This window comes from Dethiosulfovibrio salsuginis, assembly GCF_900177735.1.
Classification (GTDB): Bacteria; Synergistota; Synergistia; order Synergistales; family Dethiosulfovibrionaceae; genus Dethiosulfovibrio; species Dethiosulfovibrio salsuginis.
The window spans coordinates 1-57329 of sequence record NZ_FXBB01000006.1; the positions used below are offsets into that span (position 1 = coordinate 1).

Below are 57329 nucleotides of genomic sequence, written 5' to 3' on the forward strand. Positions count from 1 at the left end.
GGGCACCTCTAAAAACTCTAATCCTCGGAGAGACCGTTCCGACGTAGCCCATTTGAGCCCGTATACTCGACCTGCCGTCGTGTAGTACGAATGGGGCGACAGGACGTCGCCCCAAGCCGAGGGGGCACAGGACGTGCCCTCCGAGGCGGTTTGCACGAAACAGGCAGGTCGAGTATACGATTGGGCGAAACAGGGCGCAGGCGGGACGGTCTCTCCGAGGGGACTCAAAGGTGAGTTTTTAGATGTGCCCTAAAAAAACTGGGAGAAGAAAGCGGAAGTCGTCGAGGTTCAACCTCGACGACTTCCGCTTTCTTCTACCTTCATAGGTAAGCCCCTGCTACGATACATCCTTTATCGGGATCTCTAAAGAAAGAAACATACCTGATCTCTTTATCTATTAATTTCAAGGAACCTCTTATTTTTATCTCTACCCCTGGGTAGACTTTGTTGCGAACGGCCACTACTGGAACGATGTCCTCCGAATCGGCGATCTGGTTTCTTATGGCCATCTGTCTGTCTTTCCAGATCCTGAGAAAAGAGGTTAATTCCTCTTTTCTCCTTTGGATTAGCCTCAATCTCGCAGCCACTTCCTCAGGTATTTTTTTGCTCCCTTTGTAGATAGGCAGAGTCGATTGAAGAAGGCTATAAATTCTGTCCACCGCTTCCTGAGTGTGAGAAATTTTCTCCTCCAATAAAGATAACTCCCGTTTAAGGTGATAACTCGTTCCAACCTCCAACACCGTACCAGTGCCCATAACCGCCCCTGCACTGGACAGATCTATCTTTTTAAGTGCTATTAAATGTCCACCGATAACGCCTTTTTTACCTTCGACAAAAACCTGACCGCCGGATATAACCGAGCTATGTAGGACATAGGCTCCAACGCTAAGATCTCTGCCGACTATGACCTCCCCACCCTGTATAAACCTAACGGAAAGATCTCCTCCCACATCGACGTAAGATTTATTCCCTATCACAGCGCTAATTTGACCGTCTCCAGCTGCGGTTACAGTGCCGGATTCCACAGCTCCCTTGATCTCTATGTCTCCGTCGCACCTCACGGAGAAACCCTCTCTTACCGTCCCTTTTACTATTACCGTGCCGGAGAAATCGACATTTCCTGTGGACATATCGACATCACCGGGGACTACGTAAACTTCTCTAATCGATAGCTCATGACCTTTTAAAACTGGCTGTCCCTGAATTGTCGCTTTAAAAACCCTGCCGTCAAAGCTCTCCACTCCTTTTCCCGGTATGAGATTTATCTTTCTAGGCTTAGAGACAGGGATAGCCCTTCCGTAAACGTCCCGTCCTGGCTCTCCTTCAGCAGGGGGATCGAGATAAGCGAGCTCCTCTCCTGGGACAACCGACAGAATCGCCCCTCGATCTTTATAGTCCACGTTGCCCGATACGTCTTTTACAAAAGCCCTTTTTTTATCGGTAGGAAATAAAAAACGAATTGATCCTTCATGAGAGGGCTTAGGAGGTATCCCTTGAGCTGCGACGACCCTGTGAACCGAGATTTGCTCCCTATTGCAGGTATTCACGGCGGAGATTATATTTTCCTCCAGAATATTCTCTATGCCTTCATCCCTCAGGGATCTCATTATATCTATCGATTCAACCGGGTTGCCTCCCTCGGAGGGAGGATGGATATCGAGGAAAACGGTCAGTCTATCGGAGCTAACCCTCCTGACGAAACATCCATCCTCTACCTCTCCGCCTACATCGGCAGAAGTCGATTCCACCAATCCCTCGACTTCCTTGAGGATTTTATCGAGAGTCGATTCTGCCATAGCAATCCCTAGCTCTATACGGCTTTCATCTATCGGCTTCTTTCCACTGTTATCAAAGCTCATCAGAACCAGCCTCCTGATGGGGGAAGAAGATCAAGACTCCAAGAACCTCCCCTTCGTCGTTTAACGCAGGTCGCACCTCCCCATCTCCCTCCGGTAAAGCGATGGACTCAGCCACACCTGACCCTATCACCCTAGCGCAAGTCTTTCCTAGATCCAGAGCACAGGACAGGGGAAGCATATCAACAGGAAGGGATTTCACCTCTTCGCTGGCCATATCAAGAACTTTCTCCATGGCAACGTTGATAAAATCTACGTCACCTTCTTTGTTGATGAAGAGAAGGGGTTTTTTTATTCCGTTCAGCAAACTGACGTATATCCTTAAGCGATCCTGCCATAGAGCGTTTCCTCGATCGTCGTCTATGAGGTGTGATATTATCTGAACGATAGACTCAAAAAGGTCGACCTCTTCCCTCGAAAAAGGCCCTTCGAAGAGACGGTCTTTTTCCCCCGAATATCCCCATTCTACCGTCCCTAATTTCTCTCCTCCTAACAGGACAGGCCTGGAAAAAGTCCACTCCATTCCGTGAAAACGGGAACTTCTGACCTCGTTGTTTTCCCAAGAGACCCTCACCGACATATCCTCAGGTTCCTGAACCGCCTGAGTCATAAAATCCGCTAGGTAGGATATTCTTTTGGGGATAGGCAACCTGGATTCCATCGAGACCTCGAGACATGAACGGAGGGCGCTGAGATGATCTATGCTGTACATCATGTCGCTAGTTCTCAGCCTTAAAGCCTCCTCAAGCCTTTTTTGCTCAGTTACGTCCCGAAAAACAACGGTAACCTCGTTTTTGGAGGATTTGTAGACAAAGTACTCCCGCCAACCTAAGATAGAGTTATCCCTTATTGCCGTCAGGGTATAGGGGATAGACTCACCGTATTTCCAGACTTTGAACACCGTTTCTATAAGGCCAAAGCAGCCGTCTCCCTCAAGGTCATAACAGACCGACCTCATCAGATAAGACGCTAAAGTTCGCCCTATCATTTCCTCGCCGGCACTGTCCAGATCTGAAGCCGCAGGATTGACGGCGTCTATGACGAAATCCCTTAGGTCATCGTCTCGACGAACGACTATCACACCGTTAGGTATGTTAGCGAAAAGCTTTCTCAACTGGCTCTCGGTGTGGTGTTTGTGGAGAGCCATCGTTATAGATGCCTTTACCTCCTGATCTTTCATAGGTTTTATCAGGTAACCGTAAGGATTGGTTTTACCGGCTCTATCCAGAGTAATGGAGTCAGAGTGGGCAGTGGTAAAGACAACCGGTATATCCAGCTTTCTGTAAACATCACCGGCAAGGGATATGCCGTCTATTCCATCGCCAAGGCGGATATCCATCAACACTATATCTGGCTCTTCCGCCGCTATAGTCTCAAAGGAAATACTGGAAATATCCGGAAGATCGGGGACATCATAGCCCATTTTCTCCAGCCTCATCTTCAGGTCCATAGCTATGATAAACTCGTCCTCTACTATCATCACTTTTGTCTGGGACATGGGTACTGGCCTCCATCTTTGACGTTTTTTTCATTGTAGCATCCATAGCTACCGTGGCAAAACACCAAAAACAAGGGATCTAACATCGGAAGCCCACAGGTGAGCTATACTTGCGGAAAACACTTAGACTTTGCCTCTGCGTCAAGGTCTAATATCCTAAGCGAACAGGAGCCCTCCTGTATGAGCTACAAGATGACTATAGGCGATTTTTCCAGAATCAGTAACCTATCCCCCAAGGCTCTTAGGCTATACGACAGACAGGGATTACTAAAGCCCGTAGCGGTAGATCCCTCCACGGGATACCGCTACTACGCCCCTATACAGGTGATAGAGTCGGAGAGGATAAGGATTCTTCGGTCCCTGGATATGCCACTGGAAGAGATAAGGTCGTTCCTTGAGGAAAAGGACCCGACGGTCCTTAGGGAAAAACTTGGAAGCTACAGAAAAGAGCTTGAGATAAAGGTTTCGTCCATGAGGCGAAACATGGATTTTCTGGACAAGCTAACGGAGAAGAGGGAGGAGATTTTCTTGAACTACGCGGTAGTCGTGAAAGAGATCGAGGATCAACCTATCATATCCACCAGGATAGAGACGTCCATATCCAAAATAGGTGAGAACATGGGAAGGGCATTCAACGAGGTGTGTGACCACATGACGAAAATGGGACTCAGCGCCAACGGTGTGGGGATAGCTCTCTATCACTGTCAGGAGTTCGACCCGGAGGATCTGCGCACCGAGATAGCCATCCCGGTACGCAAAAAGGACTAGCGGTCGATCAGGGCACATAACTTAGGCAGTGCCCTCTCGAGGATGTCTATGGACGAGAGGAAATCCCCTATGGATATCCTCTCGTCAGGGCGGTGATCCAAGGAGGAATCCCCCGGACCATAGGCAACCATGGGAATCCTCCAGGGAGCGACCACGTTGAAGTCGGCGGTTCCCCCTTTAGCCAGCAGGCGGGGGGAGCTGCCGACTTCCCTTATGGAGGACGACAGGGCCTGAGCTACCGGGTTGGACCTCGGCGACTGATAGGCCTCCACCTGCTGAACCACCTCCAAGGCGACCCCAAAGCGAGAGGCTATATCCACAAATAGACCTCCAAGTTCGTCGGAGGAGGCCCCTAGGGGCAGCCTTATATCCAGCCCCACCTTAGCGACCCTGCCTCCCGACTCCACTCCCTCCATACGGGAGACTGCGCCGTTGTAACGGTTTATCACCGGCTTAGAGTCGTCGTCCATACGGTGGACCTCCCTGAGTATATCCGAGGCGGCCATCAGGACGTCGGTCAAGGGGCCAGGACCGATGCTCCTGTGGCTCCCCTCGTCGGAGGAGGTCAACTCCAGAAACATACAGCCCCTGTAACCCAAGGTTATACCGTTGCCGCCGGAGGGCTCTCCCACTATACAGGCGGAGGGGGCTCCCCTGGAGGTCATGAGGTACCTCGCCCCCCGAGAGTCCCTCTCCTCTCCTACCGCCGCAACCAGGGAGTACCGCCATCCGTCGAGGAGCTCGGCCCTGCCCCCAGCGAGAGAAAAGGCCGCCAGAGGTCCCTTGGCGTCCACCGATCCTCTGCCCCACAGCTCATCGCCCAACACCTCACACTCGGGGCCACCGGGAACGGTGTCTATATGGCCCAGGAGGAGTATCTCCCTCTCCCCATGCCCTCTGGAGGCCAGGACGTTGCCGACTTTATCCCTTGAGACGCAATCCCAACCGAGGGATGGCAGGGACCTCTCCAAGTGGGAACAACAGACATCCTCCGATCCGCTCTCGCTGCGACAGGAGACCAGCTCCCTCAAAAAACGCCCATCACCGTCGTTCCAGCTCATCGCAGACATCCTTTAGAGCCTCCACAGCCTGGTTGAAATGGCGATCCTCCGCCACGAAGGGAGGCATAAAACGCAGGACCTTAGGTCCAGCGGGAAGTGCAAGGACACCTCTATCCTGAAGGGCCTTGACCAGCTCGGAGGATTTTACCGTCGTATCGACCCCTAAAAGGAGCCCCATGCCCCGAACCTCCCCTAGGATGGGAGAATCCAGCTTGCCGAGTATCTCCTTGAAGCGACTCCCTTTGGAGCTGGCCTGGAGTGGGTATTCCCTGTCCTGTAGAAGCTGCCATGAGGCCAGACCCAGAGCCGATACGAAGGGGTTTCCGCCGTAGGTCGTCCCGTGTCCTGCTATCGGGAAATCGCCGATCCAACCCTTCCAGACCACCGCCCCGACGGGGAAACCACCGGCCACTCCCTTCGCCAGGCAAACCACGTCTGGCTCCAGGCCCACCTGGCTGGAGGCCAACAGGGAGCCGCATCGCCCCCAGCCTGACTGTATTTCGTCGGCCACCAGAGGGACATCGAACTTAGAGCAGGCTTTGGATATAGCTTTCCCTATCTCCAAATCTAAAGGATAGACCCCTCCCTCGCCCTGGACTGGCTCCACGAACACGGCACAGGTATCCTCGTCCACAGCGCCGGGAAGGTCCTCCGGGGAGAGATGCTCCACCGGGTAAAGGGAGGTCTGCCAGGGTTTTCTGTACTTAGGGTTGAAGGTTAGGCCGAGAGCTCCCATAGTCCTGCCGTGAAAGGCCCTTCGCAGGGCCAGGATCTTACGTCGCCCGCTACGAGCGGTGACCAGTTTAAAGGCCGCCTCCATCGACTCCGTCCCGCTGTTGCACAAAAAGGCCTTTCCGTCGGGCAACAGCGATCTCAGTGCGTTAAGAAAAAGATCCCTAGGAGCGGAGGAGATTCCAAGCCCCACGGACCAGGGCGATTGGGAGGCCACCTTAGCCACCGATACCAGCTCTGGGTGACAGTGACCGAACAGGGAGGAACCGTGTCCCGTCATAAAGTCCACGTATTTTTTCCCTTTATCGTCCCACAGGTCGGCCCCCTGACCGGCTGATACGGTCAGACCCCGACCGCTGTAGAGCTCAGACATACCTTGGTCCCCTTTCCCTTCAACGCAGCTGACAGAGGTTCGTCGAGACGGCTATCGCCTAGGATGACGTCCTTGACCCCACCAGATAGGGCCTCCTCCGCCGCTACGATCTTTCTCTTCATGTTGCCCTTTGCCAAAGCCATGAGATCCTGAACCGATCCGCTGGAGACCAAAGACCTAGGATCGTGCTGGTCTGAGAGGACCCCTGGGACGTTGCTGAGTATCACCAAAACCTCGGACCCCAGAGACGACGCCACCAGTGCTGCCAGACGATCTCCGTCGACGTTCAGCAGCTTACCTGAGCTCTCTTCCAGGGCGATAGGAGGGATCACCGGCAGTATCCCTTTGTCCCACAGCCTGCCCACCGACTCGCCCTGAAAGGACGCCACCGAGCCGCTTCTGTTGCCCCTCAGCAACCTCACTCTGCCGTCCTCCACGCTTCTCAGGACGTCTTTACACAGGGCCCTGGCTCCGTAGACGCCGGGCCATACAGGAGAGCCACAGCAGCCCATCTCCGACAGGGAGGATATTATCTCCGCCGAGATGGCTCCGCATACCCCTTTGAAGACCACCATCTCCCTCTCACCTGTAAAGCGGCTCCTGAACCCCTTAGGGCTCGTCACGTAGACCGGCTCGATCCCCAGGGAGATACAGGCCTGTTCCATCTCGTGGCTGCCGCCGTGGACCAGTGCCCACCTCTCGCCCTGCTCCGTCCTGGCCGCAAGCTCTTTCAGGAGGGGGATAGGATCGTTGCCTCCTGCTCCCCCTATTTTGACCACTCCAACGGTCATGACACACCTCCTAAGCGGGATAAATCGGAGCTCCGTCCAGACCGGAGGTCTCCTCAAGGCCGAGCATCAGATTGGCCGCCTGGACGGCGGAGCCTGAAGCACCTTTCATCAGGTTATCCAGGGCGGACACCACCAGCAATCTGACTCCATCTTCGTGGAGGACGAAGCCGACGGAACAGTGGTTGCTGCCCAGAACGAACCTGGGGTCGGGCAACCTGAGATGGGACGGCCTGGCGGGACAGACGTTCCAGAAAGGACGCCCCTCGGTCGCCTTTCTGTAGGCCTTCCAGAGGACCGCCTCCTTGACCGGCTCCTTCAACGTCACCTGGGCCAGCATCTGGACCCCTCTGACCATCTCCACCGCCGTCATGGTCATGGTAAACAGATCCTCGGGCAGCCCGGTCTCCTGGATCACCTCCGCCAGATGGCGATGGCGGAAGGGCTCAAATACCCTCATGGTCCTGGTCCTGTAGGGGTGGTGACTGCCTTTGCTGGGAGAGCCACCGGCCTCTGATGAGCCGACCCGAAGCTCCATACGGACCGAGTCCACCAACCCGGTGCTCGCCAGAGGGGCCAAACCGAGAATAGCGCAGGAGGCGTTACAGCCGACTCCACTCACCAAGGACGAACTGGCTATATCCTCTCTGTGGAGCTCCGGAAGGCCGTAGACCGCCTGCTCCAGATAGGCCGGAGCACCGTGTTCCTCACCGTACCACCGGGCGTACTGGGCCGGATCTTTAAGGCGAAAATCTCCCGACAGGTCAACGACCTTAACTCCTCTCTCCCTGTAGTCCACCGCCACCTTCCAGGCCCCTCTGTGGGGAAGTGCCAGGAATACAAGGTCCGTCGGTATATCCATAGCCTCATCGGGAGAACTGTAGACCATCTCGGGATACCACAGCCTGAGATGGGGATGGTCGTGCCAGAGGGGCTTCCCAGCGGAGCCACGGGAGACGGCACAGACGACCTCCAGATTTGGGTGGTTTGCCAGTATCCGAAGCAACTCCCCTCCTGCCATTCCGGTGGCTCCCCACACGGCGACCCTGTAGGACATCACTTATCCCCCTCCATAAGGCTCTTACAGTGGGATATTATGGCTCCAGCCACGTCCACGCCGGAGCCCTCCACCGAACCGTGAAACTCCGCCTGACCGTTGACCTCGTTGACCGACCAGCTGTTCCCGTTCTGGAACAGGTCGACCGCAAGCAGATCCCCTCCGAAGGCCTTGTATACCGAGGACAGTACGTCGGTCAGGCTATCGTCCAGCGGTATAGACTGGGCCTCCGCCCCTCTGGCCGTGTTGGTTATCCAGTGAGAGCTAGCCCTCTTTATGGCCGATATAGGCTTACCTCCGACAACCAGGGCTCTGACGTCGTAGCCCGGCTTTTCGACGTATTCTTGTATGAAGAAAGTTCCGTGGTTCGGCCCCATAAAGGACTTATGCTCCACAAGGGACTCGGCACAGTCTTTGTCGTTCACCTTGGAGATAAGCCGCCCCCAGCTTCCCACAGGTGGCTTGAAGACGACGGGATATCCCAGCGATTCGGCGGCGTTCACCGCCTCTTCCTGGGAAAAGGCGACTCTGTATTCGGGCTGGGGTATGCCGGCGACGTCCAGAATCGACGCGGTGATCACCTTATCACCACAGGCCTCCATCACCGATGAATGGTTTACCGTCCTTACACCCCGGGATTCCATAAGTTTGGCTATGGCGAGGTTATGCCCGTGAGATACACAGCGACACAGGGCCACATCACCCTCCGACACGTCCAGGCCACCGGGCCAGGCTATACCTCTGATGTCCACAAAACGACAGGATATCCCTCTATCGTCGGCGGCCTTTTTGAGCATCTTTTCCTCCGCCCTGAGTCGAGTATACAGAATCCACAGGGTCGTCATGGATTACTCTCCCCAGTCTTCCTGGATCTCTGGGGCTTCCTCTAAGGTCATAGGATCGAGACTCACAAGCTCAAGCTCGGTCCCACAGTCCCCACAGATCAGCAGCTCGCCAACCATAGCGTTGTCCGGAATTGAGATCGCTCCGTCGCATATCACACAGCTCATAGTCATTTTAGTTTCCTCCTTGATCGTTATATAAAACATAGTTTCTCTACGTGGCGGAATGATACCGCAGAAAAGATATACTGTCAAGTATTTTTTGAGGCACTAAAAAACTAGAGTTCACAAAAAAACGACCCTCTCAGGTCGTTTTTTTGTGAACTCTAGTTTTTATCCAGATTTTTGTCGAGCTCCTCAGGGTGCAAGAGCAGATGTCTCAGTAGATGCGATCTACTTACGACCCCTATGAAAACCCCGTCTCTCAGTACCGGAGCTATCTTTATGTTGTCCTTTATAACCTTATTGGCCACGTAAAAATCGCTATCGGTCTCGTCGAAGGATATAATATTTTGTTTCATATATTTGCTGATCGGGTCTTTAGCTATCGACTGCAACCTAACGCTAAACTGTCCATAGTCGGGCAAAAAGGACGAGTCATGGAGCATATGGGCGTAGCCCGGTAGAGCGGCTTTTATTATATCCTTTTCACTGATAAAACCTATCACTCGGTTATCGTCGTCCAGCACCGGAAGACCGGAGGCGTTATGGTGGTACAGCACTTCGATAGCCTCCGCCACAGGACATTCGGCGGACAAGGCCGTTAGGTCCCTGTCGATGATCTCTCCTACCTTCATAGAAAAACCTCCCTACGTCTAAAAAAACCATGATACAGCTGGAGACTTTCGGACATAAAGCCTCAAAACACAGCTTCTAAAGGGCGGTGCCGTAGATACCTATCAGGAAGATACTGGATATGGTCAAAGAGATAAAGACGACCTTCACCCCTACCGCGAGAAAAGTCCCAAAGGATATATTTATACCTCCTCTGGTGGCAAAGTCGGCCAAGACAGCGTTAGCGGCGGAACCAAGGTAACTACCGTTACCACCAAGACAGGACCCCATAGCGAGAGCCCAGTAAAGGGGCTCCGGAGGCATCCCAGCGGTCCTGGCCATTTCGCTGACCACGTGGACAAACATGGCCGCAAAGGCCACGTTGTTCACGAAGATACAGGAAAGGCCGGATATCCAGAGGACCCCTAGAATCATCACCATAGGGCTCCCGCTTAGGAACCCTGAAAGGCCTTGAGCCATATAGACGATAACCCCGTTTTCCTGAAGACCTCCGACCAGGACGAAAAGGGAGACAAAATACACTATCGTGGGCCATTCCACCTCCTGATGGATAACCTCGCCGTCGTCGAGGCTGGAAAGGGCCAAAAGCAAACCTGCGGCGAAAAGGGCCACCACCGACGCCGTTATCCCAAGATGGTGGTGGAAGATGAACCCGACGAGGACGAGAACCATCACGGCACAGGACCGTATCATAAGCCCTTTATCCTTTATGAGCCTCGATTCGTTGACCTCCTTGAGCCTTTCGGTCGCCTCTTTGTCGGCCACCAGATCCTTTCGATACAGAAAACAGAAGAATATCATGACGACGACCCAGACGACCGCCACGACCGGAGATAGATGGACTATAAAGTCGTTGAAAGAGAAACCGGCGTAAGAGCCTATGATCATATTCGGAGGATCGCCGATTAGGGTCGCCGTTCCACCGATGTTGGAGGCTATTACCTCGCACAGAAGAAGGGGAACGGGATTTACCTTTATAAGATCCGCCAAGGACACCACAACAGGACTGACTAAAAGAACGGTAGTGACGTTATCGAGAAATGCCGATAGAATAGCGGTTATTATCGAGACGGAGAGCAATATAAGCACACCGTTACCACCGGTTATCTTTATAGCCTTTACCGCGATATACTGGAACAGGCCGGTTTTGGACAGGATTCCCACAACTACCATCATTCCGACCAGTAGGCCTACGGTGTTAGAATCGATATAGGAGCTTACCTCCGAGCCTGAAACGATCCTGAAAAGCATCATCGTAGAAGCTCCCAAGAGGGTCGCTGTGCTGGTTTTTAACCACCCCCTGGCGATTGACAGGATCGTCAACACGAAAAGGGCCAGAGCGATCCATGCCTTTGTATCCATTATAACTCCTCCTTCCCCCTACACGGGCAGCTTGGAAGTATACTCCTACCTGCTCTAAGCATCAAGGGAAAAGGACGAATATCAAGGGATAAAGTTTGTAAATTTTTACATTACAGAAAAGGACAAAAGACACTGAGAAGACAGGAGTGGAAATATGAGAAAAAAGCTCGCCCTATGTGCCGTTCTATTTGCCTGGACCTTAATATGGGTTCCTCAATTACAGGCACTAACCATAGGAACCTTTAACATGGAGTATTTCACCGTGAAAGGGGGCAAAGCCTACACAAGCGACGATTGCGCCCATTTAGCTAAACTTATAGAGACCTCAGGAGCCGATCTGCTGGCCCTTCAGGAGATCGTGGAAAACCGATCGTTGGAGTACCTTTTAGATAACTACCTCCCCCAGTGGAGCTATACAGGGAATCAGACGGAAGGGAAGCAAAATCTTTTTTTTATATGGAACAAGAACAAAATCAACATCACTACCCCTATCGAACCTCTCTTTACGGAAGATACGATCAACTGGGGAGGAAAGGTCGTTCCGCTGTTTAGAAGACACCCTATAAAGGCCACCTTTCGTGAAGTCGAGACGGGAGCGGAGTTCTCCGTGATAAACGTCCATCTCCGAAGTCTGGGCACCGCAGGATCGAAAGACCGGTTGGCGGCGGTGGCCATGAACAACGGTATCCGACAGGCCCAGGTTATAAAGCTAAATCACGCAGCGGAGGAGGAAAAGGGACCTCTGTTTATCCTAGGAGATTTTAATTCCGTTGAGGTTACAGGGGCGACATTCCCCTTTTTCCCCCTCACCGAGGAGCACAGTTACGACGACTTTCAATGCACCATCGACCACATAGGATACGTCAACTTGGCTCCGAGTAAAAACTGGCGTATCAGGGTTATAGAGACCTCTATACCGAGGAGAAGCGTCGGAGGAAGGCAGCACCCGGATCACGATATAGTGGTCCTATCTATGCCCGATCTGCTTCAAAGCAATCTTTGATTTTTAAGGCAAGCATGGTTATATCGTCGTACTGAGGTGCCTCTCCGGCAAAAAACTTTACTCTACTGCCGATCAACTTCACCAGATCCTCACTCGACAACCCCTCCGACTCCTTTAGCCATAATAGGGGAAGTTCCTCCCCCAGAAAAGCACCTGAAGGATCGGTAGCCTCGGTCATCCCGTCGGTGTAGATAAACATAGTCTCCCCTGGTGCCAGCGACGCCTCCCCTTCCTGAAAGTCGACCCCTTCCATCGGGCCGACGAGAGGCCCTTTTATCGGGGGCAAGGTTCGAGCCGACCGATCCTTGATCAAGATAGGGGGAGGATGACCGCCGGAACTGTACCTCAAGGATCGGTCTAGAATATCCACCACAGCGCAGAATACGGTGACGAACATACAGGATTCGTTATCCCTGGAGATTTCGTCGTTCAGTCTGGTCAGAATAGCTCCTGGAGAGAGCCCTTCTTTCGCGAAGGCCCTTATAAAGGTCCTGGTCACCGCCATAAACAGCGCAGCTGGGACCCCTTTACCTGAGACATCTCCTACAACTATAAGAATACGATTCTCGTCTAACATTAAAAAATCATAAAAATCTCCGGCGACCTCTCTAGCGGGCTCTAAGTTAGCGTAGAGATCTAGGTCGTCTCTTTCAGGAAAAGGAGGAAAGGTCCTCGGCACCAGGCTCATCTGGATGGACCTCGCGATGGACAACTCGCTTTCCATCCTCTCCCTGGCGGCGGTAGTATCGTTAAGCTCCCTTATGTAGGCGAGAAGGCTGAGCCTCATAGAGGAAAAGGACCTGGACAGCTGAGCAACCTCGTCTTCGCCGGAGATGTGGGGCAGGGGGAAATCAAAGTCCCCTGAGGCCAGGGTCTCGGTCGCGGCGGACAAGGATCCTATAGGGCCGGTTATGGCCTTCGATATAGCCAAAGCGACTAAGACAAGAAGCAGAAGCCCTCCTAGAGCCATATAAAGCTGAGAACGAATAAGATCGTTGAGAGATCCGGTAACGGCGGTCTCGGGAAAGAAAATCCCCATAGACCATCCGGCATCCCCTATGGGACGGAAGAAAATCCACCCATCTTTTCCCATATAGTCCTCGACCTCTATAATCTCCTTTTGAGCCTCTTTTCCCGCTATACCGGCTATAGGCCAGAGGCTCTCGGTGTTGATGAGGCGACGATCCCGGTGAGCGAGGAAGACCCCATTCTCGTCCAGGATAAACCCCTCACCCCCTTTGGGGATATTAAGAGAGTCCATAACGTCAGCCAACCAGTCCAGGGAGAGATCGCAGACCACCACCGCCGATAACCTGTCCTCCAAATCGTAGACCGGTACACCGTAGGAAATGACCGATCGTTCGCTACCACCGTAGCCAAAATAGGGATCCGTCCAGACCGGAGCCCTCCGGCTAACAGGGAGATAGTACCAGCTTTTAGAGTGTACATCGTAGTCATCCGCCAGTTTTTTACGATGGAGTCCTCGACCATCTTTGTACACAAAGATCCGCGAATAATCATCCTCTTTTCCCGGAGGAAGGGCCACGAAAAGGCCGCTAACCTCATCGTGAGCGGACAAAATCGACTCCAGGAGGGGCAGAAGGTTTTTGTCGAAAGGCTCGTAAAAGGCCAGAGATAAGGCTATATCCCTGGTTACCGTCTCGACGACCAAGGTAATCCGGCTAAACCTGTCGGCAGCCAATTCCCCTAGGCCTTTCACCCTGACCACAAGCTCGTCTTTCAGGATTGATTTTGAGCAGAAATAGCCGTATCCTCCGATCGCCGCCAGGATGGAGCCGGTGCCTAAAACTATGAAGGCGATCAGTTTAAAGGCAAGTCCCCTTTTTTTTATACGGAACATGACGTACCTATTTTCTGAGCGACAGCACTAGCCGGTTATATCCCTTTTCCCTGCTGTAATGGACCTCGTCCATCACTCTACGGACGAGAAGGATTCCCAGTCCTCCCTGAGGACGATCGTCCATAGAGCCCCTGACATCGGGCTCTACATGGGCCAGAGGGTCGAAGGGAACACCGTCGTCACAGAACTGCACCGAGACCCTGTCCAGGTCGTCTGTAAAGGTAACCTCTACCCTGCCTGGAGGGACTTTGTAGGCATAGGTGCATATGTTCACGAAAACCTCCTCCACGGCGAGGTCGAGATATCCGACTTTATTCCCCGACAGAAGGCCCTCTATCTGGGTGCACAGAAAGGCCCTTAGGTCCTCCAGATGGCTTAGGTCGGCCTCGAAGAACTGACTGCAACTTACCATCAGAAGCTATCCAGGGCACCGTCTACGTCGGGATATATGGGGAGAAAACTGTCGAAACCGGAGATAGAGAGGACCTCCTCCACCATTCCGCTGACGCCACAGAGCACCAATTTCCCACCTTGGGACACCAATCCCTTTGAAAGGGCCAAAACGCTCCTAAGACCGGCGCTGCTTATATACTCAAGGTCAGCAAAGTTGAGGATTACTTCGATTTTACCCTCCTCAATCCACCCAGAGCCCGCCTTATCCAGGTCAGGGGCCGTCAGGGTGTCCAGCCGCCCGGAAAGCAGGACCACCAACCTTTCGTTTTTTTCTTCACAGGAAATGAACACGATAAAAAGCCCTCCTATCGACTATTCCAATATCGATGTACAGAGGATCACCTTTTGGCCTCTGTACTCTCTGTACTCAAATACGGCGACTTCGTCGGAGAAACTCATCCTCTCGTCGACGAAAAACAGGATTCCGTCCCATTCGTGAGGGTGGTAAAGCTCAAACTTTACCGCTGGTTTTTGATCCTGAACCAGGACCGACTCCCTCTCGCATCAGAAATCCTTATATGTTCCCCAGGAAAGATAAAATGGCCCCCCTCTGGAGGAGAGATCTTTTGCTATACCCTCATCCATGGAGAAGGAAAGCGCCCATGATCTGGAAACAAAAAGCACCGCCGACAACGCTCCAAGCAAGATCAGTTTTTTTAAGCTCAAACCTAACCTCCCCCTTTCACGTAGAAGCTGTACATACCCGATAATAGGGTCTACAATCGTAGTATAAGCTATTTTCGGAGGTGAGGATATGACGATTGAGCGGATTTCGATAAGAGATGCAGCGGCCCCGGTAAGGACGGTAGCTGTGGGGAAGGACGGAAATGGAACCGGACCGGTCCCGCCGGTCTCAGCCGTCAGACCTGCCGATACCGTAGACAGGGGGAAAAAGAGCTTCACCCTACCGGACAAAGGGACCTCTCAGCTTCAAAAGGCTGAAAATAAAGTTAGATCTATGGAACAGGCCCTGAGGGCTCAGGGGGGACGATACGTTTCGTCGGTTTCCTATCGTTACGTAACCGGCCCGGACGGGAAAAAATACATAGTCGGAGCGGAGGTCTCTATATCCGCCCCCCAGGAGATCATGGAAGAGCTGGGACTTACAGGGGGTACTCCGGAGAGAATCGTCGGAAAACAGGCGGATAAAGCCTACGGGAGGGTAGCCAAGACCTACGAGATACTGAAGAAGTCCCGTTCAAAGGACTCGGCGATCGAACAAGAGGTCGAGAGGCTGGAGAGGACCGATAGAGAGGTCAGGGCCCACGAGGCGGCCCACCAGACCGCAGGAGGGGCCTTCACCAGCATGGCCACCTACGAGTACGTCAAAGGCCCTGATGGCAAGAATTACGCCGTAGCGGGAAAAGTCCCTATAGCCGTTCCATCGGGAGGAACCTCGGAGGAGACCATCAGGATGATGGATATAGTTAAATCCTCCGCCTTAGCTCCAGGGAGCCCCTCGGGGAAAGATCTGTCGGTAGCGGCAGAGGCGGATAACAACGCATCCAGAGCTAAACAGGAGATAGCCAGAAGACAGGCGGAGAAGGCCTATTCGCCTTTTAGAGATGCAGACGAAGGACTATTGTCCATGGTAGCTTAAGGAGGTGTATCCGTGTTTTTCGTCCGGTGGATAGCGCCTGTCGTACTTACAGGCTGCGGGGTATTTATGATGAACATGGGGGTTAAATGGCTGAGATCGGGACACCCGATAAAGGGCACGATGGATCTGATCGCTGGAACGGGCTTTATCGTGATCGGACTGTACCTCCCCTTCTCCCCTTAAAATGAGGCAAAAGGGTGGATAAACCCATCCATATAGTGTATCATTGCTGGAGAACCCTCTATATGGGGGTTCTCCAGTTTTATTCTGTACCCCCCAATACTCTGGTATAATTGCCCTTCCTCTTCCACTTGTAGAGGGGAAAAACAAGAAAAGGACGTGACGCTATGGTCAGATACATTCGGAAAAGAGACGGTCGGGAAGTCCCCTTCGAGAGGGACAGGATAAAAAAAGCCGTCATGAAAGCCGCTGTGGCGGTAGACAGAGACGACAGCTCCATAGGGGAGGCCGTCACCCGTCAGGCCGAATCGTATCTAGACATCTTTTTCGCGAGGGATGGATCTCCTTCAGTCGAACAGGTTCAAGATCTGGTGGAAAAGATCCTGATAGAAAAGGGGCAGGCTGACATAGCCAAGGCCTATATCCTTTACAGGCAGCAACACGCTAGGCTGAGGGACACGAAGCAGCTACTAGCGGGAGCGGTGGAGATGGTCGGCAACTACCTTAAAAAACTGGACTGGAAGGTCAACGAAAACAGCAATATGAGCTATTCCCTCCAGGGGCTGAACAACTACATAGCGTCGGAGGTCACCGCTCAATACTGGCTTAACGAGATATATCCTCCCTCCATAAGGGAGAGTCACGTATCCGGCGACCTTCACGTCCACGACCTGAACAATCTGTCGGTGTACTGTTGCGGTTGGGACCTTCAGGATCTGCTCCTGAACGGCTTTACAGGGGTCAGCACGAAAATAGGCAGCAAAGCACCTAAGCACTTCAGAAGCGCTCTAGGCCAGATAGTCAACTTCTTCTACACCTTACAGGGAGAGGCCGCAGGAGCTCAGGCTTTCTCCAACTTCGACACCTATTTAGCTCCTTTTGTGGCTGCCGACGGTCTGAACTACGAGGAGGTCCGCCAGGCGATCCAGGAGTTTGTGTTCAATCTCAATGTCCCTACAAGAGTGGGGTTTCAGACGCCTTTTACCAATATAACCATGGACCTGACCCCTCCTAAGGCACTGGCGGGGCTTCCTGCCATAATAGGAGGCAGTTTTACCGAAAAAAACCTAGGAAACTTCCAGCGGGAGATGGACATGATAAACAGGGCGTTCGCCGAGGTCATGCTGGAGGGCGACGCCAGAGGAAAGGTCTTTACCTTCCCTATACCGACGTACAACGTCACCAGCGATTTCGACTGGGAGAACCCTAAGCTGACGCCTATATGGGAGATGACCGCTAAATACGGCATTCCATACTTCTCCAACTTTATAAACTCCGACATGAGTCCCGACGACGCTAGGTCTATGTGTTGCAGACTCAGGCTGGACAACAGAGAGCTTAAAAAAAGGGGCGGGGGCCTTTTTGGATCTAATCCGATGACCGGTTCGATCGGTGTAGTCACCTTGAACATGGCACGAATAGGCTTTTTAGCGGAGAACAGGGACGACTTTTTGAGACGGACCTTCGCTCTGATGGACCTGGCGAAAGAGAGCCTGGAGGTCAAGAGAAAGATACTGGAGAAACTCACCGACGCAAATCTCTACCCTTACTCGAAGTTTTACCTGAGATCCATAAAACAGGAATCGGGCAGGTACTGGAACAACCACTTCAACACTATCGGACTAAACGGTATGAACGAAGCTATGGTCAACTTTATGGGCAAAGATCTCACCGATCCTGAGGCTATCTCTATGGCTAAACACGTAATGGAGGCGATGAAAGCCAGGATGGCGGACTATCAGGAAGAGGGAGAGATGCTTTACAACCTGGAGGCAACCCCAGCGGAGGGGGTAACCTATCGCTTCGCCAGGGCGGATAAGGACCTTTTCGGAGATCGGATACACTGCGCGAACCAAAAGGCGGTTATCGAGGGAGCAGAGCCCTATTACACCAACTCATCACAGCTTCCCGTAAACGCTACAGACGATATATTCGACGCACTGGACCTTCAGGAACCGCTGCAGACGATATACACAGGAGGGACGGTTTTCCACGGATTTCTCGGCGAACGGATGGTCGACGGTGAAAGCACGAAAAGACTGGTAAAAAAGATCGCTGAAAACTATCGACTACCTTACTTCACCGTTACCCCTACCTTCAGCGTCTGTCCTATCCACGGCTACATATCCGGCGAGCACCATTTCTGTCCTATATGCGACTCAGAGCGGGAGCTGGAGAGAGCTAGGCAGGAGGAAGTGACCTTGTCGTGAGAATAGGGGGTATCGTAAAGACGACCCTTATAGACTACCCTGGGAAGCTGGCCTCTATGGTTTTCACCGCAGGCTGCAACTTTAGGTGTCCCTGGTGCCACAACGGAGGCCTTGTAACCGACGAGCCGGTAATAGACCAAGATGAGGTGATGGCCTTCATCCTCTCCAGAAAACACCTGATAGACGGAGTGGTAGTGTCAGGGGGAGAACCTACCCTACAGGGAGACCTAGAGGATTTCTTAAAATCGATAAAAGAACTAGGCCTTCTGGTTAAACTGGACACCAACGGAAGCCTCCCGGATCGCCTGGAAAAACTTCTCGAAAAGGACCTTCTCGACTACGTAGCCATGGACGTCAAAGCCCCCCTCGAGGACTACCCTAAGGTGGCAGGTGCGGAGGGATACGAAAGGGAAATAAGACGGTCTATAAGTTTAATAATGGATTCAGCTCCGGACTACGAGTTCAGGACCACCTTTGTCCCGGGGCTTCACGATTCGACTTCCGCCCGAGGGATAGGACAGCTCGTTCAAGGGGCTAAGATACACTACCTGCAATACTTCAGACCGATAGGGAACTTACTTTCGGAGGAATACAGACACTCAAGGGCTCTCACCGAAGGAGAGCTAAAGGGATACGCCGGTATAATAGCTCCCTACGTGGAGGAAGTTAAGTGCAGAATCTGACAAAAACAGAGAGGATGAGCGTAATGAAGGAAGACAACAGAACTAGATGTGAGGTATATTCGAGGGTCGTCGGTTTTCTCTCCCCTGTATCCCAGTGGAACAAAGGCAAAAAAGAGGAGTTTTCCGATAGGCTTACTTTCGACAGGTCTACAGGACAAGAAACCGTAAAAAAAGCCTGAGAGGCACCATGACCGGGAGGCTAAGGATCCTTCAGGTGTTATCGCAGCGTCCCGAGAGCACAGGGAGTGGATTATACGTCCGCTCCCTGATAGAGGAGGGAACAAAAGCCGGCCACCATATGTACCTAGTGGCCGCCGAATCCCTAAACCATCGGCTAACAGATCCTCCTGTCCCAAAATCGAAGTCCACCATAGTGGAGTTTGGATCCGATCGAATCCCGTTTGAGATCCCCGGAATGAGCGACGTCATGCCCTACTCTCACACCAGATTCAGGGATCTGACCGACGAACAGCTCACAGCCTACAGGCAGGCCTTTTCCGACGCCCTTATAAAATCGGTCGATCTCTTTAAACCCCACATTATCCACTGCCATCATCTATGGATACTCACGTCGCTTACCGCAAAGACCTTCCCTTCAATCCCTGTCGTTGCCACCTGCCACGGCTCGGACCTGAGACAGATACGGTCTCTCCCTAGGCTTCGACCTTACGTATCGGAAGGGTGTAGCTCTCTCGACGGGATAATGGCCCTTACGGACGCCCAACGGCGTGAAATATCCTCCTTAATACCTTTGGATCTGGATAAAATAACCGTCACAGGAGGGGGGTACAGAAAGGATCTGTTCTTCCCAGGGGATACCCCTCCACCGCCTCCTATCAGGATAGTCTGCGCTGGGAAAATATCCTCCGCTAAAGGCATTCCATGGCTTGTCGAGGCCCTTAAGACCATAAACCTGCCCTGGGAGCTTCACGTAGCAGGTTCAGGAGAAGGGGAAGACGGAGCGAAATGCACCGAGTTACTGAGATCCCTAGGCAGCAACGTCGTCCTCTACGGAAACATTACCCCTGCTAAGGTAGGGGAGATAATGAGGACCTGTCATCTTTTCGCCCTGCCCTCACTCCACGAGGGGCTTCCTCTGGTCCTACTGGAGGCTCTGGCATCGGGATGTAGGGTGGTAGCCACCGAGTTACCTGGGGTCAAGGAAGTCATAAAAAACCTGAATCGGGACTACTGGTCCACCGTAGCGGTCCCGATGACGGAAAACGGCGAAAGACCTTTAAAAAGGGAGGAGCCCTCCTTTAAAGAAGGGCTCCGAAAGTCTCTGATAGAACAGATGGAGAGGGTCAGCGAAGGCAATCTGCCTGTCGACCTATCGATAAGCGAATTTGAATGGTCCTCGGTATTTAAGAGGACGGAAAAGGCATACGAGCAGGCCCTATCGGAGATCTAGCTCCCCTTGAGATCCAAACCTAGGCTGACCGGTGATATCCTGCATCAAGGAAGCGCTTCTCACAGAGTAATCGGACCAGCAGTTATTGAACATCAAAAAGAGCCTGTCCACCTTTTTGGCGAGACCTAGGACAGGCTCTTTCCATTCCTCCAGCTCTTTTCTGGAATATAAGTACCTGAACTTCTCTCCGACATAGCTTCCTCTATCCCATGCCTCTTTGTTTCTACCGTGAAATCGAACGACGCTTCCCCAGGACGCAGTAGGCTCTACTACAGCAGGAACGGTCCAAGGCAGCGATGGCTCGTCGACGGCCACGTAGGCTATATTGTGACCTCTGAGCCTTTCAAAAAAAACATCTCTGTTCCCTTTATCCAACCAGGTAGAGTTTCTTACCTCAAAGGCTATCTTAAAGGGCCTTGCCTCCTCTACAACCCGATCCAGATAGACCATCATACGGTCGGAAAAAGACGCCCAGGGAGGGAGTTGGAACAGCACGTAACCTAGCTTTCCTACTTTATGTAGCGGCATTATAGACTCAGAAAACTGATGCCATAGCTCAAGCCTGATGGACCTCGGTATTTTCTTGAAATCTATCCTCTTTTCCTCACAGAGGCCTATCTCATCCCTTACCCACCTCGGGAGGGAGGTCCACTGCACCGAGTGAAAGGTGAACAGACCATAGGCTTTAACGTTAAAGATAAAACCAGGAGAAGTCCAGGAGGCCCATCGGTAGACGTCGGTTATATCTGGAATGGCGTAAAAAGTGCTGTCAACCTCCACAGTGTCGAAACAAGAAGAGTAATGGCCAAGGCGAGATTCCCCGTCTTTGGCGGAAGGGGGATACCATCCACTGGATAGAAGCTGACGGTCCGCCCAGGAGCATGTGCCTATTCTGACGTTAATCACAGATGCCTCAGCTCACCGATGGCCCATTAAAGCAGGTTCGACAAGGCGCTTTACCCTGTCGCACCACCTGTTGGCTCTCCAGGCCTTTATCAGACTCACCACGGTATAAAGCTCATCGGGAGCGCTCCCACAGGCGTCGGCCCTTAGTGCTTTATTGTAATCGGACTCATCCATAGCAAAAACCATCTCCCCGTCGTGCATGGAGGTCCTGCCGTTACCTTTGCATCCAAGAGCTACCTTTCCCTGACCGTCTTCGTAGAAAGTGACGACGTAAGAGATATCCCCGATTTGACCGGCGGAAAGATCGAAACGCCTTTTTCTAGCAAAGCCTTCGGACTTCAGGAGCCCGTCGGAATCGTGGTGATCCCTGTACGAAAGGGATCCCAGATAGTGCCAATGCCTCACCAGCGAGACCATAAAGGAGGATAACTTTGAAGCGTCCACCTTTGCCTGGCCGTCCAGGTCTTCCGCTATATTTGCGAGACGCCTTTTCCTAAGAGCCTCCCACAGAGAGTCGGCAAAGTCTATTCCATCGCTTCCGACCATGGAAAAACCCAATATAGTCCCTACCGAAGCTATCTGGAAAGGCATATACCATCGCCCAGGATCGACGGATACCAGTTTAGTTACTATGCCAGCACCTCGTATGTCCCTTATATCTCCCCCTCTAGGGACCTCGACAAACCTCTCCTCGCCGTTCCTCTCAAAAAAAGAATCCTCCTGATCCGATATGTCGAAACAGGGAAGAAAGACCCCATCGTCCTTACCCTCGGATAGATCGGTGATCCAAAGGGATTTTCTCTTCGATTCTGGAAGAAGGGCAAAATCCTTTTTATCCATGACAATCCTGGGCTCCATGGCCATATCCTGTAAGACCACCGTCGTCTTAAGACAAAGAGACCTGAACGAAAGATCGCGGGAAAGCTCCCTTATCAGATCTCTGACCGAATCCTCTAGTACATCCATAGAGTATTCCGCCGTCTGGCCTCTTTTATGTTTCATCTTCAGGACCCTGGCACCATCCTCAAGCCATGAAAAACGGACTGGCTTCATCCTTTCCTTGGCTTTGTTATATATGCCTAACCTAGGGGCACCTGAACCACGCCATATCTGTAAGGCCAGGACATCGTCAATTTCTTTGGAACATAAAATAGTCCCGTTTTCCCTCTGCTCCATAAACAAAAACCCTCTTTCCAGTCTTGTCTGTACACAGTCTATAATCTGGACACAGTAAAATTATTTTCCGAGAAAAGGGTTACCCCTCGATCCGACAAAGCGGAGGCAAAAAAACCTTGGCCCCTACGTAGAGAACCGGAAAAAGAGCCGTCGTAAACCCATGAAACTCCGCAGGAGGGGCTTTTCTCCTTGAGTAAAGCGACCTTCACGTCCAACATGTCAACCATATGGAGAGACTCCTTTACGCCTTTGTCGAAAAACCCAGTCATATCGAGGCCATTAAGGTTCACGACCTTATTCCCCTTTATCTCACAAGGTAGTCTAGGGGTGGGGAGGCCTCCAAGCTGCTCCGGGCAGAGGGGGACAGCTAGCCCCATTTTCATAAGCTCCACAGCTCCCTGAAAAAGACAGGAGCTTCCATCGTAGCGACAGTTAAGGCCTACCAGACAGGCACTGACTACTATCATACTCACATCAGCCTTTCGGACTATCATTATACATTGGGTCTAGATCTATATCCATTGATACTTGTGAATCAGACGCTATAGGTGTATCATCTCTCCCTTGGGTTACAGTCTGAACATACGAAATATCATAGGAGTGGTATATGTGCAAGCATCAGAGAAAATAAGAAACCTCGCCATAATAGCCCATATCGATCACGGCAAGACGACGTTGATCGATTCCATTTTTAAAGCGACCCAGGTCTTCAGGGAAAACGCAAAGGTAGAGGAAAGGGTTATGGACAGCGGCGAGATAGAGAGAGAACGGGGGATAACCATAACCTCCAAGCATTGCACAGTCAACTGGAAGGATTATCTCATAAATATAGTGGATACGCCGGGACATGCGGACTTTTCTGGAGAGGTCGAACGAGTCCTATCCATGGTGGACTCGGTTCTACTTCTAGTGGACGCAAACGAAGGACCGATGCCTCAGACTCGATACGTCCTTTCGAGGGCCTTAAACCTAGGCTTAAAGCCTATAGTTATAGTAAACAAAGTGGACCGTCCTCGGGCTACTCCCGACGAAGCTCTGGACAAAACCATAGATCTCTTTATAGAACTAGGAGCCGATGAGTCTCAGTTAGAGTTCCCCGTGCTTTACGGATCAGGGCTCGACGGATGGCTGGTCAAAGAACTAGGCGACGCAAGAAGGGATATGGAACCCCTCTTTGAGACCATAGTTGAATACGTACAGCCTCCTGAAGTAGATGAAAATGCCCCTTTCAGGATGCAGGTAAGCACCTTAGCTTGGAACGATTACGTCGGCCAGATAGGTTGTGGCAAGATAATATCGGGGAAAATATCCAAAGGAGAACCTTTTGTCCAGACCAGAACGGCCTGGGAGGATTCCTCCGAAAAGACAAAAGAATGGAAGATTCTGACAAAATCCCAGGAAAAATCCGTACACCTTTGGGTAACCAAAGGACTGGATAAAGTCGAGACCGAGCAGGCCTGTGCAGGAGATATCATATGGATAGCAGGGCCTAAATCGATCGATATAGGGGATACCTTCTCATCCTCTCTAAGCCAGGAACCACCGTTTCCCCCTATAGAGATAGAGGAACCGACGGTCTCTATGTTCTTTTTAGTCAACAACGGCCCCTTCGCCGGGAAGAACGGGACTCCATTGACCTTACGACAGCTTAAGGCGAGGCTCGAGCGGGAGACCCATACCAACGTAGCCCTAAAAGTTGAGGACCTAGGAAGACCTGACGGGGTAAAGGTCTCCGGAAGAGGAGAGCTTCAGCTGGCTATCCTTATAGAGGAGATGATCCGAGAGGGCTCGGAGCTATGTGTATCCAGGCCAGAGGTAATAACGAAAAAAGACGACTCAGGCAAGACGTTGGAACCTATGGAACAGCTGGTAATAGAGGTACCTGAAGCATACCAGGGAACGGTAATAGAGAAACTGGCTCAGAGAAAAGCGGACCTCGTAGATATGTCCGTAATGGACACAGGAGTCGTCAAGATGAAGTTCGATATCCCTACAAGAGGGCTGATAGGCTACAGAGGCGAATTTTTGACCGATACGAGAGGATTAGGAATCATGGCCTCTAGATTTGTGGGATACGGCCCCTGGAAAGGCGAGGTCTCATCCAGGAACAGGGGATCTATGGTAAGCATGGACACCGGACCGGCGACAGGGTATCAGCTCGACAACCTTCAGGAGAGAGGAACGCTGTTTATATCCCCTGGAATAGAGGTCTATAACGGCCAGATAGTGGGGGAGAACTCCAGACCTGGCGATATCCCCTGTAACCCCACTAAAAAGAAGCAAACCAGCAACCACCGTTCCGCCACGAAAGACATGGGGATAAAACTGGACGTCCCAAGAAAGATGTCGTTGGACAAAGCACTTGAGTGGATTGCCGACGATGAGCTTGTAGAGGCAACCCCTAAAGAGATCAGGATAAGAAAAGCCATCCTCGACATGAACGAGAGGAAAAAAGCCACTAAAAGAGACTAAAAGAGATCCTCGGAGGGGCTGCAAGTCAGTCCCTCCGTTTTCCCTCATCCCTTTAAGCCATCCCTAAGAGCGGATATAAGATCTCTAGCGGAAGTCCGATTCATCCTTATCCTGTGTTGCATCCTTCCCAAGTCGTCTTTGATAAAAAGTATGAGCTGTGCCTCTCCGTCCTCCTGTTTCCTTATGTCCACGTCGAAGATCAAATCAGGGGCAGCAGGATAACAGCTGTCATCATCGACGTTTATAGTCGATCTCGCTAAAAAGTCCAAGGCCGAGGCCTTGTGGGTCATAGATGTCATTTTCAAACCTCCCGTTTTAACGGAATAACAAGTTTTACCGTAGTTCCCCTACCTGGCTGACTTTCTATAGTCAAGCTTCCTCCAACCAGAGAGGTCCTTTCCTCCATGCTGTTTATGCCGTAACATCCTCGGCTCTCTGCCTCCAGCTTGGCCTTATGGACGTCAAAACCTCTACCGTCATCCTTCACCACCGCTCTAAAAGAATCTTTCCCCATAGATACTCTAAGATCTATTCTACTAGCTCTTCCGTTTTTAACGGCGTTAACCATAGCCTGATATATTATCTTAAAGATATTCGATTTTAGGTATACAGGCATCTGCCATCCCGTTCCATCCACTGCCATACCCACGTCTATCCCGTACCGCTTTTCCATTTGAGCGACAAGCCTCTCAAGGGCTACATCTACTCCTTTTTCGATACCTGGAGGGTTAAGCCTCATAAGAAAAGCCCTTACTTCGCTATCCGCATCCTCAACTATGTTTCTCAGGCACCGTAGCTCGGAGAGGGCCTTTTCCGTCATGCCGGAAATAAGGTACTGTTCCGCTAGGTCAACCGACAGCACCGCCCCCCCAAACTTCTGAGCTGGCCCATCGTGGAGCTCTCTGCCCAGATGGAGCCCCTCCCTCTCCGCCATGGCTACCGCTGCAGCCAGAACTCCGTCTTTTTCCGGCGTCTCAACCTTACGCCCTGTGTCTATTATCTCTATGGCCATCCTGAAGCGACTGCCTAGTTCCTCGGTTTTTTTGAGGGTTTCCTCCTTCCTCTTTATTTCCCTGGCTAAATAGTCCCTCATAGATCGCAGGTTTTTCTCCCTTTCCTCCAGACTTCCTCTCATCTTCATCAGATGCTCTACCTGAAAGTAGGCCTCCTTTTCAACTGCCTCATCTCCAGATCTCGCGGAAGAGACCAGCAGCTCTCGAGCCTTTTGGCATTGACGACTACAGCTCTCGTTGGCCTCCAGGACTTCCTCGACCTCGACCTGTATAGATCCATATCTATCTTTTAACTCAATATACCGTTCGTACTCCTCCATCCTGATTTTACTCAACTCATCAAGCCCACCGGAGAGCACACTGCTCACATCATTAAATATATTATCTATACGATTAAAACTCAACTCTGGCATAAAAAAGCCTCCCACGATTGGATAAAGAGCCAAGACTATGAGGAACCTCTAAAAACGCTCATCCTCTGAGAGATCGTTCCGACAGAGCTCAGAGCCCCTATACTCGACATGCCACCTTTGAGTACGAATGGAGGCGACAGGAAATCGCTCCAATACAATTATTTGAAACAGGGCGTAGCCAGGACGGTCTCTTCGGAACTCGAAGATAAGCTTCTAGAGGTTCCCTAGAGTAACAAACGCAAAAAAATATCCCCTATAACCGGAACAGGTTGGCTTTATCTCTGATATATCGTAATATCGTCAGGAGATACCGTCCAACAGGATACTTAAGGGGGAATTTTTGTGAGAAAAATAACCGTCCTAGGCGGCGGTAGCTGGGGCACCGCTCTAGCTACCGTAGCGGCCAGAAACGGTAACACCGTTTCCCTGTGGTGTCGAAGGGAAGAGCAAGCCAGATCTATAACGGAAAGCAGAGAAAACCTAAGGTACCTACCGGGATCGCCTATACCGGATGAAGTAAAAGCGACCTCCAATCTTAAGGAAGCCCTTTCCTTCTCCGATCTATGGATACTTTCAGTCCCTACCCAAAGCGTCAGGCCGCTACTTAAGGAGATCGCCAAAGTCTCATCGAGGGAAAGCGTCTCTCTGTGCAACGTGGCAAAAGGGATCGAAACCCAATCCCTGAAAAGGATAAGCCAAATCGTCGAGGAAGAGATACCTCTAGCAAAGTATACCGTACTTTCCGGCCCTAGCCACGCGGAGGAAGTTATCAAAGGACTTCCCACGGCGGTGGTGGCTGCATCAGACTTATCCGATCAATACTTAATCTGGCAAAAGGCCCTTAACACCAACTTCTTCCGCATATACTCCAGCGACGACGTATGCGGCGTAGAGACCGGCGGAGCGTTGAAAAACGTCGTGGCTGTGGCCTCAGGACTGGCCCACAGCATGGAAATGGGGGACAACGCCATAGCCTCTATGGTAACAAGGGGCCTGGCGGAGATAATGAGACTGGCCGTCGCCATGGGAGCCCATCCGATAACATTGGCGGGATTGGCGGGCATCGGGGATCTAATGGTAACCGCATACAGCCGCCACTCGAGAAACTTCCGGTTGGGAGTGGCGTTAGGAAAGGGAATGACCTTAGACGAAGCTGTCGCCTCCTTAGGTCAGGTAGCGGAAGGGGCTTATACCGTCAAAGCGGCGGTCGCCCTAGGCCAATCCCTATCGGTAGATCTCCCTATAACAGAGGCAGTATACCAGGTACTTTACCAAAACAACTCGCCGGAGGAAACCATAAAGGATCTTCTTTCAAGAGATCCCAAACCGGAGTACCCTCCTCATGTATTTGAGGGTCAAAAGGTAGATCATTAAAACAGTTGCACTCAATAGTATCATGGTGTATAGTTTAGGCACGATCAAACGACATTGAGGAGGGGTTCTTGTGGCTGCTAACATAAACAAAGATACCTGCGTAGGATGCGAGGCGTGTGTCGGTATTTGCCCCGTAGAGGCTATAGCCATGGATGACGGCAAAGCCTGTGTGGACGAGGGAAAGTGCGTCGACTGTGGAGCTTGCGTTTCTGCCTGTCCGGTAGAGGCTATCTCTCTATAAGACAAAGATATTTAAAATGGCCGTCTCCCTGAGGGAGGCGGCCTCTGTCTGTGTTGACACCGGAAAGGATCGATTGGAAATGTCCATGGTAAAAATATTTGAAGGGCTCATGCTCATATGCTTTGGCATGGCCTGGCCCGCCTCTATACTCAAAAGCTTCACCTCTGGAAGCACAAAGGGGAAAAGCTTAGTTTTTCTGGTCGTAATTCTAATTGGATACGCCTCTGGCATAGCGAAATGCCTTCTTGAGCCGTCGATTCACTGGCCGGTATTCAGCCTTTACATCCTAAACACCCTTATGGTGAGCACCGATACCGCCTTATATTTTAGAAATAAACGTCGGGAAGCCACAGAATAAAACATGGGAAGAGCAAGAAGTGCTCTTCCCATGTTTTATTCTAAAAAATCCCTTAATTTTTTACTTCTACTAGGATGACGAAGTTTTCTCAAGGCTTTAGCCTCTATCTGCCTTATCCTCTCTCTTGTGACGCCGAAACGCCGGCCGACCTCTTCCAAGGTGTAGGAGCGACCATCCTCTAGACCGAAGCGATATCGCAGGACCTCCCTCTCTCTGTCCGAAAGGGCATCCAGCATCTCCTCTATCTGCTCATGAAGGAGGTTACAGGCCGCGGCCTCCTCTGGGCTAGGAAGATCTCTGTCCTCTATGAAATCCCCTAGCTGGCTGTCCTCTTCTTCGCCTATAGGGGTTTCCAGGGATACCGGAAGCTGCGCAATCCTTCTGATCTCCTCGACCTTGGTCACGTCTATCTCCATCTCCGCGGAAATTTCTTCGTCCGAGGGCTCCCGCCCAAGCTTCTGCACCAGCTGCCTTGCCACCCTCACCATCTTATTGATGGTCTCAACCATATGCACAGGTATCCTTATAGTTCTGGCCTGATCGGCGATAGCTCTGGTTATAGCCTGTCTTATCCACCAAGTGGCGTAGGTACTGAACTTGAACCCTTTGCGATAGTCGAACTTCTCCACCGCCCTGATAAGACCTAGATTGCCCTCCTGGATGAGGTCGAGAAAAAGCATTCCCCTTCCGATATACTTTTTGGCGATACTGACCACGAGACGAAGGTTTGCGTCTATTATCTTCTGTTTAGCTTTTTCGTCACCGTCCTCGACCCGTTTGGCAAGCTCAACCTCCTCTGCCGCGTCAAGCAGAGGAACTTTGCCTATCTCTCTGAGATACATCCTTACCGGATCGGTCAGAGGTATGTCGTCGAGCTTTCCAAGCTCATCTACGTATCCGTGTTCGTCATCGGAAGAGGAAGACGATGACTGCGCAGAGGGCTGGGAGCTCGCCTTGATCCGGGCGTCTCCTTCCTCTATGACCTCTATACCCATCTCCATAAGGTTCTCAAACACGTTTTCCAGTATCTCCGTGTTCCAGAATTCTATAGGGATGAACTTCTCTATGTCCTTTTGGGTGACATAGCCGTTTTTGCGACCTTGCATTATGAGCTCTCTGATTCGCTCCATATAGACCTTAAGGTCGTCACGAGAAATATTAACGTCTTTCGAAGCCTTACCTCTCACAGGAGATTTGTTCTCTGAACCTGCCATATAGCCACTACTCCCCCTACCTTTAGGAACCCTTTTTTTATACAAAACTACCTCTACCCATATTACATCAAAAAACGTCGATCTCAATGGGCAACAAGAGGCTAAAACGTCTTACGACGAAAGAGAGGGGATATATATATCCCCTCTCTTTCGTCGTAAGATCTATCGTCCAATAGGACTTGATTATACCACGAAGTACTCTATCGACAAAACTCAAAGGCTATGTACACCCCAAAAGAGCTACCTGGACATCTCCAATCTGTTTCTTTCCCTTAAAAGCGCGCAGACCTTCTCAACCAGCCCTTCGATCTCAGGCTTTGTTATCTGAGCATCAGCACCTATACTGGCGGCCTTACGGCGGATATCCTCCGCCATTATGGAGGAGAAGATAATCACTGGCATATCGCGATGAGCTTCGCTCTCTTTAACGAGCCTGGTAAGGGCAAAACCGTCCATTTTAGGCATCTCTATGTCGGAGATAAGCAGGTCAAAGTGCCCCGCTTCCTCCTCTGCGATCCGATCCCAGGCGGCTTTACCGTGACCGACGCTCTCTACGTTGTGAAAACCCCCTTGATCGAGGACATCTATGACCTGACGCCGAATTAGAGGTGAGTCCTCAGCGATAAGAATCCTGTAAACATCAAGGTTACCTAACCCGTCGGTCATTTTAGCGGCCCTCGCAGAATCCAGCTTATACTGTGACATAATAGAGGGATTGACGGTCTGAACGATTCTCTCATAATCGAGGAGAATGATGTTTCTCTCGTCCCTTTTTATCACGTAAAGGGAGTTCTCCCCTAGGAAAGAGCCTGTCAGAGAGGCGTCCAATTCGTCGGAGTTGATCCTATATATCCTCTCCACTCCGTCGACTACAAACCCTAGTTTTAGCTCGTTAAATTCAGCTATTATTATTTTACTGCTTTCCATCTCAACATCTGAGCTTATCTTAAGGTGTTTCCTTAGATCCACAAGGGGAAGGACCTCTCCTCTTACGGTTGTTATCCCTATCATCGCAGGATTGGCGTCGGGCACAGGTCTACAACCGGTCCAACGCAATATCTCTCTAGTTTTGTCCACGTTAATGGCGAAAGCCTGCTGTCCCAAGTAGAAAACCACAACCTGCCATTCATTAGTCCCAACCTCAGTAAGTATTTTTTCATTTACCCGCATAAAAACTACCCCCATTCGCACAGGTCGTCGAGTACCTCTTATAGTCTATCATAAAAAGCGCCTCCTTCTTCTACCAGCAAGACAAAAAGAAAATCCCGTGATATAGTCATCGCCATGACCTACTACAGCCCTCTCAGAAACGTTACTCTATATTCCGGTAAATTCATACACCGCCCTAACAGGTTCGTCGTAACCTGTACAGTAGGGCGGTCGTCGGTGTTATGTCACCTCCCAAACCCCGGAAGGCTTTGGGAATTGTTGATACCTGGGGCAGAGGTCATACTCACAAAAAACGAAAAGGGCAAAACCGACTTCACCGTTATAGGGGTAAAATCCTCCGAAGGCCCAATTCTCCTCCACACCCACAGGACAAACGATCTCGTTGAAGCCCTTTTGGCGAACGATGGGATACCATCCCTTAAAGGATACAAAGTGATAAAGAGAGAGATCACCAGGGGCAACAGCCGGTTTGACTTCCTCCTTGAAACCCCTCAGGGAGGCCCTTTTTTACTGGAGGTAAAGTCTTGTACCCTCTTTGGATCTCAGGGAGCTATGTTCCCTGACGCACCTTCCTCCAGGGCCACCAAACACGTGTCGGAACTGGGTAAAATATCCACCGAAGGGACTGAGGGAGGAATCTTATTTGTGGTACACTCCCCAAAATCCCGTTGGTTTTGTCCAGAATACCACACAGACCCGGATTTTGCCCGAGCAATCTTAGCGGAAAAAAACAGGCTTAAGATATCCTCTCTAGCGGTCAAGTGGGATGAAGACCTATCGGTGACGGCCTCTCCACGAGAGATCCCAATAAGATGGGAGACCTTGGAGGCGGAGTTCAGGGACAAAGGTGGATGTCTCGCCTTGTTTCACCTGCCTCATCGTGACCAGATAGCGATTCATCGGGAGAAAGAAATCTCCCTGGGAAAGGGATTCTGGGTTCTAGCCACAGGAGCGTCGAATAGCCTGCAAAAAATCGCCTCAAGGTTGAAAAACCGGTTGCCATCTCCAAAGATAATACCCTTTAGGGCAAATCACGACCTAGGACCTTCTCTATCTGGGGCCCTGACCCAAATAGCTTCACAAAAAATCGACGTTGGACCTCTGTTACCACAGGAGGCTGGAGCTCATCTCTTTAGATTCGACGAAAACCCTCTTGAGAGCTCTTCTTTTGTAAAAATAATAATAGAGACTAGAATAAATAGGCTTAATATCTAAAAAGAGAAAAGGAGAGAGTTGAATGTTTCACGAAATAGTAAACTGGATAGTCAGCACCGTAGGGGCTTTAGGTTACCCTGGAGTCATATTTCTCATGTTTTTGGAGTCGTCCTTTTTCCCCTTTCCCAGCGAGGTGGTAGTTCCTCCGGCGGGATATCTGGCCCATCAGGGACAGATGAACTTAGTCCTGGTGATTTTATCAGGAATACTAGGGAGCGTTTTAGGCGCTCTTTTCAACTACTGGATATCGGTAAAACTAGGAAGGCCTTTTTTTGAAAAGTACGGAAAGTACTTTCTGGTCTCCAGCGAAACGCTGGATAAATCGGAGCGTTTTTTCCTCCATCATGGCCACATAAGCACCTTTGTAGGAAGGCTCATTCCCGGACTTCGCCAGTACATATCCCTTCCAGCGGGAGTTGCCCGAATGCCTTTGATGGCCTTTTGTGCCTTCACAGCAGCAGGAGCGGGTATCTGGGTGATTATACTGGCTCTTGTCGGATACTGGCTGGGAAGCAACAGCGCTATAATGCTACAGTACATCCACCAGATAACCTTAGGCCTTCTGGCTCTCTGTGCCTTATTGGTGGCCTTTTACGTGTTCAGAATTAAAAAAAAGGGAAAGAGGAACATGGCCTAGGATCAGGCCATGTTCCTCAAAACGGAGAGAAGTAAAAACAGGTGGTTCTCCGGGCTTCTGGAAATAGCCCCCCCAAAATGCTCCACAACTTTCTTAGATCGGGTCAGATATGACTCATCCCCTGTGATAAGCCACAGGGATACCAGATTTCCGGCCATCACCGCCGCCCCAGAGGGAACCGATCCGTCCTGTCCCGAGGAATAGGGGAAGAGAATCCCCTCTCCTCCTTTGGAGTTTACCCTGTAGCTATCCTCCCATGAAAAAAGCTCTCTGGCTCGTCCCTCAAGGTCCAAGGAGGCGTCGAGCCATTTTTTATCCTCCGTGGAGCGATAAAGCTCTACGGTAGCCCAAGTCAGAAAAGCGTAATCCTCCAAGAAAGCGGGAACTCCATCGCAGTGCACTACACTACCCTCTAAAAAGATAGAACAAACCCTCTCAGCCATCCTAACGTAATTAGGTCTGTCCATCAACCTACCACATCTAGCCAAAGCGACTATAGCCAAAGCGTTCCAATCGGTAATAATCCTGTTATCCAGGGACGGAGCGGCTCTGTTCATCCGGGCAGAAGAGAGTATCTGACATCCCTTAGATAGGAGGTCCACAAGGTCTTCAGGATCCTCAAAACCCTCCATATCCGCCATTTTCTCTAAGGAGGATGGCATAGAGGGAATGGAGTCAGGACCATCGATGGCAAAACATCCTCTGAAAATCGGCCCATCGGAACCTAAGAGGCTATCGACCTCCTCTTTCGACCAAGAATAATATCCTTTCCTCTCTGGATCGAAAGGCCTTCCGACGAGAAATCCTCTCTCAGGATCGAAAAGGTCCATAGAGATGTAGGCTAGAGCCTCATCGGCAGCCCTCCAGTAGGACACCTTGCCGTACCTATCGAACCCCTCGGCGAAGGCTATGGCCATCATGGCCTGATCGGAGAGACGTTTTTCCAGCATGGGATTTGACCAGTCTCTGGATTTGGAGTAGGAGAAAAAGCCTCCCCCTAGATGATCCCTTATGGCCCTCTGGGACATGACATCCAAGGTCCTGGAGAAAATCGAATCCGATACCTGGCAATCAAAAACCCGGCTGTACTCGCCCAAAAACAGAAGCCTCGGTACCATAGGGGTTTTTGTGTCTTTCCCGAATCCTCCAAACTCTTGATCAAAATCCTGTTGAATTTTCGAGACAGCTTCTTTGAGGGCATCCTCTAAAGAGACATCTCCTCCAACCTCAGTAGCTTTTTTGACCCCCTCCATTATCTCCTCCGAAGCGCTTAACACCGACTGATTTCCAGTCAGCCAAAGCCATTTTATCCTGGGCAGACAATCGACCATGCCGGGGTTTGAGGGAGTCCCCTCCAATGGCATATATCTGGCGACGAAAAAGGGCTTGAGATCGGGAGTCAAAAAAAGGTTCAAAGGAAAGCCGCCCGAACCATTCATGACGCAGCTAGTTACTAAAGCTATCTCCCAGAGAAAGGGATACTCCTCTCTATCTATTTTTACGGATATAAAATCCTCGTTCAGAGCCTTTACAACATCTTGGCTCAAAAAAGAACACTCCTCCATCTCCAAAGACAGAGGTGACATATTGGAGCGGATGAAAAGATATAAAGGCTTATTCTCATCTTTAGCCCTTCTCAGGGCCTTCTCTCCCCATCGTTCCCACTTGATCTCCTCTAGGTCATGGGATTTCATCCAACATCTCTCCTCACCAATTCGATCAAAAAGCCCACACCGTCGAGGGTTCTCCAAGCCCCTGCATCTACCAGCTGGGAAGCTGAGAAGACTCCCGAAGTGACCCCTACACCTCTCATCCCGGCGGAACAGGCGGTCTTCATGTCTATATCGGTGTCCCCGACGTAGACGGTCTCGGCTAAATTTCCACCTAGATTTTCCATCGCCGCCAGGATCATATCGGGCTCAGGCTTAGGTCTATATTCCTTTCCCAGCCCCATAACGAGATCGAGATGATCAAAAAGCCCTACCGCCCTGACTACCGGCTCGGCGATCTGACGGTTCGTCGCCACACCTACTTTGATTCCTATGGATCGGAGCTTTTCCAACATCGGGAGGGTGTCGGGAAAGGGAACTATTCCCGCATACTCGGTCTCCCTAAATATCCTCCTATACTCCGCCAACCAGGCTTCATCGTAATCTCCCCAGAGCCTATGTAAGCCGGTCTCAAGGGGGATCCCTATGATGCCTAAAACCTGATCCTTCGTGACCGATGGAAGTCCCATTTTAGACGCCACGGCGTTCACGCAGTCGGTAATCCCCTGGCTGCTGTCCACCAAAGTCATATCAAAATCAAAAAGAACCACCTTTATCAACAAAACCACCTCTTCCCGTCTATAGTCAGCACCGATAAACTCGAAAAAGGAACCGGGATAATCCCCGGTTCCTTTTCATGATATGTAGAAACCTGATTGTATGTTACTCCTTATCGAGCCAGGGATAAAGGGGTTTAGCGGCACAGACCTCAAGTAATTCGGAACGAACCTGTTTAAGCACCGATTTATCCTCAGGGCTGGAGACGACCCTGTCTATCCACTCGGCTATCTTTACCATCTCGTCCTTTCCAAAACCTCTGGTCGTAACAGCTGGGGTACCAACCCTTATTCCGCTGGTGATGAAGGGACTTAAAGTCTCGAAGGGGACGGTGTTCTTGTTGACGGTTATACCGGCCTCGTCGAGGGCTATCTGAGCGGCTTTTCCTGTGACTCCCTTATTGGTGAGGTTAAGCAAAATCAGGTGGTTATCCGTTCCACCGGAGACAAGGTGAAAATCCCTCTTTACAAGCTCTTCCGCAAGGGTAGAGGCGTTTTCCACGACCTTTTTCTGATAATCCTTGAACTCGGGGCGAAGGGCCTCTCCAAAAGCCACGGCTTTAGCGGCTATGATATGCATCAGAGGGCCACCCTGCATTCCCGGGAAAATAGCGGAGTCGATTTTCTTGGCGTGCTCAGCGGTACACATTATCATACCACCTCTAGGACCTCTCAAAGTCTTGTGGGTCGTGGTGGTCAAAAAGTCGCAAAACGGAACGGGATTTTTGTGATATCCCGCAGCGACGAGACCGGCTATATGGGCTATATCGAACATCAGGTAAGCGCCGACCTCGTCGGCTATCTGGCGAAAAGCCTCGGCATCTATCTCTCTAGGATAGGCGCTCGCTCCGCAGACGATCATCTTTGGATTATGCTCTTTGGCCAGACGACGGACCTCGTCGAAATCTATGGTCTCAGTATCCTTAGACACGCCGTAGGGAATGACGTTATAGAGCTTACCGGAGAAGTTGACCGGCGATCCATGGGTAAGGTGTCCTCCGTGGCTCAAATTCATGGCGAGAATGGTATCTCCAGGCTCAAGGACGGAAAAGTACACACCCATGTTGGCCTGGCTTCCAGCGTGAGGCTGAACGTTGACGTGGTCGCAACCGAAGAGCTGTTTAGCCCTCTCTATGGCCAGATCCTCCGCCTTATCGACGACCTCACAGCCACCGTAATAGCGTTTATGGGGATAGCCCTCGGCATATTTGTTGGTGAGGACCGAACCTGCCGTAGCGAGCACCGCAGGGGAGACGAAATTCTCCGAGGCGATAAGCTCAACCTGCCGCTCCTGACGGTAGGCTTCCTCCAGGAGAATGGATGAAATCTCAGGATCGACCTGCTTCAACATGGCTGCAGCTTTTCCAAACATCATATACCCACCTTTCAAAATCATAGGCACCGAAAAGGTACCTTAAGAGAATCGAACCAACCTAAGGGTTATTATAACAAAAACTCCAATCCCATATAGGCCTAAAACATTGGCTTTTCCACCGGCGAACTATCAACAAAACCGAAGAGTCGGGCACAAAAGAATACAAAACGCCAGGAAACACGTTTTTATGGACAAAGCTAAAAACATGACCATGAAAAAACCAAGGTCTCTGGAACGTAAATAAACAAAAATGGTCGAAACACGATATCTCCACTAAAAAGAATACTCTCGTTTAGATTAACGACAAACACAGGAAGTAGCTCTGTGATATAGTACACAACAACACGTAGGATATCGGATACATAAAAAGATCCAAAAGGAGGGGTATAAATGGACCGAGAGAGCCTAAAAAGAGCCCTCTGCGACAGCATAGACAGTTGGGCAGAGAGGGCTATAGACCTTGCCATGGATATAGAGAGGGAGCCTGAACTAGGTTTTAAGGAACACAGGACATCGGAAAAAGTCTCCAGTTTCCTGGATTCCATAGGAATCGACTACGAGAGAGGTCTAGGGATAACAGGGGTGAAGGCATCGTTACGGAAGGGATGTGCAGGTCCGAATATCGCCCTGTTAGGTGAATTGGACGGAATAATATGCTCCGACAGCCCTAAGGCGGACCCAAAAACCGGAGCAACCCACACCTGCGGACACCACCTCCAGATAGGGACTCTGATGGCCGTCGCCGCGGGGTTCGCAGAGGCGAAGATAGAGGATCACCTGGGAGGCAACGTCACGTTTTTCGCTGTCCCTTCGGAGGAGTTTATCGAGATAGGCGAAAGGTCAAACATGAGGACCGAGGGCAAGATAAACTTTCTCGGCGGGAAACAGGAACTAATAAGGATAGGTGCCTTTAACGATATAGATATGGCAATGATGGTTCACGCATGGACGGACATGCCCGAGCCGTCGATAGGGATAGGGGAAACGGGAAACGGTTTTGTGGCAAAAACGGTCCGCTATACAGGGAAAGCCACCCACGCAGCAGCGGCTCCCCACGAGGGGATAAACGCCCTGAACGCGGCGGTACTGGGCATCAACGGAGTGCATGCCCTACGAGAGACCTTCTTAGACGACGATCACGTGAGGGTCCATTTCATCATCACTAAAGGAGGTGACACCGTCAACAGCGTTCCATCGGACGTCAGGCTAGAGGCATACGTACGGGGCAAAACCTTGACCAGCATCGACGATACCCACGGCAAGTTCGATCGGGCCATGAAAGCGGGAGGAGACTGTGTCGGGGCTATCACCGAGATCCACACCATACCGGGCTATCTCCCTCTCGCCTGTAACCCCAGGCTTAACGACGTCTTCGCCAGAAACGCCTCTATCCTCCTCGACGAATCGAGGATAACGAGGACAGGCCATTTCAACGCCTCCACCGACATGGGAGACGTCTGCCATATAATGCCTGCTATACACCCCTACACAGGCGGGGTCACAGGGGCCCTCCATTCAAAGGACTTCACCGTGGTAGACTATCGAGCAGCGGTGATAATCCCCGCTAAGATAATGGCCATGACTGTGGTGGATCTTCTGGCCGATGGAGCATTAGAGGGGAGGGATTTATTAAATAACTTCAAGCCACTCATGACAAAAGAGAGCTATCTCAGGACCTTAGGAGGGTATTTCTCCTGATTTAGGTGTAAAGGACGAGGAGGGACAAGCATGATCGATGGGATCAAGAACGTAAAAATTCACGTTATCGTATTGGCTTTAGTCATCGGGGCCGAATTTATAGGAATTCATTCTTTCAAGATAGGACCGGGAACCTTGGTGCTTCTGCCGATGCTCTACGCCTTAGCGGCAGGTGCCCTGATGGGACCTAAGTTCATCAAAGCGGTAAACCAAAAGGACATGGTGGACGCAGGCAGCCTGGTCGGAGTCACCCTAATGCTCCTGATGGCCAGATACGGGACGCTGGTGGGACCTAACCTCCCTGCCATAATCAAATCAGGACCAGCTCTGATTCTTCAGGAATTCGGAAACCTAGGGACTATTCTTCTGGGGATCCCTCTAGCGGTGATGATAGGGCTCAAGAGGGAATCTATAGGAGCGGCCCACTCGGTGGCCAGAGAGCCTAACGTGGCCCTTATAGGGGACATCTACGGTTTCGACGGACCGGAGGGACGGGGAGTCATGGGGGTTTACATCTGCGGAACCGTATTCGGGACGATCTTCTACGGCCTCATGGCCACCACCGCAGCGGCATATCTGCCCCTCAGCCCTAAGGCACTGGCGATGGCATCTGGGGTAGGAAGTGCCAGCATGATGACCGCTTCTGTGGGATCTCTCTCAGCGATGTTCCCCGATATAGCGGGAGAACTCCAGGCCCTTGGGGCGGCGAGCAACATGCTCTCTGGGTTGGACGGACTCTATATGTCCCTGTGGCTGGCTCTACCTATGTCCGAGTGGCTTTATAGAAAAACCTACCGTTTTAAGTATGGAATAGAGCCTGAGGCTCCTGTAAAAAAGGGAGGCAAATAGCATGAAATTCACCGAAGTCGTAGCGGTACTGATCATAGTCGCGGCTATGAGCCTGGTGGGCAACATGGTGGGATCGGGAAACGGCATAGTAGAGTCCCTTCCTGGTATGGTCTTTCTAGTTGGCCTGTGTGTCGCCGGCATAGCTTTAGGTAAGGTAATACCGGGCAACATCCCAAGCGTGGCGTGGATAGTTCTGATAGGCTGTATTCTCACCTATCCCACATTCCCCGGTGCGGAGGTATTCAGCGGATGGGTTAAAAAAGTTAACTTTCTAGCTCTCACGACTCCCATACTGGCCTACGCAGGACTGGCCCTCGGCAAGGACCTCGACCTGCTCAAAAAGACCGGATGGAGGATCGTCGTCGTATCCATAGTGGTCTTCGTCGGAACCTACGTGTGTTCCGCCCTGATAGCTCAAGGTGTCCTTGGACTTACCGGACAACTGTAACCGATAAACGAGGAGGCCCTGGACGATACGTCGCCCAGGGCCTCCTCGTTTTACCTCACAAACCCCTCCAGTTCGTCCAGCTTTTCCTCAAATAGACGTAGCATCGAATGGAGGGACGCCGATTCCTCCATATCCACCCCGGCGGCTCGAAGGAGATCGATAGGATACATAGAGCTGCCGCCTGAGAGAAACCCTATGTAATCCTGCACAGCCCTATCCCCTTCTTTCAATATCCTATCCGCCAGAACCGTCGCCGCAGAATAGCCGGTGGCGTACTGGTATACGTAGAAAGCGCTGTAAAAATGGGGTATCCTTGCCCATTCGACCTCTATATCCCCATCTACCACGACCTCCGGGCCATAGTACTTCCTATTCAGATCCCCCCACAGAGAGCTCAAAGACTGAGGAGTCAGTGGCTCCTGAGACTCCACCGCTCGGTGGGTCTCCAGCTCAAATTGGGCGAACATGGCCTGCCGAAACACGGTGGTCCTGACCTGCTCTAAGTAGTAGTTTAAGAGGAAGGGCCGCTCATTCTCCCGTTCCTTCAGGAGATGCTCCATCAGTAGAACCTCGTTGGTGGTGGAAGCCACCTCCGCCACGAAAATAGAGTAATCCCCGTAGACCGGCGGCTGTCCTTTATGGGAGTGCCAGGAGTGAAGGGAGTGTCCCATCTCGTGAGCCAAGGTAAAAACGTCCCTCAAGGTACCGTTGTAGTTGAGCAGGACAAAAGGGTTTGTGCCATAACTACCCCAGGAGTAGGCCCCCTTTCTCTTTCCCTGATTCTCGTATACGTCTATCCATCTATCCTCCAGCCCCTGAGAGAGGACTGACAGGTATTTCTCTCCCAGAGGGGTCAGTCCCGCCTTGACGGTCGACTTGGCCTCCTCCCAGGGGATATCTACCTCCGGCTCGTCGAAAATTGGGACGTAGAGGTCGTACATATGGAGCTCCTCAAGACCTAGAGCCCTTTTCCTAAGGGACATATAGCGATGAAGAAGGGGAAGGCCCTTCTCAACGGTTTTCAATAGATTCTCGTAAACCGATACCGGTATTCTGTTTCCGTCCAAAGCGGCATCCAGGCTGGAGTCGTAGCGATGAACCCGGGCGGAGAAGGCGTCCTCCTTGACGCTGGCACCGTAGGACGCCGCCAGAGTGTTTTTAAACGACCCGTAGGTTCTGTGAATCCCCTCAAAGGCGTTCTTTCTGACCTCCCTATCCTTGGACCTGATCAGACGATAATACCTTTCCTCCGAGAGCTCGACTTCCTCTCCCCTATCGTCCTTTATCCTCGGGAAAACCATATCCCCGTTTGTGAGCATGGAAAAAATATGCTCAGGAGCCTGGGCTACCTCGCCCATACCGGCCAGAAGCTCCTCTTCTCTGGCCGATAGGACATGGGGCTTCCTCCTCAGAATATCCTCCAGATGGAAACGATAAACCTCAAGGAGGGGCTCCTGCTCCAGGAAGGACCACACTTTATCCTCGTCGATAGCCAGGATTTCGGGGACGATAAAGGACATAGCGGTGGATACCTGAACGCTGAGGGCCATAGCCCTGTCCGCCATAGCCTTAGAGTCCTCGTCCCCTACGTCCTGATGGCTCTTCATCGTGGCGTAGACGAACACCTTGCCTAACTCCACCCCGAGATCATCGACCAGGGAAAGACAGCTCAAGAGCTCTGAGGCGCCTTTCCCCAGCTTTCCCTGAAACTCCTGGAGCTGGGCCCCTTTTTCAAGGACCTCGTCGAAAGCACTCTGCCAACAGTCCTCAGATTCATATATAGTCGAAAGGTCCCATCTATAGGCTTGATCTATCTCGTCCCTTTTCGGGAGAGCTCCCTTATTGCTCATAAAAACATCTCCTTATCGATTAATTTAGACCTACTATATCCAAAATCTCCGGCTCTCCGCCTTTTTTATCGAAATGGACGATCCTGCCACTTCCCAGGTCGGCGACGTAAAACCTGTCTCCTCTTACGGCAACGTCGGATGGACAGAAAAGTCTCTGCCATTTTTTTGAGCCGTAGAGGGTAAAAGCCTGACGATTGGAGAGATCTATTCCCCTTATTCTGTCGTTGTAGCTATCGGCGACATAGAGAATCCCTTCGTTTATGCACAACCCCATAGGTCTCTGGAAAAGGGCCTTAGATCCTATTCCATCCCTACAGCCGTATAGAAAAGGGCCCTCCCCGACCAAAGTACGAACCATACCTGATGCGGTGTCGATCCATCTTATCGAATTGGAGTAGCTATCGGAGATAAAAAGCACCCTTCCGTCGGATATGATAGCCTCAGGAGAACCTAAAGTCGCCAGACTCGGTGGACCGTCGTCCATACCTGGACGGCCGGTGCCGGCAAAAGGGCTGGCTCCTCCTCCCGATAGAGACTGGACCCATATCTGATGGGTCCCCGCTGAGGCGACGTAAAGAAGGCCATCCTTACAGACACCGCCTTTAGGGCAACCGAAAGACCTCGGTCCCGCTAACAACGCAGGATTACCGTTACCGGAGAAAGTCCCCAACTCTTTGCCCTTGAGGTCGATAATCCTGACCTTTCTCCCCCGCCTATCGAATATAAACACCCTGTCCTGAGAACAGTAAAAGCCCGTAACATCGGATAAAGTGGGCCTTCCCAAGCCGATAGATCTCTCGATGGAGGCGGAGAGCCCGTCCTGGGATAAGTTCAAGAAAATCAATCGATTAGATTTTCCGTCAAGGATAACCAGTCTCTCACCAAAGAGAGCGAGCCTTACGGGAAGCATATTTAGCTCAGTCCCTTTGAACCTCTGCTGTTCTGAAGGCTTGATATCCCCTACGACTCTAGCCGTTCTCTGCATCGTCTTTATCACCGGGCGAAGTATCTCAGGAGGGATAACCCCCTCTTTAGCCCATGCAAGATATCCTTTAGGATCGACTACCACCGTTGCAGGCCAGCCGTTTATCAGGTAGGATTTTCTTATCGACTTAGAGGAATCGTCGTAAACAGGAAAATCCACACCGGAACACTCCAGCAAGGCGGTCATACGCCTGATATCCCTCTCAGCAGGAAACCTAGGACAGTGAACGCCGACCAGGTCTACGTCCTCCTTGAACTCTTCCCTGAGGGATATAACCGTATCGACCATAGAGAGGTCATCGTCTCTGGCTCCGTTGAAAAAGAGGACTATGGTTATTCGGCCCTCTCTAGGGTAACCGGAATCCCCTCCCAGGGAAAGCCCGGGCATCGATGGAGCAGGAGCTGCTCCTCCGTATATAGTTACCATCTCAAAACCTCCTAAGCTTTTCACCGAGAGAATTATACCCTCTATATCGTGGTATACCTACCGAATGCCGAAGATGTATCGTGTATAAAGTATAATATCCGTTTGACACACCTCTTTATCCTAGGATATAGTAATGGAAGTACCTTATAAAGGCAGTGGGGAAAGGATTTACACACAGAACTAAGGAGGGAAAAATATGAGTAAGAAAATCGCATTGTTTTTGGCTTTAGCAATGGCAACCATGGTCGCAGGATCGGCTATGGCGGAGGACCCGGCACAGCTTCGTTTTATGGCGGGACCTCCAGGGGGAAACTGGTTTGCACTGGGTGGCTCCCTGTCTGATATGTGGACCAAAAACGGACTTCCTACGACCAGCGGAACAGGCGGAGGGGTGTCCAACATAGTCAACGCCGACAACGGCAAGGGAGATATGGGATTCTCCGTCACATCCATGGTCGGAGCAGCGGTAAAAGGCGGCGACGCCCCCTTTAAGGACGCGCACTCAAACGTGTCTGTTCTGGCTAACCTTTACACCCAGTACACCTACTTCATAGTCAGAAAGGATTTTGCCGAGAAAAACGACATAAAGACCCTCGGCGACATCGTGGAGAAAAAACTCCCCGTCCGTTTTGCGACCCTGAAGCCAGGCACTTCCTCGGAGTTCGTGATCCGCAACCTCTTCAAGGTAGGCTATGGCGTCGATTACCGTAAGGCCATAACCGAGTGGGGCGGAAAGGTCGAGTTCTCCTCCTACTCCGACGGATCGAACCTCCTGGCGGACAACCACATCGATTGCTTTGCCTTCTCCGTGGGCAAGATAGCTTCCATCGTCATGCAGATAGAGAGCCAGACCGATATACTCATACTTCCGGTGGACGAAAAGGCCAGACAGGCAATGACCGACGCCTTCGGCACGGTGACCTTCAACGTAGAGCCCGGCGTCTACAAGTCGGTGACCGAGCCGGTTCCGACCATAGGGGACTACACCTGCATCGTCATCAGAAACGATATCTCCGACGAGCTAGCGTACAAACTTTCCGAGCTCGTTTGGAACAACAAAGAGACCCTGGCAAAAGGGGTTAAGGACATGGAGGAGCTGAATCCCGTCGAGGCCGTTCCCTCCGCGGTACCTGCCCATCCTGGCGCAGCAAAGTTCTGGAAGAGCGTCCAGTAGTCAGCGATATCCTACCGCAAAAAAATGCGGGTGACCTGAGTCGCCCGCATTCTCTGTTTTTACTCGAAAAGGAGTAGATGCTAAATATGAGAAAATTACAGGGACTTACGGCAAAGGCGTTTTATCTCTACGTCCTTGCGATGGGCTTTTTTCACCTATACACCGCCCTGTTCGGCACATTTGAGGCCTACCTTCAAAGGGCGATCCACCTCACGTGGGTTCTCCCTATGGCCTTTATACTCTATCCCATAGGGGGCAAAAAAGAGGGCCAGGAGATAGCCGACAGCACCATACCCTGGTACGACTGGGCTCTCGCAGCAGCGTCGCTAGCACCGGGACTGTATATCATGATGAACTACACCGATATTACGTACAGAATGGCTCAGGTAGACCCGGTAACCACGGCACAGCTCATACTGGGATCCCTACTGACGGTGCTTCTCATAGAGGCTACCAGAAGGGTTGTAGGCCTTCCTCTCGCCATAATAGCCGCCTTCTTCACCGCCTATATGTACCTAGGACACTATATGCCCGGCATAATGAAGGGGCTATCATTCTCCTTCCATGAGGTAATAGAGCAGATATACCTCATAGACGAGGGGATCTTCTCTATCCCCCTAGGGGTCTCGGCCACCTTCGTCATGATATTCCTGATCTTCGGGGGATTTTTGGAGAAAAGCGGCGTGGGAGCATATTTTATGGAGTTCGCCCAGGCGTTCACCGGAACCTCTCCCGGCGGCCCAGCTAAGATAGCGGTGGTCAGCTCCGCCCTGTTCGGGTCCATATCGGGGGCGGCGGTGGCCAACGTCTACGGAACGGGGACATTCACCATACCTCTAATGAAGAGGATAGGTTACCCACCGTTCTTCGCCGCGGCGGTGGAGGCGGTCGCCAGCACAGGAGGACAGATAATGCCTCCCATCATGGGAGCCGGTGCCTTCATAATGGCATCCTTCCTGGGGGTTCAGTTTAAGGTAATCATGGTCGCAGCGATTCTCCCCGCTGTTCTGTACTACGCGGCGGTTCTGCTCATGGTCCACCTTGGGGCTCTGAAGAACAACTTAAAAGGGCTCTCACCTGAGGAGCTTCCGGACAAAAAGACTGTCATAAAGAAGCTTTACATGATGTCGCCGATAGTGGTGCTCATATACCTCCTTCTGTCGGGCTACACCCCCATGCTGGCGGCGGTAATAGGCATATTGGCGGCCTGGGTGGTTTCCCTCCCGGAGAAAGCCAACAGAATGGGACCGAAAGCCATTCTGGACGCTATCTACACCGGTGCGAAAAATATCCCTGTGGTTTGTATCGCCTGTGCCGCCGCAGGGTTAGTCGTCGGATCGGTCTCCTTGACGGGAATAGGGTTTAAGTTCGTAGGACTGGTGTTCTCCGTGGCCAGCGACGCTCCCTTTATGGCCCTGGTCATGATAGCTATGGTATCGTTGGTCCTGGGGATGGGATTGCCGACTACCAGCGCCTACATACTGGGAGCAGCTCTCGGGGTTCCTGCCCTGGCTAAGCTGGGATTCCCCCCGATAGCGGCCCATATGTTCGTCTTTTACTTCGCCATAGTGTCCAACATAACCCCGCCTGTGGCTCTAGCGGCCTACGCCGCAAGCTCTATAGCCGACGCAAATCCCAACAAAACGGGATTTCAAGCGATGAAACTGGGGATACTGGCCTTCATAATCCCCTTCGCCTTCAGCTACGATCAGGGATTGTTGCTGTCCTCCGGGACAACCCAGAACCTCATAGCTATAGCTGGAGGGGTCGGGTCCCTCTTCGCGATGGGACACTCTATGTTAGGCTACACTAACAGAATAATTCAGCAGTGGCAGAGAGGGATATTCCTGATCGCAGGAATACTCTGCATATGGCCGATCGCCTGGGTAAAGCTGACAGGGATCGCCGTGACCTTGGCCTGCAGTTTTATCTGGAGAGACAAAAAGAGCTGATGAGAGACGAAAAGCCCCCAATCCCTGTCAGGGATTGGGGGCTTTATCCAATGTGATCGAATTACCTCAAAGAGATAGTCTAAGAAAAAAAGACTATAAAGCCGATAATAGGACATATTCGTATGTCAGGTCAAATAACAAAGCACAGAAAAACTTGCCTGACCATCCCTGACGTATATAATAAGGGCCATAAAGATCAACAAAGATCAGACTCACGGAGGTGGAGGAAATGAGAAGATTTTTAGTTCCAACAAGGTCAGGCAGAGGCACTATGGATCCTTTTTCCTTCATGGACAACGCCATGAGGGCAATGTTCCAGGAGTTTAGCGACTCGACCCAGGACAACAACAGGCCGATGGTCCCGTCTATGGACGTATACAGAAAGGACGGGATTTTTACCCTTGTGATGGATCTTCCTGGAGTGGACAAAAACGACATCGACCTAAAGGTCTACAGGGACAGGGTCGAGGTCAAGGCCCAAAGGAGCGCCCAGGAATGCCTGAAGGAAGAGGACTGCGCCCACAGCGAGAGGTTCTACGGCTCCATATCAAGGACCGTGTCCTTCCCTACAGAGGTGGACTGCGACTCGGTCCAGGCCAGCTACGTAGACGGGGTCCTCAAGGTTCAGGTGAAGGAGCTCCAGGCCGGAGGAGAGGGCAAAGCCATAGCTATCTCCGACGGATCACAAGCTTAACGTACAGGGCAGAGGGTATCCCTCTGCCCTGTACGTTTATCTCACCACGTTTTGAGGCTTGCCGTCCATCCAGAGCCTGACGTTGTCGATGGCGATCACGGCCCTACTCTGGAGTGCCTCGGGGGTCGCGAAGGCGACGTGAGGTGTTAAGACGCAGTTAGGGGCATCCAGGAGAGGATATCCTTCCAGAAGCGGCGGCTCCATATCGAAGACGTCTATCCCTGCCCCTGCTATTGACCCTGACTTCAGGGCATCCGCAAGGGCCTTGTTGTCCACGATAGGCCCTCGGGCGGTGTTTATGAGGAAGGACGACCGCTTCATGGACGAGATCATATCCCGATCTATAAGCCCGGCGGTCTCCCCGTTACAGGGGAGGTGGAGGGAGATCAGGTCACATGAGGACATCAGGTCCTTCAGGGATAAATAGGGGATTCCCATGGACAGTACCTCGTCCCTTTGGGATCTGCTGTAGGCCACCACGTTGCACCCTAGGGCCTTAAAGACGGCGGCGACCTTCACCCCGATAGCCCCAGTCCCGACTATTCCGACGGTCTTCCCCGCCAGCTGGTTGCCTATAAGGCCGTCCTTGGTCTTTCCTGCCCTGACCGCGCCGTCGCAGGGAACGATCTTTCTGACCACAGCCAAAGACAGACCGAGAGCTAGCTCCACGACCGAATCGGTAGAGTAACCGGCGCAGTTGGAGACAGTGATCCTCTTGGAGAGGCATGATTCCATGTCGACGTGATCGTAACCGGTAAAGGCAACGGAGATCATCTTAAGTCTGTCGCAGGAGGATATAACCTGACCGCCTAGAGGCATGTTTGCTATAATCGCCACGTCAGCTCCAGCCAGCCTTTTCACGTTTTCTTTCACATCGTCCGACCTACAATAGGCCTCGAAGGAGTGCCCTTGGCTCAAAAGAGGGGCAACGAGGCCGTCAAGATATCCCCGCGCCACCCCAAGGGATTCCAGCAGGACTATCCTCATCCCTCGTAGACCTTCCCTTTCTCCTGACCTGACATGACCCTGAGGGCTCCCTGTGAGAGTGCCCAAAGCTCGTCCTCTCCCGGGTATACCATCACTGGTCCTATGAAGGAGATGTATTTCGTTATCTCCTGTACGAACTGCTCAGAGTAGGCCAAGCCACCGGTCAGAATGACTCCGTCCACCTTACCCTCAAGAGCGACCGATCTTGAGCCTATCTCCTTGGCGATCTGGTAGGCCATAGAGCGGAAGACTAAATCGGCGTGTTGATCGCCGGACTCCCTACGCCGGACGACCTCCCTGAGGTCGTTGGTCCCAAGATGGGCGACCAAGCCCCCTTTGCCGCTGAGCTTCTTTTTCATCTCCCCAAGGGTCACGGAACCGCTGAAACATAGCTTGGACAGGCCACCGGACGGCAGTGTTCCAGCCCTCTCCGGCGAGAAGGGTCCGTCACCGTCAAGGGCGTTGTTCACGTCTATCACCCTGCCATTGAGGTGTGCCCCCACGGAAATACCGCCTCCCATATGAGCCACCACAAGAGAAAGTTCCTCGTAGCTTTTTCCCAGATCCGACGCCACCTTCCTGGCAATGGCTTTTTGATTAAGAGCGTGAAAAATGGAACGTCTCTCTATCTCAGGAAGCCCCGATAGCCGCGCCTCGTCCATCAGTTCGTCGACCACCACCGGATCGACTATAAAGGCGTTGTCCGGCCGACCCGCCTCCTTAGCCAACCTAAGGGCAAGAGGCCCCCCCAGGTTGCTGGCGTGAGATCCGTATTTTGCGGAGGTAAGGTCGTCCATCATGGCCTGGTTGACCCGATAGGTTCCACCAGGGATGGGACGCAGGAGCCCTCCTCTTCCAACAACACAGTCCAGATCCTTCACGTTGAGGCCCTTTTCCTCAAGGACCTTTTTTATCTCGTTGAGTCTAAAATCCTCCTGCTCCGCGATCGACGAGAAGCCTCCGATAACGTCGGTATCGTACCTCTGAGTATCCTCCCAAAGCTGCTTATCGTCCTGAAACAGACCTATTTTGGTGCTGGTAGAGCCGGGGTTTATGGCTAGCAACAACATAAAAAAGCCACCTCCTGTTTTAAAAAAAGGGCCGCATTTCACATGCGGCCCTAAAAACTACTTTCCGAAGTCGGCGTGAACAACCGCCGCAGCGATGGACATAAGCTTCGCTCTGGGGGAGTCGGCGCGGCTGGTGAGTATTATAGGAGCGGAGGCTCCAAGGATCATCCCGGCTGTCTCGTTCTCGGAGAAGTAGACTATGGCCTTGGCAAGCATGTTGCCCGCGTCTATGTTGGGGACCAAGAAGACGTCGGCCTTGCCTGCTACGGGAGAGGTTATCCCCTTGGTCTTGGCGGACTCCTCGCTCACGGCGTTGTCCAGGGCAAAGGGACCGTCGACTATGCAATTGGTGATCTGGCCACGGGCGTTCATCTGGGCGAGAGCAGCTGCATCGAGCGTGGCTGGCATATCCGGATTGACCACCTCTACAGCGGCCAGAACCGCCACCTTGGGACACTCAACCCCGAATGCCCTGGCTAGGTTTACGGTGTTCTGGACGATCTGAGCCTTGGCGTTGAGATCTGGGTACATGTTGAAAGCGGCGTCGGCTATGAAGAATATCCTGTCGAAACCCTTAACCTGGTGGAAGTAGCAGTGGGAGATGGTGTTCTTGCCCTTACGGAGGCCAACCTCTTTGTTCAGCATTCCACGAAGGAAGTTATTGGTGTGAATCTGCCCTTTCATGTAGACGTCCGCCTTGCCTGAGGAGACAAGCTTGACCGATTCAAGGGCTATCTCCGGCTCACTGGAGACGTCTATTATCTCGTAGTTGGAGACGTCGACGCCGGCCTTCTCCGCCGCAGCCTTTATGGCCTTCTCGTCACCGACCAGATAGAAATCGGCGATCCCGGCGGACCTGGCATCTTCAAGGGCAGTGAGAAGCCCTGGGTCATCGGCCTTGGCCACGCTTATCTTCTTCTTGCCCTTCTCCGCACCGATCTTCTTTGCGTAATCCAGTAAAGCACTCAACGAACGAAGCTGTTCCATAGGAAAAAGACCTCCCTGAGATTTAGTTTGCTACGAAAGCCCTGAGGGATTATAGAGAATCATCCCGCTACAGGACCAACATACATTATACATCTATAGCGATATATGGCTAGGATATCGCTGCACCTAATGCGATAGATAGCAGTTTTGTGTCCATCGAATCGAAACGACTGGTCATTACGATAGGTTTTCTGGCACCTAGGATAACCCCTGCGGTCCTGCAACCGGCGAGGAACATGGCGGTCTTTCCTACCATATTTCCCGACTCTATATCCGGCACCATTAACAGATCGGCGTTTCCCGCTACCGGGGACTTGATTCCCTTTATAGCGGCGGCCTCTGGACTGACGGCGTTATCCAGAGCGAGGGGGCCATCGACAAGGCAACCAGTGATCTGACCTCTGGAGGCCATCTGGGTCAGAGCAGCGGCGTCCAAAGTCGCAGGCATATCGGGATTAACCGCCTCTACCGCCGCCAGAACCGCCACTTTAGGCTCATCTACACCTAGATTGTGGTAACATCCAACGGCGTTCTGTATTATCTGAGCCTTAGCGTTGAGATCGGGGTACATATTCATTCCACCGTCGGTAACGCCTAGAACCCTTCCTAGAGGACCTATCTCGACCAGAACCAGGTGAGACAGAAGAGAGCCTGACCTCAGTCCCCAATCTTTGTTAAGGACCGCTTTAAGCAGTACAGCAGTCTTGACCAACCCCTTCATGAGGAGGTCCGCATCGCCGGAGGAGACCATCTTAACGGTCTTTTCGGTTGCCGAATAATCGTCCCTTTCGTCGATTAAGGAGATTCCGTTCAGGGATAATCCCATCTCGGAGGCCTTATCCCTTATCTTATCCTCCTGGCCGATAAGAATCGCATCTACTATACCTACTTTATGGGCCTCACAGACCGCACCTAAGGTATCCTCTCCGTAAGGACAGGCGACAGCTATCCGCTTCAAGCCTTTTTCGACGCTTTTACCCATTAAAAAATCTAGATTTTCCAATTGAATCACAGATCTCCTTTCACCGTATCAGAATATGATTTAGCCTCTTCCTCTCCGGTCAACACACGGATAGCCCCTTCGGCGAGAGCTCTCATCTCACCCTCTCCGGGATAGATCAGACAGGGAGCTATCCACTGAACCTTTTTCTGAACCGATGCCACAAAATCGCTATCGTGGGAGATACCTCCGGTAAACAGGATCGCCTTGACATCACCGGCCATAGCGGCGGCCATAGAACCTATTGCACAGCCAACCTGATAGGACATGGAGTTTCTGACCAAAGAGGCCTTTTCATCGCCCTCCGAGGCCCTCTTAGCCACCTCTCTCATGTCACTAGTTCCCAGATAGGCCATTACGCCCCCTTTACCTGCAAGCCTTTTCTTGAGGTCACCTAGAGAGATAGTTCCGCTGAAGCAGAGGGATACCAGATCCCCTGCAGGGAGGGTTCCAGCCCTTTCGGGAGCAAAGGGTCCATACTCGTTGCCGCTATAAAAATCCGACAACCTGCCCTTACGGTGGGCACAGACCGTCATCCCTCCGCCGAGATGGACGACGACAAAGTTATGCTCCCTCCAGTCCACCAAAAGCTCCGACGCCGCTTTGCGGACCGTAGCTTTGACGTTAAGAGCGTGGTTGAGAGACACTTTAGGCAGCTCAGGAAGGCCGGTCAACCTAGCGACGTCGTCCAGCTCGTCCACCGAGACAGGGTCGACTATCAAGGCGGGGATTCCCCGAGGGCTGGCTATAGCGTCCGCTAAAATTCCACCTAGGTTGGAGGCGTGATCCCATGGCTTGCCGCTTCTGAGCCGCTGAAGCAGAACCTCGTCGACTTTGTAGGTACCGCCAGGGATAGGATCTACGATCCCTCCCCTGCCGACGACCCCGGTCAGATCGTCCATCGAGTGCCCTTTTGTCTTAAGTGCGTCTTCGATAGTGTCCATCCTGAATCGATACTGGTCGGCGGTTCCATGAAAAGAGGAAAGCACCTCAGGATCATGGGACACCGTCTCGGTCCATCTCTCCTCCAGATCGGAATACCAGGATATCTTGGTACTTGTTGAGCCGGGGTTTATAACCAACAGTTCGTGGGCCATATTATCGCCTCGCCTTCTATTTTATTTAATTAAAACGAGAATCACTATCTGATCCGTCCGCCATAGCCAATATCTCCGCCTCAAGCCTGTCCATTTCGTCAACCTGATCCTGCTCTAGAGCGTTTCTGACCTCCTCTCTCATTATGGCGCCTAAGGCCTTTCTGTCTTTATACTGTCCTGCGGAAACGTCGGTCCAGCTTATCTTTTTCTTTCCCTCGTAAAGGTCGAAATCGGCGAACCTTTCCTCTCCCTCGACATACTCCAATCCCATCAGGGCCTTTTTGACCACCTTAGGGTCGAAGCAGGAGAAAAACCTCAGGCAGTAGACCGAAACAGGCATAAGAATATGGGCATAATCCTTTCCCCATCCTTCTCCCATTATAAGCCCTAATTCAAGGTCATCTATGGCCTTGGTTAAACGTTCCACGTGAAGAGGATAACGACCGTAGGCATCGTATATCCTGATCTCAAGCTGTCGCCACTCCGCTTTGTTCATGCTCAGGTTAAACAGATAGAGGGCTCTCCGTCGAAGCCTTGCCCGTAAAGCCTCGTGAGGCATGGTCACTAAAACCACGTCTTTTTTCATATCTCCCATGACCAGAGGCCTCGCCAGAGATTTTTCGGTGAAACAGATAATGACGCCTTGATCGGAATCCCAGTCCCAAACCCGATCCAAGGTGGACACCTCCCCGCCAAAGTCCTCGGCGATCTCCCCCATCACTGTCTCGTAATCTCCTAGAGACCGGAAGATTATGCTCCTTGGCATCCGTCTCACCGATCTGACCATCCCACAAACTCCATCGGTAAGCATGGACGCGAGGATAACGTCGGGAAAGCTGTCTATGGCGACGTACACCTCTTTACCTGGATCTCCTACTACCAGTACGGTGCTATCCTCCCCTATACCGTCAAGGATCCTCTCCTTAGGTGACTCGGAAACAGGAAAATGCTCCTTGAGCCAGTTCAAAATAGCCCGGTCATCTCCCTCCATCCTTACTACTCTGGGACCACTTCTGATTATGGAAAGCAAGATGATACCTCCTTTGCCACAATTAAAGCCCGATACGCCTTTTCATCTGACGCTGATCGTCGATATACCTCGGATAAGGTATTTCATACACCTCTCCGGTCTTAAGGGAAAAAAGATTGACGTTCTTTATGCCGTTTAGGCCAAAGGGATCCCCTTCCAGAGAGGATAGATCGTGGCCGAAAAGACCTATCACGTCCTTAGACCCGGAGATGAGACTTGAATAGTGACTTGCCTTAAAGGACCAACCATAGACGGAAAACCCGCCTACCTTATCTATTATATGACAATGGGGGAAAAATTCCTCAACCGTATCGGAATCATCGTGATTACCTAGGGAGATAACGACCTGAAAATCCCCTTTTCTAGAGCCTCTGTCAAGAATCGCCGATAGCCTAGGTATTCTGTCTCGGTAGGTGTTTATCAGGCTGGGATAGAGCCCTAACTTCACCTGATCCACCAGATCCCCTGTATGGACAACCCATAAAGGGCGGACTTTAGATATGATTCGGTTTAGATCGGGGAAAAAAGACGAAGGGGTATCCGATACGTGAAGAAGGAACTCCCCGGGCCTGCCGATCAACTCCTCGGGGATGTAGACCGCACCGAAGGCCCTAAAGGCCCCTGCTATGAATCGCTTCAAATGTATCTCCCCTCTCAACTTTCGCTACAGCCCCACAGACCATCATCTTAACGCAATAGACAGAATAGAGACAACCCCTTACGTGAAAAATAAATCCAAACATATTCCTTGACATAACCGTGAATGGCAGGGATAATACTTCACCATGCGTCGAAATAGTAGAAACGTCGTTGCCGTCGATGGTAGGGCGAGGACGTTTCGCATCGACCACCGAGGAGGAACGATATGAATAACATCGCAACAAAAACATTTAGTCAGTACGGATTGAGAACCGAGCTTCTTGAGGCTCTTTCAAACAAGGGATTCGAGGCTCCTATGCCGGTTCAAGAACAGGTAATGGAATCATCGTCTAGAGAAGGCGACCTGGTCGTCCAGGCCAGGACAGGCAGCGGGAAGACTCTAGGTTTTCTTCTACCTCTGCTCAACGAACTTCCCCACGAGGCAAGCTCCCCCCGAATACTTGTACTATCCCCCACTAGAGAACTAGCACAACAGATAGCAGGCGAGGCCGAGTGGCTGGGCAGAAGAATGGGCCTTACCACCGCATCTTTGGTAGGTGGCATGGATATGGAGCGTCAGATAGGACAGCTCCGCAGAGGCGCTGCCTTGGTGGTCGGAACTCCTGGAAGGACCATGGACCACATCCGCAGAAAAACCCTCAAGACCCAGGACATACAGACCATCGTCCTTGACGAGGGAGATACCATGCTGGACATGGGCTTCAGGGAGGAGATAGAGTCCATCCTGAGCTCCCTTGTATCCAGAAAGAGAACCTGGCTTTTCTCCGCCACCATGCCCGACGAGGTAGCCTCTCTAACCAGAAGGTACCTTACCTCTCCTGAGTGGATAACCCTGTGTCACGATGAGGATCAGCACGAGGATATAACCCACAAGGTATACATGGTCCCCTCTGGCAAGAGGCTTGAGGGACTGGTAAACGTCCTCCTGTGGGAGAACCCCGAGATGGGACTCATCTTCTGTCACACCAAGGCAGGCACGGTGGAAACCATGGAAAGGCTTCAGGAGGAGGGCTTTTCCGCCTCCGCCCTTCACGGAGACATGAGCCAGCTTGAGAGAAACAGCGTCATGAACGCCTTCAGACAGGGTAGAATCCCCCTTCTCGTAGCCACCAACGTAGCGGCTAGAGGGCTGGACGTCCAGGGCGTATCTCACGTCATACAGATAGGGCTCCCTGACAACCTGGAGACCTTCGTTCATAGAAGCGGCAGAACCGGAAGAGCAGGTCAGGAGGGACAGAACGTCCTAATCCTAACCCCGAGAGAGAAAGGCCGTTTTAAGGCCATGCTCAGGGCCTCCTCTATGGATCTAAACTGGGTGAACGTGCCTGACATGGCCGCTATCGCCAAAGTACAGAGGGGCCTCCGTGAAGGAGCTCTTATGGACGCTACCAACCCGAGCGAAGACTCCATAATGTGGGCAGAGGAGCTTATGGCCATGCTGGATCCCAAGGACCTGGTCGCAAGGCTTCTGGATCATCACATAAAGGGACTTCCTAACGGATACGACCTAAGCAAAGACCTAATGAACGAGATGAACAACAGAAAAACCCTCTCATCCAGAACCGGTGGAGTGGACAGATCTGGCCGTACCCGTAGAGACGGTCCGTCCAGCGGGAGCAGGCTCCCCTTCAAAGGCAGGGCCAAATCCATCAAGCTGTGTAAGGGAAGAAACGACGGAGACTGGTCCGTAGGCCGCATATTGGCCACCCTTTGCCAGGCCCTTGAGGTCGATAGAAGCGAGGTCGGAAACATCCGCATGAGGGATACCCATACGGAGGTAGAGCTTGGCCCCACCGCGTCGGACAAAATAAACGGAAGCGGCGTCTCTAAGCTGAAGAAGTGGGGACTTATGGACGGAGAAATCGTCGAGGACAGATCGAGCAGAAGACCTCCTCAGCCTATGAGGGGCAGAAGAAGATAAAAATCATATAGACCGTCAAAAAAGGGCCTGCGAGCGATCGCAGGCCCTTTTTTGACGGTCCTTTGACCCTGTTGCCCTATACTCCTTCGCAAAGACACAGCGAGGGGGAAATAGGATGAACATACAGCTTACCGTTAACGGACAGGGCCGGACCGTGGAGATCTCTTCTGAGATGAGGCTACTGGACCTCCTCCGGGACGTTCTAGGCCTGACCAGCGTAAAAGAGGGCTGCTCCGAAGGGGAGTGTGGAGCCTGCACCGTCGTCATGGACGGCAAGGCGGTGACGTCCTGCACGGTGATGGCCTTTCAAGCGGAGGGGTCGGACATACTCACCACCGAAGGCCTGGCAAGGATGGGAGAGCTGGACAGAATCCAGCAGGCCTTTATCGACAACGACGCCGTTCAGTGCGGATTCTGCACCCCTGGAATGATCATGTCGACGAAAGCCCTGCTGATGCATAAAGAGAACCCTACCGAAGAAGAAGCACGTAGGGCCCTGGAGGGCAACATCTGTCGCTGCACCGGATACATACCTATCGTAAAAGCGGTGATGGACGCCGCCAGGAGACTCAGGGATGACAGTCTATAGACCTCGATCCGTCGAAGAACTTAGGTCGATTCTGGCCACAGAGGCAGAGAGTTTAAACCTGATAGCAGGAGGGACCGACCTGGTCCTGGAGGTGAGGGCACACCCAGAAAGAGAGTACAACCTGGTGGACCTGACCTCTATAGTCGAACTCTCCTCCATAGATGAGGAAAAAGACAGCCTGAGGATAGGCTCGACGTCCACCCACTGGGACCTTGAGAGCTCCGAGCTGGTCGCAAAGCACGGTACAGCTCTGTCCATGGCGGCGGCCTCGGTGGGCTCCACCCAGATCAGGAACAGAGGCACCGTAGGAGGAAACCTGGCCCACGGCTCGGCGGCGGCGGACACCGTTCCGGCTTTGGCATGTCTTGAGGCGACGATAGAGGTCCAAGACTGCGCAGGGGACACAGAACTGTACCCTGTGGAGAAATTTATAACCGGCAGAAACGCCACGGTTCTTAAAAAGGGCCAGTTCATAAGGTCGATAAAAATCCCGATCTTAGACGGCAGGCTATCCTGGTTTGGCAAAGTAGGCAGTCGCAGGGCTGTGACCATATCCAAGATAAACCTGGCGGCGAGCCTACACCCCGAAAGGACCGATGGGCCGATAAGGCTGTTCATAGGTGCCATAGCCCCCAGTCCGACCAGATCGGCGGAGGGGGAGAGAGAACTTTCCAAACTCCTGTCGGGATCGGGCTGCAAGGATGTCTTTCTAAATGCACTCTCCCATACCGTTGAGAACACCATTCCAGGGAGATCTTCCCTGCCCTACAAGAGAGAGGCCATAAAGGGGCTGGGGGATCAGCTGTGGGATCACGTGAAGGAGGTCCTGAGATGACGAACTTCAAATACGTAGGACAGGACGTTAAAAGGAGCGACATAGAGGAGAAGGTCACCGGCAGACTGCGCTATCTGGGGGACAAGCCCTCAGGCGGCACAGCCCATGCAAGGCTGATAATGAGCTCTATAGCCAACGGCAGGGTAATCTCCATAGACACCTCGGAGGCCCTAAAGGTCCCAGGCGTCATAAAGGTCTACACCCCCGACGACGACCCGAGAATAACCTTCAACAGCGCGGTGTTTCTTCCAGATCAGACCGACCGACGGGACGAGAGGATCTTCACCGACAGGCCAATTTTCGTCGGAGACGCCATAGGGGCGGTGCTGGCGGAGAACGACCAGGCGGCGAGAAAAGCGGTTGCCCTTGTAAAGGTGGAGTACGAGGAATACGAGCCGGTCCTAGACCCAGTTCAAGCCCTATCGGCACAGTCCTTCCGTGATGGACATCCTCAGGTGATAGAGGGAAAAATCTCCTACGGAGAGGGAGCACCTGAAGGTTCGATCTCCTTTGAGACCACCGTAACGACCCCAAAGATCCACCACGGGGCAATGGAAAACCACCTCTGTCAGTCCTACATGGACTACGGAGACGTACTGGTGGTCGAATCGCCCTGTCAGATGATCTTCACCGTTCGCTACGCCCTTTCAGTCC

General features: G+C 51.9%; 57 protein-coding genes (1 of these 57 running past the window's edge). 24 read left to right on the forward strand and 33 right to left on the reverse strand.

Going from position 1 to position 57329, the window contains the following annotated elements; translation table 11 throughout:
- Positions 1-320: 320 nt before the first annotated feature.
- A complete protein-coding gene (locus tag B9Y55_RS03620; RefSeq protein ID WP_085544003.1) occupies positions 321-1859 on the reverse strand; it encodes a DUF342 domain-containing protein in 1539 nt (512 codons plus the stop codon).
- The gene (locus B9Y55_RS03625; RefSeq protein WP_085544004.1) at positions 1849-3354 is read right to left on the reverse strand and encodes a response regulator; all 1506 of its coding nucleotides are present in this window, start codon (positions 3352-3354) and stop codon (positions 1849-1851) included. Before B9Y55_RS03625 ends, B9Y55_RS03620 begins: the two co-directional genes overlap by 11 nt.
- Positions 3355-3534: 180 nt before the next feature.
- On the opposite strand from B9Y55_RS03625, the gene B9Y55_RS03630 reads away from it, so the two are divergent.
- On the forward strand, positions 3535-4122 hold the full coding sequence (locus B9Y55_RS03630; RefSeq protein WP_085544005.1) for a MerR family transcriptional regulator: 588 nt from the start codon (positions 3535-3537) through the stop codon (positions 4120-4122).
- Here B9Y55_RS03630 and B9Y55_RS03635 read toward each other — a convergent pair.
- From B9Y55_RS03635 to B9Y55_RS03670, 8 genes are all read right to left on the reverse strand, one after another.
- Positions 4119-5192 (reverse strand): M20/M25/M40 family metallo-hydrolase, encoded by a 1074-nt coding sequence (locus B9Y55_RS03635; protein WP_234986118.1) that lies wholly within the window; start codon positions 5190-5192, stop codon positions 4119-4121. The two genes, B9Y55_RS03630 and B9Y55_RS03635, sit on opposite strands and share 4 nt — an antisense overlap.
- A complete protein-coding gene (locus tag B9Y55_RS03640; RefSeq protein WP_085544006.1) occupies positions 5164-6288 on the reverse strand; it encodes an aspartate aminotransferase family protein in 1125 nt (374 codons plus the stop codon). Before B9Y55_RS03640 ends, B9Y55_RS03635 begins: the two co-directional genes overlap by 29 nt.
- Positions 6258-7079: an amino acid kinase family protein gene (locus B9Y55_RS03645; protein WP_085544007.1), complete on the reverse strand. Its 822-nt coding sequence runs from the start codon at positions 7077-7079 to the stop codon at positions 6258-6260. Before B9Y55_RS03645 ends, B9Y55_RS03640 begins: the two co-directional genes overlap by 31 nt.
- Before the next feature lie 10 nt (positions 7080-7089).
- Entirely contained in the window at positions 7090-8133 is a 1044-nt protein-coding gene (gene argC / locus B9Y55_RS03650) for an N-acetyl-gamma-glutamyl-phosphate reductase (RefSeq protein ID WP_085544008.1), read from the reverse strand.
- Complete coding sequence (gene lysX, locus B9Y55_RS03655) at positions 8133-8978, reverse strand: lysine biosynthesis protein LysX (protein ID WP_085544009.1); 846 nt, start codon at positions 8976-8978, stop codon at positions 8133-8135. The genes argC and lysX overlap by 1 nt, the downstream gene beginning before the upstream one ends.
- A 3-nt stretch (positions 8979-8981) precedes the next feature.
- Complete coding sequence (gene lysW, locus B9Y55_RS03660) at positions 8982-9149, reverse strand: lysine biosynthesis protein LysW (protein ID WP_085544010.1); 168 nt, start codon at positions 9147-9149, stop codon at positions 8982-8984.
- Positions 9150-9301: 152 nt separating this feature from the next.
- A complete protein-coding gene (locus B9Y55_RS03665; RefSeq protein WP_085544011.1) occupies positions 9302-9772 on the reverse strand; it encodes a CBS domain-containing protein in 471 nt (156 codons plus the stop codon).
- A 76-nt stretch (positions 9773-9848) separates the two neighbouring features.
- Entirely contained in the window at positions 9849-11132 is a 1284-nt protein-coding gene (locus B9Y55_RS03670) for an ArsB/NhaD family transporter (protein WP_085544012.1), read from the reverse strand.
- Between the two features lie 154 nt (positions 11133-11286).
- On the opposite strand from B9Y55_RS03670, the gene B9Y55_RS03675 reads away from it, so the two are divergent.
- Entirely contained in the window at positions 11287-12135 is an 849-nt protein-coding gene (locus B9Y55_RS03675) for an endonuclease/exonuclease/phosphatase family protein (protein WP_085544013.1), read from the forward strand.
- On the opposite strand, the gene B9Y55_RS03680 is transcribed toward B9Y55_RS03675, so the two are convergent.
- The 4 genes from B9Y55_RS03680 to B9Y55_RS13185 all read right to left on the reverse strand — a co-directional run bounded on the left by B9Y55_RS03680 (position 12104) and on the right by B9Y55_RS13185 (position 15115).
- The gene (locus B9Y55_RS03680) at positions 12104-13996 is read right to left on the reverse strand and encodes a SpoIIE family protein phosphatase (protein ID WP_085544014.1); all 1893 of its coding nucleotides are present in this window, start codon (positions 13994-13996) and stop codon (positions 12104-12106) included. The genes B9Y55_RS03675 and B9Y55_RS03680 overlap by 32 nt on opposite strands.
- Before the next feature lie 7 nt (positions 13997-14003).
- The gene (locus B9Y55_RS03685; RefSeq protein ID WP_085544015.1) at positions 14004-14408 is read right to left on the reverse strand and encodes an ATP-binding protein; all 405 of its coding nucleotides are present in this window, start codon (positions 14406-14408) and stop codon (positions 14004-14006) included.
- A complete protein-coding gene (locus B9Y55_RS03690; protein ID WP_085544016.1) occupies positions 14408-14740 on the reverse strand; it encodes an STAS domain-containing protein in 333 nt (110 codons plus the stop codon). The genes B9Y55_RS03685 and B9Y55_RS03690 overlap by 1 nt, the downstream gene beginning before the upstream one ends.
- 213 nt (positions 14741-14953) lie before the next feature.
- On the reverse strand, positions 14954-15115 hold the full coding sequence (locus tag B9Y55_RS13185; RefSeq protein WP_159448218.1) for a hypothetical protein: 162 nt from the start codon (positions 15113-15115) through the stop codon (positions 14954-14956).
- Between the two features lie 88 nt (positions 15116-15203).
- On the opposite strand from B9Y55_RS13185, the gene B9Y55_RS03695 reads away from it, so the two are divergent.
- From B9Y55_RS03695 to B9Y55_RS03715, 6 genes are all read left to right on the forward strand, one after another.
- Positions 15204-16049 carry a putative metalloprotease CJM1_0395 family protein gene (locus B9Y55_RS03695; protein WP_085544017.1) on the forward strand — a complete coding sequence of 282 codons (846 nt, stop codon included), beginning with the start codon at positions 15204-15206 and terminating at the stop codon, positions 16047-16049.
- A 12-nt stretch (positions 16050-16061) separates the two neighbouring features.
- On the forward strand, positions 16062-16232 hold the full coding sequence (locus B9Y55_RS13190; protein WP_159448219.1) for a hypothetical protein: 171 nt from the start codon (positions 16062-16064) through the stop codon (positions 16230-16232).
- 164 nt (positions 16233-16396) lie between these two features.
- On the forward strand, positions 16397-18439 hold the full coding sequence (locus tag B9Y55_RS03700) for a ribonucleoside triphosphate reductase (protein ID WP_085544018.1): 2043 nt from the start codon (positions 16397-16399) through the stop codon (positions 18437-18439).
- Positions 18436-19122 carry an anaerobic ribonucleoside-triphosphate reductase activating protein gene (locus tag B9Y55_RS03705; RefSeq protein WP_085544019.1) on the forward strand — a complete coding sequence of 229 codons (687 nt, stop codon included), beginning with the start codon at positions 18436-18438 and terminating at the stop codon, positions 19120-19122. Before B9Y55_RS03700 ends, B9Y55_RS03705 begins: the two co-directional genes overlap by 4 nt.
- 14 nt (positions 19123-19136) lie before the next feature.
- Positions 19137-19301 (forward strand): anaerobic ribonucleoside-triphosphate reductase, encoded by a 165-nt coding sequence (gene nrdD, locus B9Y55_RS03710; RefSeq protein ID WP_234986119.1) that lies wholly within the window; start codon positions 19137-19139, stop codon positions 19299-19301.
- A gap of 8 nt (positions 19302-19309) precedes the next feature.
- Positions 19310-20533, forward strand: coding sequence for a glycosyltransferase family 4 protein (locus B9Y55_RS03715; RefSeq protein WP_085544021.1), 1224 nt, complete (start codon positions 19310-19312; stop codon positions 20531-20533).
- Here B9Y55_RS03715 and B9Y55_RS03720 read toward each other — a convergent pair.
- From B9Y55_RS03720 to B9Y55_RS03730, 3 genes are read right to left on the reverse strand one after another with little or no spacing between them, the layout of a single operon-like run.
- Complete coding sequence (locus B9Y55_RS03720) at positions 20519-21439, reverse strand: DUF72 domain-containing protein (RefSeq protein WP_085544022.1); 921 nt, start codon at positions 21437-21439, stop codon at positions 20519-20521. The genes B9Y55_RS03715 and B9Y55_RS03720 overlap by 15 nt on opposite strands.
- 12 nt (positions 21440-21451) lie before the next feature.
- A complete protein-coding gene (locus tag B9Y55_RS03725; RefSeq protein WP_085544023.1) occupies positions 21452-22615 on the reverse strand; it encodes a hypothetical protein in 1164 nt (387 codons plus the stop codon).
- 38 nt (positions 22616-22653) lie between these two features.
- Positions 22654-23109: a 2-thiouracil desulfurase family protein gene (locus B9Y55_RS03730; RefSeq protein ID WP_200806617.1), complete on the reverse strand. Its 456-nt coding sequence runs from the start codon at positions 23107-23109 to the stop codon at positions 22654-22656.
- Between the two features lie 115 nt (positions 23110-23224).
- Here B9Y55_RS03730 and typA point away from each other — a divergent pair, with 115 nt between their 5' ends.
- Complete coding sequence (gene typA / locus B9Y55_RS03735) at positions 23225-25087, forward strand: translational GTPase TypA (RefSeq protein ID WP_085544025.1); 1863 nt, start codon at positions 23225-23227, stop codon at positions 25085-25087.
- Between the two features lie 44 nt (positions 25088-25131).
- On the opposite strand, the gene B9Y55_RS03740 is transcribed toward typA, so the two are convergent.
- Together B9Y55_RS03740 and B9Y55_RS03745 are read right to left on the reverse strand one after the other, a co-directional pair.
- The gene (locus tag B9Y55_RS03740) at positions 25132-25386 is read right to left on the reverse strand and encodes a hypothetical protein (RefSeq protein WP_085544026.1); all 255 of its coding nucleotides are present in this window, start codon (positions 25384-25386) and stop codon (positions 25132-25134) included.
- A gap of 2 nt (positions 25387-25388) precedes the next feature.
- Positions 25389-26513 (reverse strand): sensor histidine kinase, encoded by a 1125-nt coding sequence (locus B9Y55_RS03745; protein WP_085544027.1) that lies wholly within the window; start codon positions 26511-26513, stop codon positions 25389-25391.
- Positions 26514-26855: 342 nt separating this feature from the next.
- Here B9Y55_RS03745 and B9Y55_RS03750 point away from each other — a divergent pair, with 342 nt between their 5' ends.
- The 3 genes from B9Y55_RS03750 (at position 26856) to B9Y55_RS03760 (ending at position 28486) form a co-directional block, all read left to right on the forward strand.
- On the forward strand, positions 26856-27887 hold the full coding sequence (locus B9Y55_RS03750) for an NAD(P)H-dependent glycerol-3-phosphate dehydrogenase (RefSeq protein ID WP_085544028.1): 1032 nt from the start codon (positions 26856-26858) through the stop codon (positions 27885-27887).
- Between the two features lie 70 nt (positions 27888-27957).
- Positions 27958-28128 carry an indolepyruvate ferredoxin oxidoreductase subunit alpha gene (locus tag B9Y55_RS03755; protein ID WP_085544029.1) on the forward strand — a complete coding sequence of 57 codons (171 nt, stop codon included), beginning with the start codon at positions 27958-27960 and terminating at the stop codon, positions 28126-28128.
- Between the two features lie 16 nt (positions 28129-28144).
- A complete protein-coding gene (locus tag B9Y55_RS03760) occupies positions 28145-28486 on the forward strand; it encodes a hypothetical protein (protein WP_234986120.1) in 342 nt (113 codons plus the stop codon).
- A 35-nt stretch (positions 28487-28521) separates the two neighbouring features.
- Here the strand turns inward: B9Y55_RS03760 and rpoD are convergent, their stop codons facing one another.
- Both rpoD and B9Y55_RS03770 read right to left on the reverse strand, forming a co-directional pair.
- Complete coding sequence (gene rpoD / locus B9Y55_RS03765) at positions 28522-29616, reverse strand: RNA polymerase sigma factor RpoD (RefSeq protein WP_407641440.1); 1095 nt, start codon at positions 29614-29616, stop codon at positions 28522-28524.
- Positions 29617-29940: 324 nt separating this feature from the next.
- Entirely contained in the window at positions 29941-30870 is a 930-nt protein-coding gene (locus B9Y55_RS03770) for a chemotaxis protein CheV (protein WP_085544031.1), read from the reverse strand.
- A 114-nt stretch (positions 30871-30984) separates the two neighbouring features.
- On the opposite strand from B9Y55_RS03770, the gene sfsA reads away from it, so the two are divergent.
- A complete protein-coding gene (gene sfsA, locus B9Y55_RS03775; protein WP_085544032.1) occupies positions 30985-32085 on the forward strand; it encodes a DNA/RNA nuclease SfsA in 1101 nt (366 codons plus the stop codon).
- A 22-nt stretch (positions 32086-32107) separates the two neighbouring features.
- Positions 32108-32722 carry a DedA family protein gene (locus tag B9Y55_RS03780; RefSeq protein WP_085544033.1) on the forward strand — a complete coding sequence of 205 codons (615 nt, stop codon included), beginning with the start codon at positions 32108-32110 and terminating at the stop codon, positions 32720-32722.
- A gap of 2 nt (positions 32723-32724) precedes the next feature.
- On the opposite strand, the gene B9Y55_RS03785 is transcribed toward B9Y55_RS03780, so the two are convergent.
- The 3 genes from B9Y55_RS03785 to B9Y55_RS03795 all read right to left on the reverse strand — a co-directional run bounded on the left by B9Y55_RS03785 (position 32725) and on the right by B9Y55_RS03795 (position 36420).
- Entirely contained in the window at positions 32725-34416 is a 1692-nt protein-coding gene (locus B9Y55_RS03785; protein WP_085544034.1) for a thioredoxin domain-containing protein, read from the reverse strand.
- On the reverse strand, positions 34413-35042 hold the full coding sequence (locus tag B9Y55_RS03790; RefSeq protein WP_234986122.1) for an HAD family hydrolase: 630 nt from the start codon (positions 35040-35042) through the stop codon (positions 34413-34415). Before B9Y55_RS03790 ends, B9Y55_RS03785 begins: the two co-directional genes overlap by 4 nt.
- Before the next feature lie 112 nt (positions 35043-35154).
- A complete protein-coding gene (locus B9Y55_RS03795; RefSeq protein WP_085544036.1) occupies positions 35155-36420 on the reverse strand; it encodes a serine hydroxymethyltransferase in 1266 nt (421 codons plus the stop codon).
- Positions 36421-36813: 393 nt separating this feature from the next.
- Between B9Y55_RS03795 and B9Y55_RS03800 the strand changes: the two genes are divergently transcribed.
- Genes B9Y55_RS03800 through B9Y55_RS03810 form a run of 3 tightly spaced genes read left to right on the forward strand, consistent with a single transcriptional unit; the run spans position 36814 to position 39418 of the window.
- Entirely contained in the window at positions 36814-38121 is a 1308-nt protein-coding gene (locus B9Y55_RS03800) for an amidohydrolase (protein WP_085544037.1), read from the forward strand.
- 30 nt (positions 38122-38151) lie between these two features.
- The gene (locus tag B9Y55_RS03805; RefSeq protein ID WP_085544038.1) at positions 38152-38970 is read left to right on the forward strand and encodes a DUF3100 domain-containing protein; all 819 of its coding nucleotides are present in this window, start codon (positions 38152-38154) and stop codon (positions 38968-38970) included.
- Position 38971: 1 nt separating this feature from the next.
- A complete protein-coding gene (locus B9Y55_RS03810) occupies positions 38972-39418 on the forward strand; it encodes a DUF340 domain-containing protein (protein WP_085544039.1) in 447 nt (148 codons plus the stop codon).
- Positions 39419-39468: 50 nt separating this feature from the next.
- On the opposite strand, the gene pepF is transcribed toward B9Y55_RS03810, so the two are convergent.
- Both pepF and B9Y55_RS03820 read right to left on the reverse strand, forming a co-directional pair.
- The gene (pepF, locus tag B9Y55_RS03815; RefSeq protein WP_085544040.1) at positions 39469-41268 is read right to left on the reverse strand and encodes an oligoendopeptidase F; all 1800 of its coding nucleotides are present in this window, start codon (positions 41266-41268) and stop codon (positions 39469-39471) included.
- 19 nt (positions 41269-41287) lie between these two features.
- Positions 41288-42679: an NHL repeat-containing thioredoxin family protein gene (locus B9Y55_RS03820; RefSeq protein ID WP_085544041.1), complete on the reverse strand. Its 1392-nt coding sequence runs from the start codon at positions 42677-42679 to the stop codon at positions 41288-41290.
- A gap of 196 nt (positions 42680-42875) precedes the next feature.
- Here B9Y55_RS03820 and B9Y55_RS03825 point away from each other — a divergent pair, with 196 nt between their 5' ends.
- The 3 genes from B9Y55_RS03825 (at position 42876) to B9Y55_RS03835 (ending at position 46499) form a co-directional block, all read left to right on the forward strand.
- Positions 42876-43853: a TAXI family TRAP transporter solute-binding subunit gene (locus tag B9Y55_RS03825; RefSeq protein ID WP_085544042.1), complete on the forward strand. Its 978-nt coding sequence runs from the start codon at positions 42876-42878 to the stop codon at positions 43851-43853.
- Positions 43854-43939: 86 nt separating this feature from the next.
- Complete coding sequence (locus B9Y55_RS03830; RefSeq protein ID WP_085544043.1) at positions 43940-45805, forward strand: TRAP transporter permease; 1866 nt, start codon at positions 43940-43942, stop codon at positions 45803-45805.
- A 229-nt stretch (positions 45806-46034) separates the two neighbouring features.
- Complete coding sequence (locus B9Y55_RS03835; protein ID WP_085544044.1) at positions 46035-46499, forward strand: Hsp20/alpha crystallin family protein; 465 nt, start codon at positions 46035-46037, stop codon at positions 46497-46499.
- 36 nt (positions 46500-46535) lie between these two features.
- On the opposite strand, the gene B9Y55_RS03840 is transcribed toward B9Y55_RS03835, so the two are convergent.
- The 7 genes from B9Y55_RS03840 to B9Y55_RS03870 form a co-directional block, all read right to left on the reverse strand.
- A complete protein-coding gene (locus B9Y55_RS03840) occupies positions 46536-47486 on the reverse strand; it encodes a 2-hydroxyacid dehydrogenase (RefSeq protein ID WP_085544045.1) in 951 nt (316 codons plus the stop codon).
- Positions 47483-48556 (reverse strand): butyrate kinase, encoded by a 1074-nt coding sequence (buk, locus tag B9Y55_RS03845; protein WP_085544046.1) that lies wholly within the window; start codon positions 48554-48556, stop codon positions 47483-47485. Before buk (B9Y55_RS03845) ends, B9Y55_RS03840 begins: the two co-directional genes overlap by 4 nt.
- A 57-nt stretch (positions 48557-48613) precedes the next feature.
- Positions 48614-49543: a bifunctional enoyl-CoA hydratase/phosphate acetyltransferase gene (locus tag B9Y55_RS03850; RefSeq protein WP_085544047.1), complete on the reverse strand. Its 930-nt coding sequence runs from the start codon at positions 49541-49543 to the stop codon at positions 48614-48616.
- Positions 49544-49652: 109 nt separating this feature from the next.
- Positions 49653-50555, reverse strand: a complete 903-nt coding sequence (locus B9Y55_RS03855) for a bifunctional enoyl-CoA hydratase/phosphate acetyltransferase (RefSeq protein ID WP_327078429.1) — start codon at positions 50553-50555, stop codon at positions 49653-49655.
- Entirely contained in the window at positions 50552-51640 is a 1089-nt protein-coding gene (buk, locus tag B9Y55_RS03860) for a butyrate kinase (RefSeq protein ID WP_085544048.1), read from the reverse strand. Before buk (B9Y55_RS03860) ends, B9Y55_RS03855 begins: the two co-directional genes overlap by 4 nt.
- Positions 51641-51665: 25 nt before the next feature.
- Positions 51666-52670 carry a hypothetical protein gene (locus tag B9Y55_RS03865; protein WP_085544049.1) on the reverse strand — a complete coding sequence of 335 codons (1005 nt, stop codon included), beginning with the start codon at positions 52668-52670 and terminating at the stop codon, positions 51666-51668.
- Positions 52671-52692: 22 nt separating this feature from the next.
- Complete coding sequence (locus B9Y55_RS03870; RefSeq protein WP_159448220.1) at positions 52693-53310, reverse strand: metallophosphoesterase; 618 nt, start codon at positions 53308-53310, stop codon at positions 52693-52695.
- Between the two features lie 225 nt (positions 53311-53535).
- Here B9Y55_RS03870 and B9Y55_RS03875 point away from each other — a divergent pair, with 225 nt between their 5' ends.
- The 4 genes from B9Y55_RS03875 to B9Y55_RS03890 all read left to right on the forward strand — a co-directional run.
- Complete coding sequence (locus tag B9Y55_RS03875; RefSeq protein WP_085544051.1) at positions 53536-55251, forward strand: DEAD/DEAH box helicase; 1716 nt, start codon at positions 53536-53538, stop codon at positions 55249-55251.
- 115 nt (positions 55252-55366) lie between these two features.
- Positions 55367-55840: a (2Fe-2S)-binding protein gene (locus B9Y55_RS03880; protein WP_085544052.1), complete on the forward strand. Its 474-nt coding sequence runs from the start codon at positions 55367-55369 to the stop codon at positions 55838-55840.
- Entirely contained in the window at positions 55827-56675 is an 849-nt protein-coding gene (locus B9Y55_RS03885) for an FAD binding domain-containing protein (protein ID WP_085544053.1), read from the forward strand. Before B9Y55_RS03880 ends, B9Y55_RS03885 begins: the two co-directional genes overlap by 14 nt.
- Positions 56672-57329 carry the 5' end (the start) of a xanthine dehydrogenase family protein molybdopterin-binding subunit gene (locus B9Y55_RS03890; RefSeq protein WP_085544054.1) on the forward strand. Its footprint extends 1568 nt past the window's final position, so 658 of the gene's 2226 nt are visible here — the first part of the coding sequence; the start codon lies at positions 56672-56674; the stop codon falls past the right edge of the window. Before B9Y55_RS03885 ends, B9Y55_RS03890 begins: the two co-directional genes overlap by 4 nt.

Excerpts from the sequence above, each read along its gene's own strand:
- B9Y55_RS03620 (WP_085544003.1), bottom strand. The coding sequence starts at position 1,859 with ATGAGCTTTGATAACAGTGGAAAGAAGCCGATAGATGAAAGCCGTATA.
- B9Y55_RS03625 (WP_085544004.1), bottom strand. The coding sequence starts at position 3,354 with ATGTCCCAGACAAAAGTGATGATAGTAGAGGACGAGTTTATCATAGCT.
- B9Y55_RS03630 (WP_085544005.1), top strand. The coding sequence starts at position 3,535 with ATGAGCTACAAGATGACTATAGGCGATTTTTCCAGAATCAGTAACCTA.
- B9Y55_RS03635 (WP_234986118.1), bottom strand. The coding sequence starts at position 5,192 with ATGTCTGCGATGAGCTGGAACGACGGTGATGGGCGTTTTTTGAGGGAG.
- B9Y55_RS03640 (WP_085544006.1), bottom strand. The coding sequence starts at position 6,288 with ATGTCTGAGCTCTACAGCGGTCGGGGTCTGACCGTATCAGCCGGTCAG.
- B9Y55_RS03645 (WP_085544007.1), bottom strand. The coding sequence starts at position 7,079 with ATGACCGTTGGAGTGGTCAAAATAGGGGGAGCAGGAGGCAACGATCCT.
- argC (WP_085544008.1), bottom strand. The coding sequence starts at position 8,133 with ATGTCCTACAGGGTCGCCGTGTGGGGAGCCACCGGAATGGCAGGAGGG.
- lysX (WP_085544009.1), bottom strand. The coding sequence starts at position 8,978 with ATGACGACCCTGTGGATTCTGTATACTCGACTCAGGGCGGAGGAAAAG.
- lysW (WP_085544010.1), bottom strand. The coding sequence starts at position 9,149 with ATGACTATGAGCTGTGTGATATGCGACGGAGCGATCTCAATTCCGGAC.
- B9Y55_RS03665 (WP_085544011.1), bottom strand. The coding sequence starts at position 9,772 with ATGAAGGTAGGAGAGATCATCGACAGGGACCTAACGGCCTTGTCCGCC.
- B9Y55_RS03670 (WP_085544012.1), bottom strand. The coding sequence starts at position 11,132 with ATGGATACAAAGGCATGGATCGCTCTGGCCCTTTTCGTGTTGACGATC.
- B9Y55_RS03675 (WP_085544013.1), top strand. The coding sequence starts at position 11,287 with ATGAGAAAAAAGCTCGCCCTATGTGCCGTTCTATTTGCCTGGACCTTA.
- B9Y55_RS03680 (WP_085544014.1), bottom strand. The coding sequence starts at position 13,996 with ATGTTCCGTATAAAAAAAAGGGGACTTGCCTTTAAACTGATCGCCTTC.
- B9Y55_RS03685 (WP_085544015.1), bottom strand. The coding sequence starts at position 14,408 with ATGGTAAGTTGCAGTCAGTTCTTCGAGGCCGACCTAAGCCATCTGGAG.
- B9Y55_RS03695 (WP_085544017.1), top strand. The coding sequence starts at position 15,204 with ATGACGATTGAGCGGATTTCGATAAGAGATGCAGCGGCCCCGGTAAGG.
- B9Y55_RS03700 (WP_085544018.1), top strand. The coding sequence starts at position 16,397 with ATGGTCAGATACATTCGGAAAAGAGACGGTCGGGAAGTCCCCTTCGAG.
- nrdD (WP_234986119.1), top strand. The coding sequence starts at position 19,137 with ATGAGCGTAATGAAGGAAGACAACAGAACTAGATGTGAGGTATATTCG.
- B9Y55_RS03715 (WP_085544021.1), top strand. The coding sequence starts at position 19,310 with ATGACCGGGAGGCTAAGGATCCTTCAGGTGTTATCGCAGCGTCCCGAG.
- B9Y55_RS03725 (WP_085544023.1), bottom strand. The coding sequence starts at position 22,615 with ATGGAGCAGAGGGAAAACGGGACTATTTTATGTTCCAAAGAAATTGAC.
- B9Y55_RS03730 (WP_200806617.1), bottom strand. The coding sequence starts at position 23,109 with ATGATAGTCCGAAAGGCTGATGTGAGTATGATAGTAGTCAGTGCCTGT.
- B9Y55_RS03740 (WP_085544026.1), bottom strand. The coding sequence starts at position 25,386 with ATGACATCTATGACCCACAAGGCCTCGGCCTTGGACTTTTTAGCGAGA.
- B9Y55_RS03745 (WP_085544027.1), bottom strand. The coding sequence starts at position 26,513 with ATGCCAGAGTTGAGTTTTAATCGTATAGATAATATATTTAATGATGTG.
- B9Y55_RS03760 (WP_234986120.1), top strand. The coding sequence starts at position 28,145 with ATGGCCGTCTCCCTGAGGGAGGCGGCCTCTGTCTGTGTTGACACCGGA.
- rpoD (WP_407641440.1), bottom strand. The coding sequence starts at position 29,616 with ATGGAGCGAATCAGAGAGCTCATAATGCAAGGTCGCAAAAACGGCTAT.
- B9Y55_RS03770 (WP_085544031.1), bottom strand. The coding sequence starts at position 30,870 with ATGCGGGTAAATGAAAAAATACTTACTGAGGTTGGGACTAATGAATGG.
- sfsA (WP_085544032.1), top strand. The coding sequence starts at position 30,985 with ATGACCTACTACAGCCCTCTCAGAAACGTTACTCTATATTCCGGTAAA.
- B9Y55_RS03780 (WP_085544033.1), top strand. The coding sequence starts at position 32,108 with ATGTTTCACGAAATAGTAAACTGGATAGTCAGCACCGTAGGGGCTTTA.
- B9Y55_RS03785 (WP_085544034.1), bottom strand. The coding sequence starts at position 34,416 with ATGAAATCCCATGACCTAGAGGAGATCAAGTGGGAACGATGGGGAGAG.
- B9Y55_RS03795 (WP_085544036.1), bottom strand. The coding sequence starts at position 36,420 with ATGTTTGGAAAAGCTGCAGCCATGTTGAAGCAGGTCGATCCTGAGATT.
- B9Y55_RS03800 (WP_085544037.1), top strand. The coding sequence starts at position 36,814 with ATGGACCGAGAGAGCCTAAAAAGAGCCCTCTGCGACAGCATAGACAGT.
- B9Y55_RS03805 (WP_085544038.1), top strand. The coding sequence starts at position 38,152 with ATGATCGATGGGATCAAGAACGTAAAAATTCACGTTATCGTATTGGCT.
- B9Y55_RS03810 (WP_085544039.1), top strand. The coding sequence starts at position 38,972 with ATGAAATTCACCGAAGTCGTAGCGGTACTGATCATAGTCGCGGCTATG.
- pepF (WP_085544040.1), bottom strand. The coding sequence starts at position 41,268 with ATGAGCAATAAGGGAGCTCTCCCGAAAAGGGACGAGATAGATCAAGCC.
- B9Y55_RS03820 (WP_085544041.1), bottom strand. The coding sequence starts at position 42,679 with ATGGTAACTATATACGGAGGAGCAGCTCCTGCTCCATCGATGCCCGGG.
- B9Y55_RS03825 (WP_085544042.1), top strand. The coding sequence starts at position 42,876 with ATGAGTAAGAAAATCGCATTGTTTTTGGCTTTAGCAATGGCAACCATG.
- B9Y55_RS03830 (WP_085544043.1), top strand. The coding sequence starts at position 43,940 with ATGAGAAAATTACAGGGACTTACGGCAAAGGCGTTTTATCTCTACGTC.
- B9Y55_RS03835 (WP_085544044.1), top strand. The coding sequence starts at position 46,035 with ATGAGAAGATTTTTAGTTCCAACAAGGTCAGGCAGAGGCACTATGGAT.
- B9Y55_RS03840 (WP_085544045.1), bottom strand. The coding sequence starts at position 47,486 with ATGAGGATAGTCCTGCTGGAATCCCTTGGGGTGGCGCGGGGATATCTT.
- buk (WP_085544046.1), bottom strand. The coding sequence starts at position 48,556 with ATGTTGTTGCTAGCCATAAACCCCGGCTCTACCAGCACCAAAATAGGT.
- B9Y55_RS03850 (WP_085544047.1), bottom strand. The coding sequence starts at position 49,543 with ATGGAACAGCTTCGTTCGTTGAGTGCTTTACTGGATTACGCAAAGAAG.
- buk (WP_085544048.1), bottom strand. The coding sequence starts at position 51,640 with ATGGCCCACGAACTGTTGGTTATAAACCCCGGCTCAACAAGTACCAAG.
- B9Y55_RS03875 (WP_085544051.1), top strand. The coding sequence starts at position 53,536 with ATGAATAACATCGCAACAAAAACATTTAGTCAGTACGGATTGAGAACC.
- B9Y55_RS03880 (WP_085544052.1), top strand. The coding sequence starts at position 55,367 with ATGAACATACAGCTTACCGTTAACGGACAGGGCCGGACCGTGGAGATC.
- B9Y55_RS03885 (WP_085544053.1), top strand. The coding sequence starts at position 55,827 with ATGACAGTCTATAGACCTCGATCCGTCGAAGAACTTAGGTCGATTCTG.